The organism is Pseudonocardia acidicola, from assembly GCF_012911935.1.
Taxonomy (GTDB): domain Bacteria; phylum Actinomycetota; class Actinomycetes; order Mycobacteriales; family Pseudonocardiaceae; genus Pseudonocardia; species Pseudonocardia acidicola.
Genome location: NZ_JAAXLA010000017.1, coordinates 1 through 56,080 on the forward strand (window position 1 = coordinate 1; position 56,080 = coordinate 56,080).

The following is a 56,080-nucleotide window of genomic DNA, read 5'->3' on the forward strand; positions in this document are numbered from 1 at the left end:
TCCGCTGCGCCGGCTCGGGCATCCGGATGACATCACCCCGATGGTGCTGCTGTTGGCGTCTCCGCTGTCGTCCTGGACCACCGGTCAGGTGGTCTCGGTCAACGGCGGCTACGCGATGCCGTGAGCGACCGAGCCTGATCGGAGAGAAGGACGATGAGCGACGCTGAGGACACGGCCGGCTCCGGCAGCCTCGGCCGGAGCGTCCGCCGCAAGGAGGACCAGCGGCTGGTCACCGGCCACGGCCGGTACGTCTCGGATCTGCAGTTGCCGCGGATGAAGCACGTGGCGTTCCTGCGCAGCCCGATGGGGCACGCCCGGATCACCGGGGTGGACGTTGCTCAGGCGGAGGCGGCGGGGCACCGGGTGTTCACCGGGGCGGACTTCGCGGACGTGGTGCTGCGGGCGCGCTCGGCGTTGCCGTCGTACGTGGAGACCGACCAGCCGGTGCTGGCGCACGGGAAGGTGCGTTTCGCCGGGGAGCCGGTGGCCGCGGTGATCGCCGCCGACCGGTACCGGGCCGAGGACGCGTGCGAGCTGGTCGAGGTCGACTACGACCCGCTGCCTTCCACCGTGTGCGCCTGGGCCTCGCCCGAGGTGCCGGTGCACGACGCCGCGCCGGACAACGTGTTGCTGGAGCGCACGTTCGATGCCGGGTCGGTGGAGGAGGCGTTCGCCGAGGCGGCCGTGGTGGTCGAGCGCGAGCTGGTCACCAACCGGCACGCCGGGAACCCGATGGAGTGTCGCGCCGGGGTCGCGCTCTGGGACGGCACGGATCGCAAGCTGACGTTCTGGTCCGGCACGCAGGTCCCGCACATCGTCCGCAACATGATCGCCGAGCTGCTGGATCTGCCCGAGGGCAACGTCCGGGTGATCGCCCCCGACGTCGGCGGCGGGTTCGGCGTCAAGGCAGTGCTCTACCCGGAGGACGTGGCGCTCTGCCTGATCGCCCGGGCCATGCCCGGCGTGCCGGTGAAGTGGGTCGAGGACCGGGTGGAGCACCTGGCCGCCGCCACGCACGCCCGCGATCACCGGTATCTGATCAAGGCCGGGTTCGCCTCCGACGGCACCCTGCTCGGGTTGCAGGCCGACGTGTCCTGCAACGTCGGTGCGTACTCGGTGTATCCGTGGACCGCCGGGATCGAGCCGTTGATGGCCGGCGGGCTGCTGTCCGGGCCGTACCGGCTGGACAACTACCGCTGCACGGTGCGCGGCGTCGCGACCAACACCGCGCCGTCCGGCCCGTACCGCGGGGTGGCCCGGCCGGCGAGCGTGTTCGCGATGGAGACCGTGCTCGACGCCGCCGCCCGCGAGCTGGGCATGACCGGGGTGGACATCCGGCGCAAGAACGCGATCCGGCCCGAGGACATCCCGTACAAGATGCCCTCGCGCCTGGTCGACGACTCCGGGCATTACGGCGAGTGCCTGGACAAGGCCCTCGAGGCACTGGGCTACGAGGAGTTCCTGGCCGAGCAGGCGCGCCGCCGGGAGACCGGCGAGGCGCCCATCGGGATCGGGTTCGCGCTCTACAACGAGCTGACCGGGCTGGGCCGGGCCGCGAGCGCGGGGCCGCGGATGCCGTTCCGCACCGGGCACGACGCCTGCACCGTGCGGGTCAACCCGGACGGGCGGGTCACCGTGTTCTCCGGCGTGACCTCCCAGGGCCAGGGCCTGGAGACGACGATGGCCCAGATCGTCGCCGACGGCATCGGCGTGGACTACGACGACGTCGAGGTCCGCATCGGCGACACCGACACCTCGCTGTGGGGGTTCGGGGCGTTCTCCTCCCGGCAGGCCGTGATCGGCGGCGGGGCCGCGCACCGCACCGCGGTCGCGGTCAAGGACAAGGTCCTCGCGCTCGCCGCCGGCCTGCTGGAGGCCGCCGTCGATGATCTGCGCATCGAGAACGGGCAGATCAGCGTGGTCGGCGAGCCGAAGCCGCGGATCTCGGTCGCCGAGGTGGCGCGGGTGGCCTACCTGGAGTCCAACCGGCTGCCCGCCGGCATCGAGCCCGGCCTGGAAGCGACGCAGTTCTACGACCCGATCCGCGGCGCGTTCGCCGCCGGGGCGCAGGCCGCGGCGATCGAGGTCGACCGCACCACCGGTGAGCTGCGGATCCTCAAGTACGTCTGCGTGGAGGACGCCGGCCGGGCGATGCACCCGCAGATCGTCGACGGGCAGATCGCCGGCTCGATCGCCCAGGGCATCGGCGGCGCGATGTACGAGCACCTGGTCTACGACGACGACGGCAACCTCACCACCGGCACCCTGCTGGACTACCTGATGCCCACCACCGCCGAGATCCCCGAGTTGACCATCGGCCACGTCGCGCATCCCGCGGCCAACCCGCTCGGTGTCCGCGGCGTCGGTGAGGGCGGCACCCTCGGCCCCAACGCGGTGCTCGCCGGCGCGCTCGGCGACGCTCTCGGCATCAGCGTCGACACCCTGCCGATCACCCCGGCCTCGGTGTGGAAGGAGCTCCAATGATCGACGTGACCCTGCAGGACCGGGTCGGGGTGATCACCCTGGATCGGCCCGAGAAGCGCAACGCGCTCAACATCGAGCTGTGCCACCGGCTGCGCGAGGCCGTGGGCTCGGCGATCGACGGCGGCGCCCGGGCGCTGGTGATCACCGGGAACGGCACCAGCTTCTGCTCCGGCGCCGACCTCGGCGAGGTCTACACCGCCGACTTCCGCGACGCCCTCTACGCCATGCTGCACGTCGTCACCGATGCGCCCGTCCCGGTGGTGGCGGCGGTGAACGGTCCCGCGATCGGAGCCGGCACCCAGCTCGCGCTGGCCGCCGACCTGCGGGTCGCCGCGCCGACCGCGCTGTTCGGCGTGCCCACCGCCACGATCGGGCTCGCGGTCGACCCGTGGACCATCCGCCGGCTCGCCCTGCTCGCCGGCAACGGCACCGCCCGCGCCGTGCTGCTGGCCTGCGAACAGCTCGACGCGCAGCGGGCGCAGGCCTGCGGGCTCGTCGAGCGGCCCGGCGACGTCGCCGACGCGCTGGCCTGGGCGGCGGAGATGGCCGAGCTCGCGCCGCTGACCGTCGCCTACTCCAAGCGCGTGCTCAACGAGGTGTTCGAGCCGGAGCTCGACGTGAAGGAGCTGGACGCGGCGTTCGAGGGCTGCTGGGCCAGCGACGATTTCGCCGAGGGGCGCCGGGCCCGCACCGAGAAGCGCGCCCCGCGGTTCGAGGGGAGATGACCCGATGAAGTGCGCCCCGTTCGACTACGTCCGCGCGGCCAGTGTGGACGAGGCCGTCACGACGCTGGCCCAGGCCGACGGTGACGGCAAGATCCTCGCCGGCGGGCAGAGCCTGGTGCCGGTGCTCGCGCTGCGGATGGCCCGGCCGTCGGTGCTCGTCGACGTCAACCGCATCCCCGGCCTGGCCGGTGTCACCCCCGACGGGGACACGGTGCGGGTCGGCGCGCTGACCCGGCACAGCGCCCTGGTCCAGCAGACCCACCACCCGCTGCTGGCCGACGCGGCTCGCTGGATCGGTCACACCGCCATCCGGGCCCGAGGCACCGCGGGCGGCAGCATCGCGCACGCCGACCCGTCGGCCGAGCTGCCCGTCGTCGCCGTCGGCACCGGCGCGACCGTCACCGTCGCCGGCCCCGCCGGGACCCGGCAGGTCGCCGCCGAGGACCTGTTCGTCGGCGCGCTGATGACCGACCTGGCCGAGGACGAGATGCTCACCGAGGTCCGGTTCCCGTTGCCCACTCGCTGGGGCTTCGCCGAGTTCGCCCGCCGGCACGGCGACTTCGCGCTGGTCATGGCGGTGGTCGCGGAGATCGGGGGCGGCATCCGGATCGCGCTCGGCGGCATCGGCGCGGTCCCGGTCCGCGCCGAGGCCGGTGAGCGGGTGCTCGCCGACGGCGGATCCCTCCGCGAGGCCGCGGCCGCCGCCGCGGAGCAGCTCACGCCCACAGCCGACCTGCACGGCTCGGCCGACTTCCGGCGGGCCATCGCCGCCGAGATGATCCGGCGCGCGCTGACCCGGGCCGGGCTCTCCTAACCACCCTTCAGGAAGGACCTGGCGATGGACATCACCTTCAGCGTCAACGGCGAACGGGTGCACCTCGACGTCGAACCCCGGCACACCCTGGCCGACGTGCTGCGCGAGGACTGCGGGCTGACCGGCACCCACCTCGGCTGCGAGCACGGGGTCTGCGGCGCCTGCACCGTGCTGGTCGACGGCGAGCCCGCGCGGGCCTGCCTGATGTTCGCGGTGCAGGCCGACGGCGCGACGGTCACGACCGTCGAGGGCCTGGCCGGCGAGGACGGCGAGCTGCACCCGCTGCAGGAGGCGTTCGTCGCCCACCACGGCCTGCAGTGCGGCTTCTGCACCCCCGGCATGCTGATCAGCGCGATGCACCTGCTCGACACCGACCCGGAGCCCAGCCGGGACAAGATCCGCGAGGAGATGTCGGGCAACATCTGCCGCTGCACCGGCTACAGCGGCATCGTCGACGCGATCGAGGCCGCGGCGGGCGCGCTGCGCGGGACCGGCGCCGCGTCCTGACCGGCGCTCGCACCCCTGCGGTGCGGGTGATGGGCCAGGGCCCGGGGCCCCACGTACCTCGACGCAGGGGCGCGGCCGGTCAGGGGTGCGCGGCCCGCGGTGCCGGCTGCCCGGACGGCACGGACTGGCCGCCCATGATCGCGGCGACGGTGATCAACACCCCGGACGCGAAGAGCAGGACGCCGAGGACCCAGGTCAGCGCGACCACGCTGGCGAGCGGGAACGCCAGCACGATGATCCCCGCCAGCAGCGAGAACGCGCCCAGCACGGCGGTCCAGCCCCGGGACGGCACCTTGTGCCCGATGGCCCGGACGATGTCGACGATGCCGCTGATCACCCAGTACAGCCCGATCAGCAGGCCGACGACGACGATGGTCTGGAACGGGTGACGCAGGACGAGGATGCCGGCCAGGATCGCCAGCACGCCCAGCAGCACCACGAGCGTGCGCGCGCCGCCGCTCGCGTCGTCGATGGCGAACGCCGCGACGATCCGGAACACGCCGATCACCAGCAGTTCCAGGCCGATGATGATGGCCAGCACCGCCGCCGTCGGACCGGGCCAGAGCAGCACCAGGAGCCCGGCCACGATGGTCAGCACACCGAGGGCGATCGCCCACCCGCGTGAGCCGCCGACCCGGACGGCGGTGTCCGCGACGCGATCGCTGCGTGCGGAGCCCGTCGGTGAGTTCATCAGGCACCTCCACGGGGGGTGACCGGGTTCCATGCCCGGACCCACCGTCCTCCCGATGCCCGCTTTCGCCCTCACCCGGCGGGGATGAAGCCACGACGGCCTCCTGGCCCGGAACGGGCGTCACCGTCCATACAGGGCGAATCGCTGTGGCCGGAGTGGCCGGCGGTCATCGACCGGTCGCCGGCGGACGTGCGGCATCCCGGGGGTGACAGCCCGGTGCCCGATCGCTAGCCGGTCACCAGCAGCGGCTCGAACTCGCTCGGCAGCTGCGCTTTGACGTGCGAGAACTCCGTCCCAGAGATCGCCTCCCGCACCGTGGCCATCACCGCCCGGGCGTGCTCGCGGGCCACCTCGCGCGGTACCGCCTCGCGCTCGGCGAGCAGCCGCAGGAACTTGTCCAGCGACATCGGCCTCGGCTCCCCGCGGGAATGCTCCTTGCCGCGCCACAGCGGCGGGTGCAACCGGATCGACAGCTCGTGGATGAGGTCGTCGACGTCGCCGCCGGAGATGCGTTCGGCCAGCGTCTCGAGCGCGGCGTCGACGGCCTTGTGGGCGCCCCCGTCGTCGAGGCCGGCGCGCTGGGCCACCCGTCTGAAGAACGCGCCGCCCGGCACGTACTCCACCCAGTCCTGCTGCGCCAGGTCGAACAGCGGCCGGAAGTCCTGGGGCAGCTCGCGGGCCGCCGGGGCCAGTTCGTTGGGGGTCAGCAGCGCGCCCAGACCGTGGAACACGGCGCGGGTGTGGCGCTCGGCCGGGTCCAGATCGGTGCCTTCGCGTTCCCCGACACGCCGGAGGAACTGCTGCACGTCGATCGGGAGGATGGGGCTCTCGGTGATCCACTGTCGCATCTGTGCGGGCAGCAGGACGCGAAGCTCGGCGGCCCGGTCCGGCGCGATCCGTTCCGAGAACGTCTCGAGCGTGGCCCGGACGGCCCGTTCCGTGCCCGCCCGGTCCAACCGGGCCTTCTCCTGCACGATCGTCATGAACTGCTCGTCATCCACGGCTGGTCCTCGTCAATCGTTGTCGAGTGAGAGCTCCCGGTGCGCAGGTTGCCCACATTCGGAGCGCTTACCCCGTGACTCTCGACGGCCGTGTCGGCGACGGCGTCCGGGCCGGGGCGCGGGCGATACGCTGAGCGGTGGGGGCGGCGACGAACGGAGCGTGCGTGACGATGAGCGACGACGGGCTGGGTCGCCTTGCCCGCCCCGCCGCGGCACGCCTGGGCGGTACCCAGCAGCTCAGCGACCGGGTCGCCGCCTACCTGCGCGAAGCGATCATGGTCGGCGAGCTGGAGCCGTCGTCGTTCATCCGGATGGAGCACGTCGCGAGCCGGCTGGGGGTGAGCGCGACCCCGGTGCGCGAGGCGCTGATGATCCTGCACAGCGAGGGTGCCGTGCGCTGGGAGCCGCGGCGCGGTTTCCGGGTCGTCCCGCTGGATCGCCAGGACGTCGACGACCTGTTCGCCGTGCAGGCCTACATCGCCGGGGAGCTCGCGGCGCGCGCCGCGCAGATCCTGCCCGCCGAGGAGACGGCCGGGATCCGCGGTGTGCAGGCCGAGCTGGAGGCCGCCGCGGCGCGGGGCGAGGCCGCCCGCGTCGACGAGCTCAACCACGAGATCCACCGCACGATCAACCGGGCCGCGGGCGCCCACCGGCTGACCTCGATGCTGAACCTGTTCGTGCACTACGTGCCGCGCAACTACTACGGCCAGGTCCCCGGTTGGTCGGACGCGACGACGCACGACCACGAGGCGATCTTCGCCGCGCTCGAGGCCCGGGACCCCGACGCCGCCCGGGCCGCGATGACCGAGCACATCCGGCACATCGGTCGGCTGCTGTCCGAGCACCTGCAGGGCAAGGGTGTCTTCGACCGCGGGCGGGCGGTCGAGCGGGCGGGCTGAGCGCCCGCCCGCCGGGGATCTCCGGGGATCAGTCCAGTCCGCCGCGCTTGACGAGCTGGGCGGCGATGACATTGCGCTGGATCTCGTTGGTGCCCTCTCCGACGATCATCAGCGGGGCGTCGCGGAAGTAGCGCTCGACGTCGAACTCGCACGAGTAGCCGTAGCCGCCGTGGATGCGCACGGCGGTGAGCGCGATCTCCATGCCGACCTCGGAGGCGAACAGCTTGGCCATGCCGGCTTCCATGTCGCAGCGCTCGCCGGAATCGAACTTCTCCGCGGCGTAGAGCACGAGCTGGCGGGCGGCGGTGAGCTTGGTGGCCATGTCGGCGAGGTAGTTGCCGATGGACTGGTGCTGCCAGATGGGCTTGCCGAAGCTCTCCCGCTCCTGGGCGTAGCGCAGGGCGTCCTCGAACGCGGCCCGGCCGACGCCCAGGGCGCGGGAGGCAACCTGGATGCGGCCGGTCTCCAGGCCCTTCATCATCTGCGCGAAGCCGCGCCCCTGCTCGCCGCCCAGGACCGAGGAGACGGGCGTGCGGTAGTCGTCGAAGGTGAGCTCGCAGCTCTCGACGCCCTTGTAGCCGAGCTTGGGCAGGTCCCGGGACACGGTCAGCCCGGGGCCGTGCTCGACGAGCAGGATCGACACGCCCTTGTGCTTGGGCTCGGCCTTCGGGTCGGTCTTGCACAGCAGCGCGATGAGCTGGGAGCGCCGGGAGTTGGTGATCCAGGTCTTGGCCCCGTTCACCACGAACTCGTCCCCGTCGCGGCGTGCGACGGTGGTCATGGCCTGCAGGTCCGAGCCGCCGCCGGGCTCGGTCAGCGCCATCGTCGCGCGGATCGCACCGGTGGCCATCCGCGGGAGGTAGTGCTGCTTCTGCTGCTCGGTGCCGAAGGCGAGCAGCAGCTTGGAGACCACCGTGTGCCCGCCCATCGCGCCGGCCAGGCTCATCCAGCCGCGAGCGAGCTCCTCGGTGACCATCGCGTAGCAGGGCATCGAGACGGGGGCCTCACCGTAGGGCTCGGGGATGGCCAGCCCGAAGATGCCGAGTTCCTTCATCTGCTCGATGAGCTTCTCGGGGTACTCGTTCGCGTGCTCGAGCTCGCGCACCACGGGGCGGACCTCGCGGTCGACGAACTCCCGGACCGTCGCGACGACGGCCCGCTCCTCGGTGCTCAGACTGCTCACGATGGCCCCTTCGCCGGTTGTCGAGCGGGTGGTTCCATAGAATATATGGATCGTCGCGCCCGGGGCGGGCCACGGCGAGCGCCACGCCGGTGTTCGCCGGGCCGTTCATCCGGAGCGGGTGACGGCGAGCCGATGCAGGCGGTGTCACCGTTGACGCGTCCGCCGACGCGGCGGGGGAGCAGATCTCCGAGGAGAAGCCATGACCGCTGAAGCCGCCCCTCAGGACACGTTGAACAGCGTCGCGCAGGGTGACGCGCCCGTGCTCGAGCGCCTCATCTCGATGAACCTCGACTCGCTGAAGGACTCGGGTCTCGATGCGAGGACGTACTTCCTGACCCGGCTGGCTGCGCTCGTCGCCATGGACGCTGCACCGGTGTCGTACCTGATCAACCTCGGGCTCGCCGCCGACGCCGGGGTGACCATCGAGGAGGCGCAGGGGACGCTCGTCGCCATCGCGCCGGTCGTCGGCAGCGCGCGGGTGGCGTCGGCCGCGGGCAAGATCCTGCGGGCGTTCGGCCTGGCGGTGGCAGCCACAGAAGCAGCAGCCGAGGAAGAGGCCTGAGACGGGAGGCGCGATGCCGCACGCCGGCGGCGATGTCGAGCCCGGGCTCGGCCGCCGCGCCCTCGCGCACCTGATCGTGGCGGGGGCGCTCGGGTGCGCCGCCATCGCGGGGTGCGGGACCTCACCGGCGCCCTCGGCGGGGCCGGCGACGATCACCCCGACGGCGGCCGTCCCGGCGCCGGCCACCTCCACGGCATACTCCGCGGCGCTGTGCTCGGCGGCGGCACAGTTCCAGACCGCGGCCAATGCCATCGTGACCCTCGACGCCACCAAGGTGGGGACCGACGGCGTCAAGGCGGCCCTGCAGAACCTGCAGACCGCCGGGCGCAACCTGGTGGCCGCAGCCAAGGACCAGTTCGGTCCGCAGGTCGCCGGCGTCGAGCAATCGCTCGCGTCACTGCAGACAACGATCGCCGGGCTCAGCGATCAGCCCAGCCTGTCGGCCAAGCTCGGCGCACTCATCAGCTCGGTCAGCGATGTCGAGCAGGCCGCCGAGCCGATCGTGGCCAGTGTGCGAACGGGCTGCACCGGGGTGCCGGTGGTCGAGACGCCTCCGGCGTCCTGAGCGTTCGATCCCGACGCTGCCCGGCGGACCCACGTGCTGCGCATGAGCAGTGGACGCCGGGGTACCCGAGCCCGCGGCCGGGGTGCCCGGCGAGAAGTTCTCGAGGCTCGTGGGCCCGCCCGGGCCGCCGAAGGGAGGAACGTCTGATGCTTCCGCGCATCGACCGGCTCGTCACCTCCGGCACGGTCACGATCAACGACGAACCGCAGACCGTCGAGAACAACGTGTGGCTGCTCGGCGACGACACCGACGTCCTGGTCATCGACGCGGGCCACGACGCGGAGGCGATCCGGGAGGCCATCGGCGACCGTCGCCTGTTCGGGATCGCCTGCACGCACGGCCACCGCAACCACGTCGACCAGGCGCCGGCGGTGGCCGATTCCGTGGGCGGCCCGACCTTGCTCAACGCCGCCGACCAGCCGATCTGGGACGAGATCCACCCGAACCACGGACCCGACGGCGAACTGCCCCACGACGAGATCCTGCGGGTGGCCCACGTCGAGGTGCGGGTGCTGCACACGCCGGGGCACTCCCCCGGCTCCGTGTGTCTCTATGTGCCCGCGCTGCGGACCGTGTTCACCGGCGACACCCTGTTCAAGGGCGGCATCGGCCGGACCGACCTGCGGCTGAGCCACTTCCCGACGATCATCAACTCGCTGCGCGAACGCGTCCTGGCGCTGCCCCCGCAGACGCGGGTACTGCCGGGGCACGGTGACGAGACCACGGTCGCCGACGAGATCGACAACGTCGAGCTCTGGGCCGCTCGCGGTTCCTGACGCCGTTCAGGGCGTCGGGAAGGCGAACCCGTAGCCCTGTGCGGTCAGCCAGGGCAGCAGCTGTCCCAACGCCGCGACCGTCTGGTCGCGGGGCCCGCCGCCGTCATGCATCAGGATGATCGAGCCGGGTCGAACGTGCTGCTCGACGCGCGTCACGATCGCCGACATGCCCGGGCGCCGCCAGTCCTGGGGGTCGACCGACCAGCCCAGCGGCTGCAGTCCGTTCCGGGCGGCGGCGGCCTGCAGGGTCGGCGTCCAGTTGCCGCCCGGCGCCCGGAAGTACCGCACCGTGATCCCCGGGAGCCGTTGCCCCACGTCGGTGATCTCGGCGGTCATCCGGCTCACCGGGCGGGTGCCGAGCTGCAGGTCGTGGGTGCGGCTGTGGCTGCAGATCCGCATCCCGGCCGCGGCGACCCGGCGGGCCAGAGCGAGGTTCGCCTGCACCTGCGTGCCGATCATGCAGAACGTCCCCACCGCGTCGTAGCGGGCCAGCAGGGTGAGCACCATCGGGGTAGAGGTGGGATCGGGGCCGTCGTCGAAGGTGAGCGCCACCCGTCGCCCGTCGCCCTGGACGGTGGTCAGGACCGTCGCCTGCACCGCCGACTGCCCGACCGAGGGCTGGGCGGATGCGGCCTCCGCCGGCTCCGGGGCGACGAACCAGGCGATCAGGACCACCGCCGGCCCGGCGATCAGGGCGAGCACGATCCGGTGGCGGCTCTCTGTACCGAGCACGGCATCCTCCGTGACTGTGAGGCACTGAGAGTTCCGGTCCCTGTAGATAGGGCAGCGGGTGACACACCCGTTGACGTGCGGTGACGCGAATGCTACGAAGCGCCGCATCATTCGCTCGGCCCCATGGAGTTCCGATGCGCGACACCGAGACCGTGCAGCAGGCCCCCAGTGACCTCACCGCCCCGCTCGCCGTGCCGGATCACCTCACCGGCTTCGGTAACCACCACGTCACCGAGGCCGTCGCCGGCGCCCTCCCGGTCGGCCGCAACTCCCCGCAGCGCGCCCCGCTCGGCCTCTACGCCGAGCAGATCAGCGGCACCGCCTTCACCCGGCCGCGCGCGGCCAACGCCCGTACCTGGGTCTACCGGATCCGGCCGTCCGCGGCGCACCCGCCGTTCCACCGGATCGACAACGGGCTGCTGCGCACCGCGCCGTTCACCGAGGTCGAGCCGGACCCGAACCGGCTGCGCTGGAACGCGGTGCCGATCCCGGCTGAGCCGACCGACTTCCTCGACGGCCTGTTCACCGTGGCCGGCAACGGCGACGTCATGACCCACGCCGGCATCGGCGTGCACTGGTACCGCGCCAACCGGTCGATGGCCGACCGCTACGTCGTCGACGCCGACGGCGAGCTGCTGATCGTGCCCCAGCAGGGCCGGATCCTGCTGCACACCGAGCTCGGCCGCCTCGCGGTGGCGCCGACCGAGATCGCGGTGGTCCCGCGGGGCATCCGGTTCCGGGTGGAGCTGCTCGACGACGCCGCGCGCGGCTACGTCTGCGAGAACTACGGCGCCCCGTTCACGCTGCCCGAGCGCGGCCCGATCGGCGCCAACGGGCTGGCGAACGAGCGCGACTTCCGCTACCCGGTGGCCGCCTACGAGGACCGCGAGGAGCCGGTGCAGGTCGTGCAGAAGTTCGGCGGCAACCTGTGGGCCGCCGACTACGACCACTCACCGCTCGACGTCGTCGCCTGGCACGGCAGCTACGCCCCCTACGCATACGACCTGACCAGGTTCATGGCCATCGGCACGATCAGCTTCGACCACCCCGACCCGTCGATCTTCACGGTGCTGACGTCACCGACCGACACCCCCGGCCTCGCGAACGCCGATTTCGTGATCTTCCCGCCGCGCTGGCTGGTCGGCGAGGACACGTTCCGCCCGCCGTGGTTCCACCGCAACATCATGAGCGAGTTCATGGGCCTGGTCCACGGCGTCTACGACGCCAAGGCCGAGGGCTTCGTGCCCGGCGGGGCGAGCCTGCACAACACGTTCGCCGCGCACGGCCCCGACGCCGAGACCTACGCGCGGGCGAGCACGGCCGAGCTCGTCCCGCAGAAGGTCGGCGACACGCTCGCGTTCATGTTCGAGAGCCGCTGGACGATCGTGCCCACCGCGGCCGCCCTCGCCGCGCCGCACCGGCAGCACGGTTACGACGCCGTGTGGGCCGGACTGCGCCGGGAGTTCCGGACGCCGTGACCGCCTCCGCTGCGCTACGCCGGCCGGATCGACGCCGCAGCCGGCCGGGCTGCTGGGCGCGGACCCGGCCGATCCGGTCCTGCTGTCCACCAGCCTGGTCTTCGACGCCGGCGACGTCGTCGACACCGCATTGATCTACTACCGCGGCGACCGGTTCCGGTTCACCGTGAGCGTCGATCTGTCCTGAACGCCGGTCGGCCGGCGCGGAATAGGCCGGAGGACGGTGGCCGCCGCCGGCGACCCCGACGATGCTGGACCGGCAGGGGACCTTGCCGAGGGGGGATCACAGGCGATGTTGGAGATCCGCGTGCTGAGCGAGCAGCGGGTCGTCGGCGGGCCGGCTTCGGGGGGACGCCCACCGTCGTCCCGTGCGCTCGCGTTGCTGGCCTACCTCGTCCTGCATGCCGGGGCTCCGCAGGCCAGGTCCCGTCTCGCGGGGCTCTTCTGGCCCGACTCCGGCGAGTCACAGGCACGCACGAACCTGCGACGGGAACTGCACAACCTCCGCTCGCTGCTCGGCGACGACCCCTCGTTGGTGGTCGAGTCGGCGAGCCTGCGCTGGCAGGACACCCCGTCCTGCCGGGTCGATGTCCGCGTCTTCGCCGTCGAGCGGGAGGCGGCGCTGGCGGCGCGGTCGGCGCAGGACCGGGACGGACGCCTCCTGCACGCTGAAGCCGCGATCGCGGAGTACCGCGGCGAGCTCTTGCCGGGGATGCACGACGACTGGGTGCACGACCAGCGCGAGCGGCTGCGCCGGGAGTGCGTGGACCTGTGCGACGTGGCCGTCGGCATCCGGCGCGACCGCGGCCAGCGCATCAGGGCGGCCGAGATCGCCCGGCGGCGGATCCGGCTCGAGCCGCTGGAGGAGGCCGGTTACCGGGCTCTGATGGAGCTGCAGGCTGCGTCCGGGGACCTGGCGGCGGCGATCAGTACCTACCACCGTTGCGCTGCCCTGCTGGAGCAGGAACTCGGCGTCGGTCCGGACCCGGAGACCACCGCGATGGTGGAGCGGTTGCTGGGCCGGCGCGGCGGCTCCGCGCCGGCGCGGGCCGTGGCGGCCGGCGGGTCACGACGGATCGGTGCCGCCGGCGCAGGTCTGATCGGACGGGACCGCGAGGTGGGGTTGCTCCTGCAGCGATGGCACCAGGCCGGCTGCGGGAGCAGCGGGCTCGTCGTGGTGTCGGGGGAGGCCGGCGTGGGGAAGAGCCGGCTGGTCGCGGAGCTGACCGCCGTGGCCGGGGCCGACGGTGCGGTGGTCGCGACGACGCGCTGCTTCGCGCTGTCCGGCCGGCTCGCCCTCGCTCCGATCGCGGAGTGGTTGCGCGGCAGCCGGCTGCAGGAGGCAGTCGCCGCGTTGGAGCCGGTGTGGCGGGTCGAGGTCGAGCGGCTGGTCCCGGATCCGGTCCCGATCCGGCGGGAGACCCCGGCTGTGAGCCGGACCCGTCCGGTGGCCGGCGCCCGGGCGGTGGTCGACGCCTGGCAGCGGCACAGGTTCTTCGAGGGGCTGGCCCGCGCTGTGCTCTCCGCGAACCGGCCCACTCTCCTGGTGCTCGACGACCTGCAGTGGTGCGACCAGGAGACGGTGGCATGGCTGGCCTTCCTGCTGGGCTTCGCCGGGGACGCGCGCCTGCTGGTGGCCGCGACACTGCGCTCCGAGGAGTTGGAGCAGAACCGGGACGTCGCCACCGCGCTGCGGTCGTTGCGATCCGCGGGGCGAATCACCGACCTCCCGCTCGGGCCCCTTGATCCGGCCGGCACCGGGCAGCTTGCGGCGTCGTTGCTGGGCCGTACGGTCGACGCCGCCGAACAGGCCCTCCTGCACGCCACCACCGGGGGCTATCCGCTGTACGTCGTGGAGGCCGCCCGCAGTCTGCCCGACCAGGCCGGCTCCGGGCAGCCGTTGCCGGCTGCGGACCTGCAGGCCGTTCTCCGCCATCGGCTGGAGCAGGCCTCGCCCGCCGCCCAGGAGGTGGCCGGGCTCGCCGCGGCCTTCGGGCGGGACTTCAGTCTCGACCTGCTCAGCGAGGCCGGCGATCTCGAACCGGAGGCCCTGGTCGGGGCGGTGGACGAGCTGTGGCGCCGGCGCATCCTGCGCGAGCAGCGCGGTGGCTACGACTTCTCCCACGACCTGCTTCGCGACGCGGCCTACGCCTCGGTCAGCCCGGCGCGCCGCTGGTTGCTGCACCGACGGCTGGCTCAGGGGCTCGAGCTGCTGCACGCCGGACACCTCGACGACGTGGCCGCGCAGCTCGCCGAGCAGTACGACCGCGGCGGGCGTTCCGATCGTGCACTGCACTATTTCGCGCGGGCCGCCGAGGTGGCCGCCGCGGTGTTCGCGCACGCCGAGGCGGTCCGGCACCACCGTCGCTGCCTGGACCTGGTGAGGCGGTTGCCGGCCGGGCGCGATCGGGACCGGCGCGAGCTGGAGGTGCTGCAGGCCATGTCGGCGCCGCTGAACGCTGCCCGTGGGTACTCCTCGCCCGACCTGCAGGCCACCCTGGAGCGCTCGGTCACGCTCGCTCAGCGGCTGGACCGCCCGCAGGCGTTGCTGCGCAACCTGGTCGGGTTGTTCGCGGTGCGCTTCGTGCAGGGACACGTCGCGCAGTCGCATCAGCTCGCGACCCGCGCGCTCGCGCTCGACGGGGCCGACCCCGCCGCCGCCGGACAGGCGCACTTCGCGTTCGCCGGGTCGGCGACGACCCTCGGCAGGCCGGGGATCGCCGTCGAACACTTCGACCTCGCCATCCAGCTGTCGACGGGCGAGATCTCGCTCGTCGTCGGCAACCGCCCCGAGGTTCACGCGCAGGCGTGGGCCGCGCACGCCCACTGGTTGCTCGGCAACGACGACCAGGCCGCCCTCCGGTGCGCCGATGCCGTCGAGCGCGGCCGGGCGGCGGACCACCCCTACAGCCTCGCCATCAGCCTCGCCTACGCAGCCATCACGCATCAGGTCCGTGGCGACACGGTGGCTCTGCGGGCCGTTGCCGAGGAGCTGCGCAGGCTGTGCCGACGGTACGAGTTCGCCTACTACGGCGAGTGGGCCATGATCATGGAGGGCTGGGCGGCCGGTGGCGAGCGCGGTGTCACCCGCATCGAGGAGGGCATCGGCCGGCTGCGATCGCGGGGGGCGTACGCCCGGATGCCGTACTGGCTGTCCTTGCTCGCGCAGCTGCTGATCGGTTGTGGGCGGCCCGATGCCGCACGCGCCGTACTCGACGCGGCGCGGGCGAGCGCGGAGCAGCGCGGCGACCGCTGGTGGCTCCCGGAGGTGCTGCGGCTGCGGGCCGGCCTGGAGCCGGGTGCGGCGGTGGACATGCTCCGCCGCGCCGCGGACCTCGCGGTCGAGCAGCGCAGCCGGGCCCTGGAAGCACGATGCCGCGCCGACCTGGCCGGCAGCGGCGTTCGCGATGCCGATCCGCCCGGCTCGCGAGGCGAACGCTGAGCGAACGCCCCGTCCCTAGCGTCGTGGCCCGGATGCAGCTCCTCAGTGGAGCCACCGGAAGGAGACGGAGCGCCATGACCGCGACAACCGCGCCGACCACGACCGAGAACCGCTCGACACCCCCCTACGCCGAGCTTGCGGCCGTCCTGCGCGGGCCGATGATCAGCCCCGGGGACCCGGCGTACGACGAGGCCCGCGCCGTCTACAACGCCATGATCGACAGGAGCCCGGCGGCGATCGCCCGATGTGTCGATGCCGCCGATGTCATCGCCTGCGTACGGTTCGCCCGGCAGCACGGGGTCGACCTCGCGGTGCGCGGTGGCGGGCACAACGCCGGCGGCCTGGGTGTCTGGAACGACGCCCTGGTCATCGATCTGTCCCCGATGCGCAGCACCACCGTCGACCCGGCGGCGCGCACCGTACGGGTTGACGGCGGCTGCACGTGGGGCGACGTCGACCACGCGACGGCGGCGTTCGGAATGGCCACCCCGTCCGGCTTCATCAGCTCCACCGGGGTCGGTGGGCTCACCCTCGGCGGCGGCATCGGTTACCTGGCCCGGCGCTTCGGGCTCACCGTGGACAACCTGCTCTCGGCGGATGTGGTGCTGGCCGACGGCACGCTGGTGACCGCCAGCAGCGAGTCGCATCCCGACCTGTTCTGGGCGTTGCGCGGCGGGAACGGGAACTTCGGTGTCGTCACCTCGTTCCGCTTCGCCTGCCATGACATCGGTGAGCACGGCGCCGTCATCGGCGGACCGGTGCTGTACGACCTCGCCGATACCGAGACGGTGATGCGGTGGTACCGCGACCTGCTGCCGTCGCTGCCGGAGGAGCTCAACGGCTGGATCGCGCTGCTCACCATCCCGCCCGCGCCGCCGTTCCCCGAACAGCTGTGGGGCCGCAGGTCCTGCGGCATCGTCTGGTGCTACACCGGTCCCCACGACAAGGCCGCCGAGGTGCTGGCTCCCGTCCGCGAGTTCGGCTCGCCGCTGCTGGACGGGCTGCACGAGGTGCCCTTCACGGTGCTGCAGAGCGCCTTCGACGCGCTCTACCCGCCAGGTCTGCAGTGGTACTGGCGGGCGGACTTCTTCCAGGACATCTCCGACCGGGCGATCGAGGTGCATCGCAAGTACGGCGAGCAGTTGCCGACCGGCCACTCGACGATGCACCTGTACCCCATCGACGGGGCTGCCGCGCGGGTGTCCGATGAGGCAACCCCGTTCGCCTACCGCAACGGCGGCTGGGCCGGAGTGATCGTCGGTGTCGATCCCGACCCGGCGAACGCCGGCCTCATCACCGAGTGGACCAAGCGGTACTGGGAGGAGCTGCATCCCGAGTCGGCCGGCGGCGCCTACGTCAACTTCATGATGGAGGAAGGACCGGACCGCGTCCGCGCCGCGTACCTCGGCAACTACGACCGCCTCGCCCGGGTCAAGGAGCGGTACGACCCGGAGAACCTCTTCCACATCAACCAGAACATCCCGCCGGCCCGGTGATCAGGAGTTGAACGGAACCCGACGGTCACCCCGTAGAACCCGAGCCAACGCCGGGCCGGTTCGGCTCGCCGGCCGAGGCTCTTCCCCGGCTCCGGGAAGAAGTTGTTCGACCGGTGGAACGCCAACGAGCCAGATTTAACGGAGAGCGACGGCAGAACGGCCAAATGCCACCCGGGGGACGAAGCTATAGAAAGGTTTCTATAATTCGTTCTCGTCGGCGACGATTCCCATGGGCGCCGAATGGCGGGAGGACATCGATGAATCGTCACGGCCGGGTGGGCGGGCGGCATGGACGAAAAGGTGCGCGCCGGCGACCGCGCCGGGGGTGTGGCGCGGTCACCGGCCGCGTGTCGGTCAGGCGTTCGCGACGTCGAGGCCCTCGGTGCGGGTCCCGTTCACCGCGCCTGCCACCGGCGCGGATTCGTGCAGCGGGTTGTCGGCGTACGGCGGGGGCGGCGAGTTCCAGTAGGTCTCGTCGAGCCCGCGGATCTCGTCGGCCTCGGTGACGCGCAGGCCGATGGTCTTCTCCAGGCCCAGGATCACCAGCAGCCCGCTGACTCCGGCGACGGCCACGATGACCACGACGCCGATCGCCTGCCAGCCGAGGTTGATCGTCGCGTGCTGCGGTGCGTAGGCGCCCGTCAGGTCGAAGTACCCACCGGTCTTGTCGCCCCACCCGACGATGCCGGCGACCAGCGCCGAGTAGATGCCGCCGCCGAGCGCCAGCGGAACGATCTTCTTGTCGTCGATGCCGAAGCGGACCAGGAGCCGGTAGGTGCCCCAGACCACGAACGACGCGACGAACGAGACGATCAGGATCTGCCACGGCTTGCCGATGTCCAGTGACGCGCCGGCCCCGATGTAGCCCGCTGCCACGCCGATCAGCGCCATGAGCGGGTTCCGCGTGCGGTAGGCGATGATCGCGCCGCCCAGTCCGCCGCCGACGTAGGACATGAAGATGTTGAGTGTGACGATCCCGAATCCGCTCGTGGTCATCGAGATCCCGAGGTAACCCGTACCGGGGACGATGTACCCGCAGCCGAGGAAGGCGAACGGCGCCGCGAACATCAGCACGGTGACTCCGAAAGCGCTCCAGCCCAGGTTCTGCGGGACCGGGCCGGTGGTCGTGGGGTGTGCCGAGAAGGTTCCGAGCCGCGGTCCGGCCCGCCAGGCGAGGATGAGCGCCCACACACCGACCACGATGTAGAGCGAGTAGGTGCCGATGTAGTCGTGCACGCCGCGGTTGGTCAGCGGGCTCGCCGAGCCCCAGGTCAGGTACAGTGCGATCGGCACGACGAGCCCGCCCGCCACGGCCGCGACGATGTACATCGGGACCGCCTTGACGCGCTCGAGGCCCGCCGAGTGCAGCAGTGCTCCGGCCACCGCGCCGTAGGCCATGAAGAAGGCCATGAACACCTGGAACACGTCGGCCTGCGGGGAGACGCTCGGGTCCAGCTGCTGGGAGAAGTGCGTGACGTCGGGGCCGAACAGCCACCAGTCCGAGAGCGCCTGGGTGATCGGATGCGGGACGGCCAGCGCCTGGTAGTACTGGATCTCCCAGATCGCGTAGCCGATGACCGAGAGCGCACCACCGGCGAGCAGCGCGCAGACGAGTTTCTGCAGCCACGTGTCGAGCATGTTCTTGCGCCGTACCAGGCCGGCGTCGATGAGGCCGACCGCCCCGACGACGAATAGCAGGCAGACCGTCGCCACGGCGTAGAAGATGTCCTGCAGATAGGACTCTTCGGACACCTGGTCCTTGAATATGTCCGTAACGGACAAACCTGACGAGATCAGGACTGAATGCACTGGCGTCTTCCTCCGTATGGTGGTTGGTCCGCTCGAGAGCGGAGGAGGTCGTGCACTAGAAAGCATTATGGTCGTGATCTGCGACACGCGCTGTCAAGGCCTGATCGGTACGAAGAAAGAAACGTTTATGTTTCGGGCGCGTGGCCGCTGCGCAATTCATCCGAGTTCGGGACCTTTGCCTTGTTCTCCCCGGCAGGCCACTGCCCGGACCTACCCCCGGGGCGGGAGCTGTTCAGCTTTGCCATCGCCGACGTGGGACGCGGCCGAGCCGTTGATCGACGTCCGCTGCCACCATCTGCGCAGCCGGCATCCCCACCGAGTTGCCCGGCTGGGCGCCCGAGGCGCTGCTTGGTACCGCCGGCCGGGCCGGGCATCCTGGTAACGGACGGGCCCGGGAGAGCAGCGCCCCGGCGATGTCGGTGTACGACGGCTCCGTGACCGCTGCGGATGCCGATCCACTTTCTGTCGAGAAACGCAGGTTCCGGGCGTAGCATCATTGCCGTCGCGAATTCCTCGAGTCGTCGGATCAACTGGGGTGACGCACTGTCATGACACCGGATCTGTCCCTGTCGAACCTGTGGACGATCAGGCACGCCGAAACGGAGTCGAACCGGAAAAACGTGTTCATGGGCGGCCTCGACGTCCCCGCGACGGCGGCCGGGCTGAGGCAGGCCGCCGCGCTCGGCGGGAGCCTGCGGGGGCAGTTCGACCACGTGTTCTCGTCTCCGCTGGCCAGAGCGGCCGCGACGGCTGCGGCGCTGTTCCCCGGTGTACGGATCACCCACGATGATCGTCTGCGGGAGCGTGGCCTGGGAGTTTGGGAGGGTCTACCGAAGGCCGACGTCCGGCGCGAGCAGCCGTGGGCGTTCCCGAACGCGCACCTGGACGTGTGCTACACCCCACCCGGCGGCGAGGAGTTGGACAGTCTGCTCGCCCGGGTCGGGAGTTTCCTCGCCGACATCGCGCCGCTGGCGCGGACCTCGCGGGTGCTCGTGGTCTCGCACAACGGATGGATCCGGACGGCCCAGTACCTGTCCGCCGAAGCGAGTCTGGACGATTTCCACGCCTTTCCGGTTGCGCAGCTGGTGCCGACCCCGATGCGCATTCGGTGAGAGATGCCGAACGGCCGCCGGTCGTTGACCGGCGGCCACCCGGAACCGGGGGTCAGTACATCATCCGCGGATCGTCGTAGTACTTGAATTCGAGCAGATTGTTCGAGGGGTCGGAGAGCACGAAGGTCTCGTGCTCCTCGGCGCGGCCGGCGAAGCGGTGGAAGGGCTCGGCGAAGAACGTCAGTCCGCGGGTGCGGGCCAGGCGCAGCAGCCGCTCCCAGTCCTCACGGTGCCGGAAGGTCACCCCGAAGTGCCGCGGGTAGAGCTCGGGGGCCTCGTCCACCCGGTCGGACAGATGGCACACGACCTGATCGCCGAAGAAGTCCAGCGTGATGCGGTCGTCGTAGCGGCGGGCCAGCTTGCAGCCGAGGCCGGTGACGTAGAACTCCTGCGCCTCGTCGAGGTCTGCAGCGGGGATGGCCATGTGGAACACGTCGTCGGAGGAGCGCATCACATTCCCGTCGGCAGAGTGTCGGACCGCAGCCCGAGCCGCAGCGTCTCCAGTGCGATCACGTCGTCGGCCCGGATGTTGCCCAGGTTCACCGACGGACCGAGCCGGCGGATGAAGTAGGTCTGCAGTTCCTTGTTCGGGGCCTCGAACAGCAGCCGATCGGTCGGCACGCCGGAGTCGAGGATCTCCTCGATGAGGTCGTCGCGGGGCCGGCCGTCGGGGCGGCAGATCCCGCTGCGGCCGCTCTCCCGGGCCTCCGCGGTCACCAGGTGCGCGCCGGCGGCCAGGTCCTCCTGGATGTAGGAGATCCACTGCGCCGAAGCCAGCGCCTCGGACCGGCCGCTGTCCTTGAAGCCGACCTCGCTGATCACGACGAACTCGTCGGCCAGCCGGGCCACCCAGCGTGCCTTCTCGGTGTTGTCCATCGCGACGGTGCCGTTGGAGACCTCGACGTGGGTCGCACCCATCGTCCGACACAGCTCCCGCCACTCCGCGACCATCCCCTCGACCGCGTAGCGCTCGAACAGCGTGCCGCCGAAGTAGAAAGCGATACCGGCCGACCTCAGGATGTCGATCTTTCGCTTGATGTCCTTGGTGATCAGGCCGGTGCCCCAGCCGAACTTCACCAGGTCGACGTGCTCGCCGATGCTGTCCACCGCGTCCTCGAACAGGCCGGTGAACAGGCCGGGGTCGATCATCATCGTCAGGCCCCGTTTCCGGGGCTTGACCTCCCGATGAGGTAGGTCGAGCTGGGTGTGGATCACGTCAAACCTCCCTGTGCCGGCTCGCCGCCCACTGTGCTCGGTGCAGCTGGGCGCGAACCCGTGCGTGTGCTGTCAGGATGCTGTGAACGCCGGCGGGAGCGGCCCTTGCCGGTGAGGATCAGGCTCAGCGGGGTGAGCCGCAGCAGTTCCACCGCCGCCAGCGACGCGATCACGGCCACGACGTACACGGCGAACGTCGACCACGGCGCGGGCAGGTGCGAGGCCACCGAACCCGCGCCGCCGACCGTCAGCGCCCACAGGAAGACGGGGTGGACGAGGAACACGCCGAAGGAGCGGTCGGAGGCGCGTTCCACGAACCGGGAACCGAGGCCGCCGGCCCGCCGGTCGGTCCACGCCGCGCCCAGGGCGTAGAACACCGCGACGACGGCGACGCACCACGGGATCATCACCGGCTGGAAGACGTCGGTGGCGAACACCGCGCCGACCCCGCTCGCGACCGACCACTGGTACCAGCCCTCGGCCGCGGCCCCGGTCACGACGAACGCGACAGCCAGGACGGCCGGGTGGGCGCGGACCCACGCGTCGACCTGCTCGTGGTGCAGCGCGACCACCCCGCCGAGCACCAGGAAGAACTGGTAGCTGCCCACGAAGGATCCGGCGTAGGGCAGCACCGCCGCCACCCACCCGGTGGGCGTCGGGTCGTGCAGCACGATGTCGATCACGACCTGCAGCGCGGCGCTCGCCGCGACGAGCAGTCCGTGCCGGCCACGGGTGGCCGCCAGCAGTCGCTGGAACAGCGGGAACACCAGATAGAACTGCATCGAGACGAGCAGGAAGTACAGGTGGAACCAGGCCGTCCCGGTGAGCAGGTTGCGCACGAGCACCGCCAGGGCCTCGCCGGCCGGCAGCGGCGCGGTGCTCAACGCGATCCCGGTGTACAGCGCCGACCAGACCACGTAGGGCACCCCGACCAGCAGGAAACGGCGCCGCCAGAACGGCGCGACCCGCAGGCCACCGGTGCGGTAGCGGTGCACCAGCACGAACGCGGTGAGGACGAAGAACGCCTCCCGGGTGAAGTGCAGCAGCATCACCGCGGCGCCGCCGGGCACGCTGTCGATCGGGTTGACCGTCGACACCGTGTGCACCGCGATCACGCAGGCGAACGTCAGCACCCGGACCAGGTCGGCCGCGTAGACGTGCCGCGCCCGGGAGGCCCGCCCCGGGCGGGTGGCCGTCTCCTCGCTCATCCGCCCACCATGGCCGACTCCTCGGCGAGCTGCTCACGCAGGGCCCGCCTGCGCACCTTCCCGGTGGGCCCGACGGGGAAACCGCGGACCACCCGGATCTCCGCCGGCCGCTTGAACCGGCTCAGCTGTTCCGCGCACCGTTCGTCCAGCCGGCGGACGAGCTCGGCAGCGTCGGCGTCGTCGAGCCCGGTGCGGACACAGGCGACCGGCACCTGGCCGAGCACCTCGTCCGGGCGGGCCACGACGACCGCCTCGACGACCTCCGGCTCGCGGAGCAGCACCTCCTCCACCTCCCGGGGGTGCACCAGCTCGCCGCCCCGGTTGACCACGTCATCCGCCCGTCCGGCCAGGTAGAGGTACCCGTCGGCGTCACGGTGGCCCAGATCGGCGGTGTCCAGCCAGCCGGCATCGTCGAACGAGTCGGCGGCCGCGCCGCCGGCGTAGCCGCGGATCACACCCGCGCCCCGGATCCGCACCCGGCCGACCACCCCCGGCGCGCACCGGGTCCCGTCGGGCCCCACCACCTCGAGCTCGACGTCCACCGGGAGCCCGGCGGATCCGGGCCGGGGCGGGGCGTCCAGCGGCGTCGCGGTGATCTGGCTCGCCGCCTCGGTCATCCCGTAGCTCTCCACCACCGGCACCCCGGTGCGGGCGGTGACGAGCTCGCGCACCGCGGCCGGCAGCGGCGCCGACGCCGAGCGGATGAACCGCAGCCCGGGTGGCACCACGGGGACGTCCTCGCGGGCGAGGATCGTGAGGATGGCCGGCACGGCGTTGACCCAGGTGATGTCCCGGTCGACGAGCAGCTGCCAGAACCCGGTGCGGTGGAAGCGCCGGTCCAGCACCAGCGTGGCCCCGGCGATCAGCGTGGCCAGCAGGCCGACCACCTGCCCGTTGATGTGGAACAGCGGGAGCGGGTTGTAGCCGCGGTCGCCGGCGCCGAGCCGGTTGTGCCGGGCGACGGCCTGCCCGACGTGCAGCAGCTGGTGCTCGGTGAGCACGACGGTCTTGGGCGCGCCGGTGGAGCCCGACGTCAGCAGCGCGGCCGAACCCTCGGGCCGCCGCGCGTGCGCGGGCGGGGCCGGCTCATCCGCCGGCTCGGCGGGCCGGCCGCTGCCGGGGTCCACCCGCACGCCGGCCCGATCGGCCCGGTCGGTGACGACGAGCGCCGGGCGCAGGGCGCGCCGCGCCCGTTCGACCTCGGCCGGCGGACATGCCGGGTCGATGGGGGCCGAGCAGCGTCCGGCGGCGATCACCGCGAGGTGGACGACGGCGAAGGCCAGCGGGTCGTCGACGTCGACGAGCACCCGGGCACCGGGCGGTGTGCCCGCGGCGTCGAGCGTGCGGGCCCAGGCGTCGGCCGCCGACGCGAGGGCGGCGTAGTCGACGACGCGGTCGCTGCGCGCGTCGGCCACGAACCGGTGGCCCGGTGTGCCGGCGGCGCGGGCGGCCAGCAGATCGCACAAGCGGATGCCCATGGCACCGCAGATTGGCCTATCCAGCTGAGAGAGAGCTGTGTACGGCGGGCCGATGTGATGCGGTTGACCGGGCTGCTGCCCGGACGAGCGGCCGGGGCGCATACTCAGGCCCGTGATGGGGGGGAAGCGCCCGTGGCGGCGCGGCCGTGGCGAGGGGCGCAGGATGCTCATGCCCCGGCTGCTGCTGGTGCTCGTGCTGCTCACGACGACGGTGGCGCTGGCCGTGGGACTGACCGGTGGCGCGGGGACCCAGCCGGTGGCGGCCGCGTCCGGCGGGGTGGCCACGATGGCCGCGGCAGCACCGTCCGACCTGGTCAGCGACGTGCACTCGGCCGTCGTCGGCGGCGTGCAACGCACCTACCTCACGGTCGTCCCGGCGGGCGCCACCGGCCCGCTCCCGCTGCTCGTCGTGCTGCACGGGCGCGGCCAGTCGCGGCAGACCGTCGTCGACCAGACCGGGTTCCTCCGGCTGGCCGAGCAGCGGCAGGCGGCGCTGGTCTACCCCGACGGACTGCAACGGTCGTGGAACGCCGGCCACGGCTGCTGCGGCGCCGCCGGCGCCCGGGGCAACCCCGATGTGGCGTTCGTCTCCACCGTCGTGGCCGCCGTGCTGCACACCCTGCCCGTCGACGTCCACAGGGTCTACGTCGCCGGGTTCAGCAACGGCGGCAAGCTGGCCTACAGCGCGGTGTGCGCGCACCCGGCGCTGTTCGCCGCGGTCGCCACCTACGGCTCGGTCCCGCTGACGCCGTGCCCGGCCGGCGCCCCGCCGGTGCCGGCCTTCCTCGCGGCGGGCGCCCACGACGTCATCCTGCCCTACAACGGGGCACCCCACGGGCATCCGCCGCTACCGCCGGTGCGCACCGCCGTGGCCTGGCTGCGGGCCCAGGACGGGTGCACCGGCGCCGCGCAGGTCAGCACGGTCGGCCCGGCGACGGTTCAGCACTGGACCAGATGCCGCGCCGGCGCCGAGGTGGAGTCGGTGCTGTACCCGGGCCTCGGGCACACCTGGCCCACCAGGCAGCTGGTCGGCCGCCAGGCCTCCGCGGAGGCGCTGATGTGGCCGTTCCTCAGCCGCCACCGGCTGGCGACGGCGAGTGCGACCCCGGCGTTGCCGCCGGCGCCCCACCACCCCGCCGCCCTGTAGATCCGCGCCGGCGCCCCGGCGTCAGGACCGCCCGTCGCGGTGGCCGAGGCTGCGGACCTGGGTGCGCAGGATCTGGCCGAGCTGGTCCTGCCGGCCCTCCATCTGCCCGGGCGTCCCCGCCAGGCCCACCGCGGCGACCACCCGGCCGTCCTCGCGCACCGGGGTCGCGACGGCCCACACCTCGGGGTTCATGTGCCCGCGGGTCGTCGCGACGTCCTCGGAACGGATCGTGTTGAGCTCGGTGAGGAAGCCGTCGACGTACTGCTGGTCGGCCGGGTCGAGCCCGTTGAGGTAGGCGTAGAGCTCGCGCTTGTCGAGGTTGGCGAGCAGCACCCGGCCGGTCGCGGTGCGGATCAGCGGCCGGTGGATGCGGGTCTCGGTGGCGTAGGCGTGGGCGGGGGAGTCGGTCGCGTAGTCGATGTAGATGACATCGCGGCCGACCATGACCCCGAGCAGCACCGTGCACCCGGTCATGTCGAGCAGCGTCTCGAGATCGTCGTGCCGGACCACGCTGACCGGCGGGCGGTCGGCGAGCAGGTTGAGCACGTAGGGCGCCGGCCCGAGGACGAACCGGCGGCCCTGCTCGGTGAGATAGCCGACCGCGGCCAGGCCGTTGACCAGGCCCTGGACGGAGCTGATCGGCGCGCCGACGCGCTGGGCGATCTCGGTGAGGCTCAGCCCGCCGTGTTCGCGGGCCGCGAGCTCGAGGATCTGTGCGATGCGGTCCACCGTGCGGTGGTTGCGGCGCCGGGACCGCGCGGGCGACGGGGCCGGTGCGCCGGCCGTCGGGGCGGGGTTCATGCCAGCTCTCCGTTCCGCCGCGAAAACGTATATACGTAGGGTAGTTCACGATCTTGCACATCTCTCGGCGGTGTCGCCCATCGCTACACAGCGAATCCGCTGGGTTACGTATATACGGAGACTGTGCGGATATTGCGTAATCGTGATCTCGGCCATACAGTCGGGCCCGATCTTCCCGGGGCCGGCTGGTCGGTACCCGGAGCGAGACCGACGGAGGCGATGTGGCCGACTCTGATGCCGATCCGAACCCCGCTCCGGGCCCGCTGGCCGGGCTCCGGATCATCGATCTGACCACCGTGATCATGGGTCCGTACGCCGCGGCCATCCTGGGCGACCTGGGTGCCGACGTGATCAAGGTCGAGGAGCCGGCCGGGGACATGGCCCGCGGCATCGGGCCGCGCCGCCACCCCGGGATGAGCGGCCTGGCGCTCAACCTCAACCGCAACAAGCGCAGCGTCGCGATCGACCTGAAGGCGCCCGAGGGTCGAGAGGTGCTGGCCGACCTGGTCCGCGGCGCCGACGCCGTGCTGACCAACCTGCGGCCGGCCTCCCGCGAGCGCCTCGGGCTGACCTACGAGGCCCTGGCCGCGGTGAACCCCGGGGTCGTGCTGTGCACCGCGCAGGCCTTCCGCACCGGCTCCGACGTGGAGAACCTGGCCGCGTACGACGACATCGTGCAGGCGCGGTCGGGGATGACCTCGCTGTACCAGCGGGCCGGTGGCGAGCAGGGTTACGCGCCGTTCGTGGTGGCCGACAAGGTGTGCGGGCTGACCGTCGTCTACAGCCTGCTGGCCGCGCTGATGCACCGCGAGCGCACCGGCGAGGGCCAGTGGGTGGACGTCCCGATGGTCGACACCATGATCGCCTTCAACCTCGTCGAGCACCTCAACGGGCACACCTTCGAGCCGCCCGAGGGCGGCTTCGGCTGGACCCGGGTGCTCACCGCCAACCGGCGCCCGCAGCGCACCGCTGACGGCTGGGTCTGCCTGCTGCCCTACTCCGACCGCAACTGGCGGGACTTCTTCGACCACATCGGCCGCCCTGAGCTGGGTGCCGACCCGCGGTTCGGCACCGTCGACCGGCGGCACGCGAACATGGCCGCACTGCTCGACGTCGTCGCGGCCGCGGCCGCGGAGCGCACCACCGCGCAATGGCTGGAGTTCTGCGCCCGCGTGAGCATCCCCGCGACTCCCGTGATGGAGCTCGAGGACGTCCCCGACGACCCGTACGTCCGCGAGGGCGGCCTGGTGACCACGGCGATCCACCCGACGGAGGGCCGCTACCGCGCGGTGTCGACCCCGGCCCGCTTCTCCCGCACCCCGGGCCGGCTGCGCCGGCACGCCCCCCGGCTGGGCGCCGACACCCGCGATGTCCTCGCCGAGGCCGGGCACACCGTCGCGCGCATCGACAACCTGCTCGCCGCCGGGGTCGCCTACGCCGCCGGCGAGCCCGCTGCGCTCGAGGCGGCGGGATGAGCGCGCCGGTGCGGCCGGGACCGACCCGGATCCCGCGGAACGCGCCGCGCACGGCCTCGCAGGCCGGCCTGCGCCCGGCCCTGCGCGCGGCGCTGCAGCCCTCCGTGCAGCGCGCCCACGAGCCCGAGGCCGAGGGACTGACGCGCGACCCGGCGGCGCGCACCGAACGGTTGCTGCTGGATGCCTACCTGCGCTCCCGCAGCCGGCTCGCCGGGCGGCCGGTGACCTGCGTCAGCGAGCGGACGATCATCAGTAACCCGGTGGCGGCCCGGCTGTTCCACGGGGTGAGCCAGGCGATGCTCTGGGAGCAGGCCGCCCGGGCCATCGCCAGCGGCCGGGCGGACTCGTGCGAGTTCCCGCTCGCCGACGGTCGCACGGTCGTCGGGGTGTGCCGGCCGATCGACGACCACGGCCGGGTCATCGGCGCCGTCATCGAGGCCGCCGGCTGCGACGAGCCGCCCCGCGGGGCGCCCACCCGGGTCCGGGCCACGGTCGGCGCGGGCGAGTTCGCCGGGCTGGCCGGGCAGGGCGAGCAGTGGCGGGAGATGTGTGCCGAAGCGGTGCACGCCCGCGACAGCGGCCTGCCGATACTGGTCCGCGGTGAGGTCGGCACCGGCAAGCTCAGCCTGCTCACCGCGCTGTTCGGCGCCGAGCGGGTGCGGGTCATGGACGCCGCGCTGGTGCCCGTCGACGGGTTCACCGCGTGGGCCCGCGAGCTGCGCGAGCGGCTCGCGGAGCCGGGCGCGGTCGTCGTGGTGCGCCGTCTGGAGTGCCTCGAGCCACCCGCCGCGCAGACCGTGTGCAGCCTGCTCGACCTGGCCCACCCCGACGTCCGGCCGGCCGGCACGCTGACCCTCGGCGCCGGCGCGGGGGAACCGTTCCGGCCCCTGCTGCGGCGCTTCGCGGTGGCGACCATCGACGTCCCGGCGCTGCGCCGGCGCCTCGACGACCTGCCCCAGCTGCTGGCCGCGCTGAGCCTGCGGGTCGAGGGCCGGCCGCGGCGCTGGATGCCCGAGGCCGTGCAGGCACTGTCCCGGTTGGAGTGGACCGAGAACATCCGCGAACTGGAGAACGTGGTGCGCCGGGTCATCGCCGGCTGCCCGGCCGGCGACATCCGCGCCCGCCACCTGCCCGACGAGGTGCTGACCGACGCCCCGCGCCGCCGGCTCACCCAGCTCGAGCAGCTGGAGTTCACCGAGATGCTGTCCACGCTGCGGCGCACCGGCGGCAACAAGAAGGAGGCCGCACAGATCCTGGAGATCTCCCGGTCGACGCTCTACCGCAAGATGCGCCAGTTCGGGATGGATCTGACTCGCAGCGCGTTCTGAGGGGCCGGAGGCATCTCAGCCGGGCGGCGTGACGGCCGCGCGGAGCCGCTCGAGGAAGGGCAGCTGGCCCTTCACCAGCTTGCTGCGCGCGGCCTCGAGGTCGAACCAGGCGGCCCGGTCGATCTCGGGAAAGCTGCGCAGCGTGCCGGAGCCGCGCGGCCACTCGATCTCGAAGGTGTTGCTCTGGATGTGCTCGGCGTCGAAGTCCCCGTGCACCGCGAACGCGGTGACCTTCTTCCCTCCGGACTGGGTTACCGTGCCGAGGTCGACGTGCGGCCCGGGCGGTGGCGGCGCGCCGAGTTCCTCGGTGAACTCGCGGGCCGCCGCGGCCCGCGGGTCCTCGCCGGCGTCGTGCTCGCCCTTGGGGATCGACCAGGCGTGGTCGTCCTTGCGTGCCCAGAACGGCCCGCCCATGTGCCCGAGCAGCACCTCGAGCCGGCCGGGTCCGGTGAACCGGTAGAGCAGGATCCCCGCGCTGAGTCGCACGTCGTCATCCTGGCCGGTCCGCCGTCCGCCCACGCTCGCGCAGCGTCCTGAGGCGTGCATCGCCGCCTCGCGCGCCGACGCGCCGATTGACAGCAGAGTTCTCTTGCGAAACTCTGCACGTCATGGAGTGGACCGGGCAGCGCTACGCCGACACCCCGACGGTGCAGGCGCAGACCTACGTCGAGGCACCGCCGCAGCGGGTGTGGGAACTGGTCAGCGACATCGAGCTGATGCCGCAGGTCAGCACGGAACTGCAGTCGGTGGAGTGGCTGGACGGGGCGACCGGGCCGGCGGTGGGCCACACCTTCCGCGGCCACAACGCGCACCAGGCCATCGGGGAATGGTCGACGACCTCACACGTGATCGAGTGCGAGGCGCTGCGGGCGTTCGCCTGGGCGGTCGAGGACCCGGCCTGCCCCACCGCGGTCTGGCGGTTCACGCTGCAGCCCGAGGGCCCGGGGACGGTACTGCGGCAATGGATGCAGATGGGGCCGGGCCGGTCGGGGCTGAACCTGGCGATCGACCGGATGCCCGACCGGGAGCAGAAGATCGTCCACGGGCGGCTGTGCGAGATCGAGGCGGGCATCGAGAAGAACCTGGCCGAGATCAAGAGACGGGCCGAGACCGCGTGATGCGCACGGCCACCACGGTCGAGGCCTCGGGCGGCGCGAGCTGGCAGGAGACGCTGGACTTCGTGCTGGAGGCCGAGAAGCTCGGGCTCGACATCTGCTGGGTGGCCGAGGCCTGGGGCTCAGACGCGCCGTCGCCGCTGGGTTACCTGGCGGCCCGCACCGACCGGATGCTGCTCGGCTCCGGAGTCATCCAGCTCGGCACCCGCACCCCGGTCGCGATCGCGATGACGGCGATGACGTTGGCCTACCTGTCCGGCGGCCGCTTCCTGCTGGGTCTGGGCACCTCGGGGCCGCAGGTCATCGAGGGCCTGCACGGCGTCCCGTTCGCCAAGCCGCTGGCCCGGATGCGGGAGACCGTCCAGATCGTCCGCCGGGTCTTCACCGGGGAGAAGGTGACCTACTCCGGCGACCGGTTCCAGATCCCGCTGCCCGGTGGGGAGGGCCGCCCGATGCGGGTCACCGTGCCGGCCGCCGCGGAGATCCCGATCTACCTGGCGACGCTGTCGCCGAAGATGCTGCAGCTGACCGGCGAGGTCGCCGACGGCTGGCTCGGCACGAGCTTCGTCCCCGAGGGCGCGGACGCCTACCTCGGCCATCTCGACACCGGACTGGTCCGCGCCGGCCGCACGCGCGCGGACATCGACATCTGCCAGGGCGCCGAGGTCGCCTTCGCCGACGACCTCGACGACCTCGCCCGGCTGGTGGGCCGGCGCAAGTCCGAGCTCGCCTTCAGCCTGGGCGGGATGGGGTCGGCCGCCACCAACTTCTACAACGACGCCTACAGCCGCCAGGGGTGGGCCGAGGTCGCTGCGCAGGTCCGCGAGCGCTGGCAGGCCGGCGACCGGGACGGGGCCGCGGGCCTCGTCACCGACGAGATGGTGCTGGCCACGACGCTGATCGGCACCGAGGACATGGTCCGCGAACGGCTGCGGGTATGGCGCGCCGCCGGCGTCGACACCGTCCGGCTCTACCCGGCGGGTGAGACACTCGACGACCGGCTGACCACGCTCGGCCGCGCCCTCGACCTGGTCCGCGCGGCGGGCTGAGCGGGTGGCAGCGGACCGCGCGAGGGGCGTCACGCCGCGGCGCCGCCCCGCTGCGGGAAATCCGGGACCTCGTCCAGGCCGGCCGGCCGGTCGCCGACACCGAACCCGGTGTCGTGCCACCAGCGGTGCCAGCATCCGGGGCACTGCACGAACACACGCCGGCCCTCGGCGCCCAGCAGGAACCGCCAGTGCGTCTCGCAGCTGCGGCCCGCGGCGCAGGCCGCGCAGTGGACCTGGTCGTCGCAGCGCGGGCAGGCCACCCAGACGCGGCGGCCGATGTCGGCCTGCGGGTCACGCATCGAGCACGCCCGCCTCGACCAGCATCCGGTAGATCTCCTGCTGTTCGGCGTCGAGCCCGCTGTAGAGCATCCGGCGGGCCTGGGTCTCGGCGGCCAGCGCTGCGCCCGGATCCCAGTCGGGGGTCGCGGCGAGGACCGCGGCCAACCGGGTGTTCTCGTGCGCGGCCATGTCGAACGCGTAGCCGGGGAGGTCGTCGGGGTGTTCGGGGAGCTGGGGGAGCAGTCGGTCCACCCCTCGTGGGTACTACCGGTCGGGCCTGCCCAACCAGACGGTCGTGACCGACCCGATTGTGTAACCGCACACACCCGGCCGGTTCATGGCCCGAGGATCTGCCGCAGGTGCAGGTTGGCGAAGCGGCGGTCCGGGTCGAGCCGGTCGCGCACGGCCACGAAGTCGTCGAAACGCGGGTAGGTCTCGCGCAACCGCGCCGCGTCGAGGGAGTGCAGCTTGCCCCAGTGCGGCCGCCCGCCGACCGACCGCGCGATCTGCTCCACGGCGTCGAAGTAGGCCCGATGGTCGCGGCGCACATGCTGGTGCACCGCGATGTAGGCGCTGTCGCGCTGGTAGGCGGTGGACAGCCAGACGTCGTCGGCGGCGGTCACCCGCACCTCGACCGGGAACGCGATGTGCTCGCCGCTGCGCCGCAGCCAGCCGTCGATCTCGGTGAGCACGTGGCGGGCGGCCTTCCGCGGCACCGCATACTCCATCTCCCGGAACACCACCCGGCGCGGCGAGGCGAACACCCGGTAGGAGCGGTCGACGTACTCCCGCGCCGAGAGCGCCCGCGCGGCGAGGGCGTTGACCCGCGGGATCATCGACGGGCGGGCCGCGCACAGCCGGTTGGTCCACTCGAACACGGTGTTGGACAGGAACTCGTCGTCGATCGCGCGGCGCAACCGGCCCAGCGGGCGGGCAGGCCCGCGGCTGTGGTTGTTGCGCTTGGTGAGTACCCGGCGGGTGTGCGGGAACCAGTAGAACTCGGCGTGGTCGTTGGCCGCGGCGAGCTCGTCGAAGCCGTCGAGGACGTCACCGAGCAGGCCCGGGGCCTCCGTGGCGTGCAGCAGGAACGCGGGGACGCACTGCAGCGTCACCGTCGCGATGACACCGAGCGCGCCCAGGCCGATCCGGGCCGCGGCGAACACGTCCGGGTTCTGCTCGGCGGAGCAGTCGAGCAGCGTGCCGTCGGCGAGAACCAGCCGCAGGCCGCGGACCTGGGTGGCGAGGCCGCCGAAGCGCGCCCCGGTGCCGTGGGTGCCGGTGGAGATCGCACCGGCGACGGTCTGCCCGTCGATGTCGCCGAGGTTCTCCATCGCCAGCCCGAGCGCCCACAGCCGCTCACCGAGCTCGTGCAACGTGGTGCCGGCGAGCACGGTGACCAGGCCCGCTTCGATGTCCGCACGCAGGATCCCGGTGAGTCGGCCGAGCCGCACCGCGACGCCGTCGGTCACCGCGATCGGGGTGAACGAGTGTCCGGAGCCCAGCGCCTTGACCCGGAGCCCACGCGCGGCGGCCTCCCGGACGACGGTCTGCAGTTGCGCGACGGAAGCCGGAGAAGCGAACAGTTGTGGCCGCGCGTCGGCGGTGCCGGCCCAGTTGGACCAGAACGGCCCGTCGCCCCATGCCACGACTCGAAGGGTCCCATCCGGCGGGACCCGTGACATCCTCCGTGCCAGGCCCACGAGGCTCGCCCAGGTGTCTGATGTGACCTGGAGCACCTAAGCTCGCAGTCCCAGGTGTGACGGCGAGGAGGCCGCGATGAACCGACGGGACATCGAGTTCGACGCCGAGGGTGTTCTCCTGCGGGGCTGGTTCTACCCCGCCGAGGGGGCCTCCGGGCGGGCGCCGACCATCGTGATGGCGCACGGGTTCTCTGCGGTCAAGGAGATGTACCTGGACTCCTTCGCCGAGGTGTTCGCCGACGCCGGCCTGAACGCGCTGGTGTTCGACAACCGCAACTTCGGAGCCAGCGACGGCGTGCCGCGCCAGGAGATCGACCCGTGGGCGCAGGTGCGCGACTACCGGCACGCGATCACCTGTGCGTGCACGCTCGACGAGGTCGACCCGGTCCGGATCGGGATCTGGGGCACCAGTTACTCGGGCGGGCACGTGCTCGTCGTCGGCGCCATCGACCGGCGCGTGCGGGCTGTCGTCGCGCAGGTCCCGCTCGTCAGCGGCTCGGCCAACGTCGGCGAGCTCGTCCGCTCCGACTTCCGGGCCGGGTTCCGGGAGATGTTCGACGCCGACCGTGCCGCCCGGTTCGCCGGCGACCCGCCCGCGATGGTGCCGGTGGTCGATGCCGATCCGCTGGCCCCCTCGGCGCTGCCGACGCCGGACTCGTACACGTGGTTCACCGAGACCGGCAAGACGCGGGCGCCGTCCTGGCGCAACGAGGTCACGCTGCGCACCGTGGAGATGCTGGGGGAGTACGAGCCGGCCGGCTACATCGGCCGGATCAGTCCGACGCCGCTGCTGCTCGTCGTCGCCCGGGAGGACGTCCTCACCCCCACCCATCTCGCCATCGACGCCTACGAGCGGGCCCGGGAGCCGAAGAAGCTCGTGATCCTGCCGGGCGGGCATTTCGATGCCTACGTGAAGGGGTTCGAGGGCGCGAGCGCGGCGGCCCGGGACTGGTTCGTCGAGCACCTGCTGGTCTGACCGCGGTTCAGCTGAACCGCCCGGTGTGGCCCTTGACACACTTGTCGCCGGCTGTTGGACTGCTGGCATGCTAGCGGGCCAGATCGGGGGGTAGTCACGATGGAGATCAGGTTTGCCAAGGGCGTCACCTCCCGGCAGGGGCGGACCGGCTGGCCGGAGGGGACCGTCGAGGACGAGCACGGCCGCGGCGGGTTCTTCGGTGAGGTCTCGATGCTCTACCGGTCGCACCCGCCGACGCGCTGGACCCGCATCGAGGGCGACCTCAAACCGCGGGCCATGAACTCCCTGCGGGTGCAGCCGACCGACCAGATCGACCCGGCCGGCATCCCGGAACGGATCCTGCACAACCCCGACGTGCACCTCTACGTCTCCCGGCGCCGCGAGCCCATGTCGTACTACATGCGCAACGCCGACGGCGACGAGATCCACTTCGTGCACGAGGGCCGGGGCACCGTGGAGACCGACTACGGCCCGCTGCCCTACGAGACCGGGGACTACGTCGTCATCCCCAAGGGCACCAACTACCGCGTCGTCCCGGACGTGCCGGACAACTTCTTCCTGATCATCGAGTCGCGCACGGGCCCGGTCGGCTTCCCGGACCGCGGCATGTTCGGCCAGCACGTGCCGTTCGACTTCGCGCTGCTGCACGCCCCGGACCCGCAACCCGCGCCGCCGGAGACCGAGCCCCGCGAGTACGAGATCCGGATCAAGCGCGCCGACCGGTGGACGCGCGTCTACCACGACTTCTGCCCGCTCGACGTCGTCGGCTGGACCGGCAACCTGTGCGTCTACAAGCTCAACGTGCGCGACCTGCGCGGGCCGTCGTCGGACCGCACCCACCTGCCGCCGGTCAGCTACGCGACGTTCCAGTGCCCCGGGTTCTGGGTGGTCACGTTCCAGCCCAAACCGTTCGAGACCGCGCCGGACGCCGTGCGGGTGCCCAGCTACCACCGCAACGTCGACTACGACGAGGTCATCTTCACCCACTCCGGCCGGCTGATGTCGCGCTCGGAGGAGTTGGGCACGGGAACGGTCACGCTGCACCCGGCCGGTATCCACCACGGCCCGAACCCGAAGGCGTTCGAGGCTGCGGAGAAGCTGGACCGGATGGAGGCCTATCTCGTCAACGTCGACTCGGAGAAGCCGCTGGCGTGGACCCAGGCGTTCATCGACGCCGAGGACCCGGACTACTGGGCGACGTTCTCCGACCAGGCGGTCCGGGTCGACGGCGGCCGCGCATGACCGTGGGCGGCGCCCGTCCGGAGGACAACCAGACCGACACCTACCTCAAGCGCACCCGGTACACCACGTTCTCGTCGCTGCCGGCGGGTTGCGCGGCCGAGATGATCAGTCTGTTCGCCACCGACGGCGCCGAGACCCGCGGCATGCTCTACGCCCCGGCGGGCGCGTCGCGGACCGTCGTGTGCTTCTCCCACCCGCGCGTCGACGTGCAGCGCCACTTCCAGATCCGGCACTTCCTCGACGCCGGGTACGCGGTGTTCGCGCACAACAGCCGCTGGCTGGGCAACGACGTCGCGACCACGCACGAGCACCTGCTGCTCGACATCGCCGGCGCGCTGCGACACCTGCGCGGCGAACGGGGTTTCGGATCCGTCGTGCTGCTGGGCACCAGTGGTGGCGGCTCGCTCTACGGCTTCTACCAGGCCCAGGCCGCGACCCCGCCGCAGCAGCGGCTGCGCGACCTGCCCTCGGGCGAGCCGATCGACCTGCCCGGCGAGGACATGCCGGTCGCCGACGGGATCATCCTGTCCGCGGCGCACACCGGCCAGGGTGCGCTGCTGGGCCGGATCATCGACCCGTCGGTCGTCGACGAGGCCGACCCGATCGCCGTCGATCCCGCACGGGACATGTTCGACCCGGCCAACGGGTTCCGGGAGCGCCCGGCACAGAGCCGCTACAGCGCGGAGTTCCTCACCGCCTACCGAGCGGCCCAGCACGAGCGGGTGCGCCGACTCGACGCGATGGCCCGGGCCGCCGTCGCCGAGCAGCGCCGCTACCGGGACATGCTGGCCGAGCCCGGCGCCGAGCAGCTCTCCACCAGGGCGAAGGCGGAGATCCGCCGCCGCGCGGTGGCCGCGAAGTACATGGTCGTGTACCGGACCACGGCCAACCCGGCCTACCTGGACCTGCGGATCGAGCCCAGCGACCGGGTGCAGGGCGGCATCTGGTCGGCTCAGCCCGAGATGGACAACTTCGGCGAGTGGGGGCTGGCCCGGCTCGTCACTCCACGGGCCTGGCTGAGCACCTGGTCGGCGATCTCGTCGCGGGCCCGCCTGGTCGACAACGCGGCGGCACTCGACATCCCGTGCCTGGTCACCACCGGCACCGCCGACCGCGACATCTACCCGTCCGACAGCCGGGCGATCCACGACGCCGTCCCGCACGCGGACAAGTCGCTCGTGATGATCGAGGGCGCGGACCACTACCTGTTGCCGTCGGGGGAGCGGGGCGCCGGCCGGGACACCCGCGCCGAGGCGGCCGACCACGTCCAGAAGTGGATGCGGGAGCGCTTCGAGGCCTGATCACCGCGCACGCGGAGACGAAGGAGTCACCCATGCGGTTCGGGATGCTCAGCATCTGCGACAACGACCCCGCCCAGCGGTCCAACCAGCAGTTCTACGCCGAACTGCTGGACCAGATCGTGCTCGCCGAGGAACTCGGCTACGAGGACTTCTGGATCGCCGAACACCACTACAGCAACTACGGCGTCGTGCCCTCACCGGCCGTGCTGCTGTCCGCCGCGGCCGCCCGCACCAGCCGGATCGGGCTGGGCTGCGGGGTCAGCATCCTGCCCTTCCACGACCCCGTGCAGGTGGCCGAGGACTACGCGATGGTCGACCTGATCAGCAACGGCCGGCTGGTCTTCGGAGCCGGCCGCGGCTTCCTCATCCACGAGTACGAGGGCTTCCGCATCCGTGACCAGGACGAGAGCCGCGAGCGCTTCGACGAGTCGCTCGACATCATCCGGAAGGCTTGGACGGGGGAGCGGTTCAGCTATCACGGCACGTACTACCGGGTCGACGACGTGCGGATCAACGTGCTGCCCGTGAAGCCACCGCCGATGTACATGGCGGCGCTGAGCCCGTCGAGCTTCGAGCGGGCTGCGGCGCTCGGCATCCCGGTGGCCGGGGTCAGCGCGACGCTGCGCACGATGGACCGGATCGAAGAACGCATCGGCACGTTCAAGCGGTTGTGGGCCGAAGCCGGCCGCGACGCGTCGACGGTCGACGTTCCGATGACCTGGTACACGTTCGTCGTGCCGTCCAAGGACCGGGCGTACTCCGACGGCGGCCGGCAGCTCATCGACTACTACCGCAGCATCGGCAGCGTGTTCGATCCCCGGCGCATCAACGACCCGGAGGGCCGCAAGGTCTACGAGGAGCTCTACGCGTGGAACAACACGGTCACCTGGGAGCACATCGAGAACAACACCGACGTCGCGATGATCGGTGACCCGGAGACGGTGATCGCCAAGCTGGAGAAGGCGCGCGCGGCAGGCGTGGAGAAGGTGCACTGCTTCATGAACTTCGGCAACCGCCCGCACGCCCAGGTGGCCGCGTCCATGGAACTGTTCGCGAAGGAGGTCATGCCGGCGCTGCGGTGAGGGCGGTCACGAGCGGGGGATCGGCGCGTTCCACCGCCGCCACAGCGCGAGGATGCGCAGGGCGGCGACGAGCGCGGCGCCGACCAGGGTGACCGGGACCGGTGGCAGCCCGAGCCGGTTCCCGGCGACCACCACGCCGGCCCCGGCCGCCGCGGCCAGCGCGTAGATCTCGCGGCGCAGCACCAGCGGGATCTCGTTGAGCAGCACGTCGCGCAGCACGCCGCCGCCGATCCCGGTGATCACGCCGATCAGCCCGGCGGTGACGACCGGAGCGGCGGCGTCCAGCGCGACGGCGGTGCCGGTGGTGGCGAACAGCGCGAGCCCGAGCGCGTCGGCGAGTTGCACACCGCGGCGCAACCGGGCGACGGTCGGATGGAACCGGAACACGATCAGCGCGACGACCAGCGGTGTGAGCAGGTAGGGCCACTGCCGCAGGGTGGTCGGCGGGGTGATGCCGAGCAGCACGTCACGGGTCACCCCGCCGCCGAGCGCGGTCACGGCGGCCAGCACGACGACGCCGAACACGTCCAGTCGGGAGTGCACCGCGGCGAGCGCCCCCGAAGCGGCGAACACTGCGACCCCGAGCAGGTCGAGCAGCACGATCACACGGGGAGGGTAGCCCGGTGCTCGGAGGGGCAGACCTGGTTGCGCGCACCTGCGCCGGACTGTCGGAGGCGTCCGACATCATCGAACGTATGTTCGATGACATGATGACGGCCGAGGTGGAGTCCGAGCTGGTCGGCATGGCGGGCCACCTGGCCGCGGGAACCTGCCGGCTCCTGCAGCTGATGGCCGAGTTCGATCGCCGTGACGGGTGGGCCGGCCACGGCGTGCGGTCGTGCGCACACTGGCTGAACTGGCGGGTCGGCATGAGCCTGCGCACGGCGCGCGACCATCTGCGTGTTGCGCACGCCCTCCGGGACCTCCCGGCGACGACGGCGGCGTTCGCCGCGGGCCGGGTCTCCTACTCCAAGGTCCGTGCACTGACGCGGGTCGCGACGGCGGACAGCGAGGAGTCGCTGCTCGCGATCGCGCTGAACGGAACGACCTCACAGCTCGAGACGCTGGTGCGGGCCGCACGGGCGGGTGCCGACGCGCGGCCGGTCGCGGCCCGTCGCTACCTGCGGTGGACGTGGGCGAGCGACGGGTCGCTGGTGCTGCGCGCCCGGATCCCACCCGAGCAGGGCGCCGTCGTCATCGCGGAGATCGAGGCGGCGACGGCGGGCGGCGGCGGTTCAGCTGAACCGCCCGATGCTCCGCAGCCGGCACCCGAACCGTCGGCCGAGCACCATCACGCCTGGCAGGAGGCGCAGCAGGAGCAGGCGGCCCGCGGGGCCGAACACGCTCCGGGACCGGCGCTGGATCCGGTGTCGGCCCGCCGCGTCGACGCCCTGCTCGCGCTGGTCGCCGGATCGGCCACCCCGAAGGCCGAACGCCTGGTCGTGCACCTGCGGGTGGATGACGACGCCACCTCCGCGGCCGGGCGCCCGCTCGCCGAGATCGATGCCGGGTCGATCGGCGGCGTCCCGATACCGGTGTCCACCGCCGCCCGCATCACCTGCACGGCCGACGTCCAGGCGTTGCTGGTGGACCGCCGCGGCAACCCGCTCTACCTGGGCCGGAGCCGCCGGCTGGTGTCGCGGGCCCAGCTGCGCGCGCTGCGTGCCCGGGACCGCTATCGGTGTGCCTTCCCGGGCTGCACCCACCGCCGCCACCTCGAGGCGCATCACGTCCGTCCCTGGCTGCGGGGCGGGCCGACCGACATCGACAACCTGCTGCTGCTCTGCGGGTTCCACCACATGCTGGTGCACGACCACGGTTACCGCATCACGGCCGCCGAGGGTGGGTTCCGCTTCGCCCGGCCCGACGGCGTGCCGGTGCCCGACGCCGGCGCACCGCCGCACGGCGCCGTCGCGGACCTGGTCGCCCGGCACGCCCGCCGCGGCATCGACGCCCGCACGATCACCCCGGACTGGGGTGGCGAGCGCCTGGATCCCAACCCGATCCTGGCCTGGCTGATACCCGAGTTGCGGGAGCGCGCGGCCGCGGCCTGAGGCGTCACGCCGCGGTGGGGACCAGCCCGAGCGGGGGGTCCTCCGGGCGGACGCCGGCCCGGAACCGCGCGACGACCTCGTCGGTCACCTCCGCAGCGGTGGCCGGGTTCCACCGCGGTGTGCCGTCCCGGTCGATCAGCATGGCGCGCACCCCCTCGGTGAAGTCCGGCCAGCGCACGCAGCAGCGGGTCAGCTCGTACTCGGTCTCGAGCGCGTGCTCCAGGCTCGGGACGGTGCGCGCCGCGCGGATCGCGCGCAGCGCCATGGTCCCTGCGAGCGGGGCGCCGCGGCCGATGGCCTCGGCGGCCTTGCGGGCCTCGGGACGCCCGGTCCGGTGCAGCGCGTCGAGGATCGCCGGGACGTCCTCGGCGGCATAGCACGCGTCGATCCACTCGCGGTCGATGGCGAGCGCGGGAACGCCCGGGTCGACGGCGAACTCCCCGGCGATCTCGGCGGCGTCGAGGCCCGGCGCCGGCTCGGCCAGCGCGGCGACGAACTCACCGAGCCGTTCGGGTGCGACCGCGACGTCGGCCAGCCCGCAGTAGACGGCCTCGGCGGCCGACAGCCGGGCCCCGCAGAGCGCGGCGTGCAGGCCGATCTCGCCCGGCGCGTGCGCGAGCAGCCAGCTGCCGCCGACGTCGGGGACGTAGCCGATGGTCACCTCGGGCATGGCGATCACGGTCCGCCGGGTCACCACCCGGACGCTGCCGTGCGCCGACACCCCGACGCCGCCACCCATCACCACGCCGTCCATCAGCGCGATGTACGGCTTGGGGTAGCGCGCGATCCGGGCGTTGAGTCGGTACTCCTCGGACAGCAACACAGGAGCCCCGTGCCCGCCGGTGGCCGCGTCGTCGGACAGGAAGCGCACGTCGCCGCCGGCGCACAGCCCGCGATCACCCGCACCGTCGATCAGCACCGCCTGCACCGCGTCGTCGTGTTCCCACGCGTCGAGGGCCGCGGAGATGGTGCGGATCATCGGCAGGCTCAGCGCGTTGAGCACCTGTGGACGGTTGAGCGTGAGCCGGCCGAGCACGCCCTCGCGCCGGACGATGACCTCGTGGTGGGCGCTCATCGGGCCGCCGCCAGCACTCCGGGCAGCTCGTGGGCGGCCTCGGCCAGACTCGGCCCGTACCAGGTCAGCAGCCGGCCGCTGACCAGTGCGGGCGGCACCCCGGGGAACGCCTCGGGGCCGTCGTCGGCGGTGAACAGGTAGGGCTCGTCGGGCAGCACGACGAGGTCGTGGTCGGGTAGCGCGTCCGGGTTGAAGCGCGGGTAGCGCTCCGGGTCGTCGGCCAGCACGTTGTCCACCCCGAGCCGGGCCAGCACCGCGCCGGCGAACGTGTCCCGGCCCAGCGCCATCCACGGCTTGCGCCAGATCGGGGTCACCGCGCGGCGGCGTTGCGCGGGCTCGGGCAGCGCGGCCCAGGCGTCGCGGGCCTTCCGCAACCAGTCGGGTTCGTCGAGCCCACAGGCCGCGAGCATCCGGGCGAGCGAGTCGAACGCGCCGTGCTCGCCGTCGAGGGTGCGCACGTCGGTGACGTAGACCGGGGCCCCGGCGGCGCGCAGCGCGTCGAGGTCGGGCAGCCGGTTCTCCTCCTGGTTGGCCAGCACCAGGTCGGGCGTCAGGGCGATGATCGCGTCGACGTCGGGGTTCTTGGTGCCCTTGATCCGTGGCACGTCGAGGTCGGCAGGGTGGGTGCACCAGTCGGTGGCGCCGACGAGCAGTCCGGGCGCGGACGCCGCGACGGCCTCGGTGAGGGACGGGACGATCGACACCACCCGGCGTACCTCGGCCGGCACGGTGACCTCGCGCCCCTCGTCGTCGACCACCGTACGCACGCTTCGCTCGCTCACGGCCTCAGACCGTAGCCGCCGAACCGCGGCGGTGCGCGGTGTCTGGAGCGTTCTCGGACGGCCCGGGCTCAGCCGACGAGCGCCAGGCTGATCAACGGGACGAACGTGATCAGCAGCAGCGTCCCGAGCAGCACCGCGGCGCTGGGCAGGGCCGCCTTCGCCACCCGCAGCACGCTCATCCGCGAGATCCCGCTGGCCACGAACAGGTTGACCCCCAGCTCCATGCCGATCGGGACCAGGATCGGCGATCGGCCGCCGGATTTCTGCTCGACCAGTTCCTCGAACCGGATGGTGAAGCTGCCGCTGCCGCCGGCCTGCCCGGCGCCGCGCACGGCGCACCCGGACAGGGTCGCCGCGAGAGCGAGCGACAGTGCGAGCACGGCGCTCAGCAGCGTGCGGCGCCCCGTGGCGGTGCGATTCCGCTGCTCCGTCTGGTTTGACCACCCTATGGAAGATCGACTGATGGTGTCAGCGGTGTGACCCTGCGTCACCTGCGTGAAGGTCGAGCAGTCGGGGACCGGAGCGCAGCACGAACTCGCGCAGCGCTCGCACGGGCGGCGGGGCGGCGCGGTCGCGCACCCAGGCCAGCCCGATGGTCCGGGTTGTGCGCGGCGTGGTGACCGGCAGTTCGACGACGCCCGTGACCGGTGACCGGGTGGACGGCGGGAGCAGGGCGACGCCGAGCCCGGCGCCGACCAGCCCGCGCAACGTCTCGACGTCCTCGCCCTCGAAGGCGAACCGGGGCTCGAACCCGGCCTCGCGGCACCACGCCTCGACGATGCTGCGCAGTCCGAAGCCGGGCAGGAAGCCGACGAACTGGGCGCCGGCCGCGTCGGCCAGCCGCAGCCCGGATCGTCGCTCGGCCAGCGGGTGCTCGGCGGGCACGGCCAGGCGCAGTTCCTGCTCGTGCATGGTCGCGACGGCGAGCCCGGGTTCGTCCGGCAGCGGCGAGGTCAGGCAGAGGTCGACCTCGCCGCCCCGCAGCCGGTCCAGCAGCACGGCGTGCCCTCCCTGGGCGAGGTCGATCCGGATGCCGGGGTGCTCGGCGCGGAACTCCCGGAGCAGTCGCGGCACCGCCTCGCTGCCCAGTGTGTGCAGGAACCCCAGTGCCACCCGGCCGTGCTCGGCGTCGATGTCGCCGACCAGTTCCCGGGCGCCCGCCTCGAGCTCGGCGAGCGCCCGTTCGGCGTGCCGCAGGAACGCCCGTCCGGCCGGGGTCAGGTGCAGGGTGCGCCCGCTGCGGACGAACAGCGCGATGCCCAGCTCGGCCTCCAGCCGGGCGATGCCGCGGCTCAGCGTCGGCTGCGGGACCCCGATGTCGTCGGCCGCCCGGGTGACGTGTTCGGTGCGCGCGACGGCGACGAACTGGCGCAGCCGCGGTGCCGTCCCGGCCAGTACGTGGGCGACAGCGCTTTCCGCTTCATGCACATCTGCATTATGGCAGACGGAAAGATGCATTGGACGCATGAATGTCCGGGTCGTAGCTTCGATAGCTATGACAACGACCGCCTCCATCCCGACCGGTACGGGCGGGCACGAGCGCGGCTCGGCCGGCTATCGCCGCCTCGGCGCGGCCCTGTGGTGCGCCGGGCTGGCCACGTTCGTGCTGGTCTACTGCGTGCAGGGACTGCTGCCCACGCTCGCTGCCGAGTTCGGGGTCTCCTCGTCGACCTCGAGCCTGGTGCTCTCGGCGACCACCGGGACGCTGGCGCTGGCGGTCGTCCCGCTGTCCGCGGTCGCGGAGTCGTGGGGCCGGGCGCGGGTGATGACCATCGCACTGGCCGCGTCCGCGCTGCTCGGCGTGCTGGCCCCGTTGGCCCCGTCGTTCGGCGCGCTCGTCGGGATCCGGGCGCTGCAGGGGATCGCGCTGGCCGCGCTGCCCGCGCTGGCGATGGCCCACCTGACCAGCGAGGTCGCGCCACGCGCGCTGGGCGGGGCGGTCGGCCTGCTCATCGCGGGCAACACCCTGGGCGGGCTGTCCGGGCGGCTGGTGGCCGGGTTCGTCGCCGAGTTCGCCGGCTGGCGCGCCGCGCTCGCCGTGATCGGCGGCCTGTCGCTGGCCTGCACCGTCGCATTCCGGCTGCTGCTGCCCCCGGCGACGGCGCCGGCACCGCCGCGGGTGCGGCTGCGTGAGCTGTGGTCCCCGGTGCGCGGTCACCTCGTCGATCCCGGGCTGCGCTGCCTGTTCGGGATCGGATTCCTGCTCATGGCCGCGTTCGTAACGGTCTACAACTACCTGGGCTTCCGGTTGCTGGCCTCCCCGTTCGGGCTCCCCTCCGGGCTGGTCGGGCTGATCTTCCTGGGATATCTGGCCGGGACCTGGGGCTCGACGACGGCCGGACGGCTCGGCGACCGGTACGGCCGGCGCCGGGTGCTGTGGGCGGCCGTGCTGCTCGCGCTGGCCGCGGCGCTGCTGACGCTGCCCACGTGGCTGCCGCTGGTGCTGGCCGGGCTGGTGCTGTTCACGGTGGGCTTCTTCGCCGCGCACTCGGTGGCCAGCAGCTGGGTCGGCCGCCGCGCCGCGACCGCGCCCGGGCAGGCCTCGGCGTTGTACCTGCTGGCCTACTACGCGGGCAGCAGCATCGGCGGATCGCTCGGCGGTGTCGCCTACGACCACGCGGGCTGGGGCGGTGTCGTCGGGTACGAGGTCGCGCTGCTCGCCCTCGCGGTGGGGCTCGCGCTGGTGCTGCGCCGCGTCCCGCCGCCGGTCCCCGACTGAGCAGCGTCCCCGACACGTCGTCGATCCGGTCCGGCCCGGGTCAGGCCGCGCGGCGCTCCATCGCGACGTCCTCGGCCGGGACGTCGCCGATGCCGTCGTCGGTCAGGGCATCCGCCGCGGTGGGAGCGGCATCGGTGGTGCGGCGCCCGGTGAGCAGACGGCCTGCCGCGGATCCGAGCGTGCCGAGGACCGCGAGCGCGGCGCCGGCCAGGGCCACGGCACCCGGTCCGGCATCGGGGAAGGCGGCGAGCAGCAGGAACGAGATCAGCGGCCACCACAGCAGAGCACGTGCCGGACCGCGCAACGACCATTCGTGGTGATCGGGCGCCATGATGGGCACATACCCCGTTCGGGGCGGCACCATGCACGGCGTGCTCCACGGGCCCAGCCCGAGGCGATAGCGTCTGCGACCATGACCGATCCCGGCCCCGACATCCACCGCACGGCACTCGTCGAGCAGGTCGGCCAGCTCGCCGAGCTCGCCCGGACCGCCGATCCGCAGGCCCCGGTGCCGACATGTCCGGAGTGGACGATGCGCCAGCTGATCGCGCACGTGGGTCGCGGTGATCGGTGGGCGGCGACGATCGTGCGTACCCGCTCGGACGAGGTCATCGATCCGCGCACGGTCGACGACGGGAAGCCGCCCGCCGAGCCGGACGCCGCCGCCGACTGGCTGCGCGGCGGGGCGCAGGCGCTGCTGGACGCCGTCGACGAGACCGGGGCCGACACCCCCGTCTGGACCTTCACCGGGCCGAAGCCGGCCGGCTGGTGGATCCGCCGTCGGGCGCACGAGGCCGCCGCGCACCGTGCCGACGCCGCGATCGCGCTGGGCGCGCCGTTCGACCTCGACCCGGCGCTCGCCGCGGACGGGGTGTCGGAGTGGCTCGGCCTGCTCACGGCACTGCGCCGGCGGCAGGCCGACGGCCCGCTGCTGCCCGACGGCGCCACCCTGCACCTGCACGCCACCGACGAGGGCCTCGGCTCCGCGGGGGAGTGGATGATCCGCCCGGACGGCGAGGGCATCGCCTGGGAGCACGGGCACGGGAAGGGCACCGTCGCCGTGCGCGGCGCGGCGGTGGACCTGTTCCTCGCGCTGCTGCGGCGGTTGCCCGCCGACGACACGCGGCTGCAGGTGCTCGGTGAGCCCGCGGTGTTCGCCACCTGGCTGGCTCGCACCCCGTTCTGAGCGGGCGGCGGGTCAGCCGCGGAACTCGTCGCGCAGCAGGTCCATCAGCAGGCCGTCGTGCCAGGTGCCGTCACTGCCGCGTTCGTACTGGCGCATCACGCCGACGGGCCGGAACCCGACGCGCTCGTAGCTGCGGATCGCGCGGGCGTTGCTCGCCGCCGGGTCGATGACGATCCGGTGGTGGCCGCGGCGACCGAACAGATAGCGGACCAGCGTGCGCATCGCGTCGGCGCCGAGGCCCTGGCCGTGCGCATCGGGGTGCAGGGCGATGTCGATGCCGGCGTGCCGGTAGTCCGGGTCGTTCTCCTCGTGGAAGATGATCAGTCCGATGACCTCGCCGGCCAGCTCGATCGCGTAGCTGTTCGGGCCGAGCAGCTCGCGGCGGACGCGCTCCAGGTCGTAGCCGCCCCACCACTTCGCGACCTCGGGATGCTGCAGGATCGCCATGAAGGCGTCGACGTGCTGCGCGCCGGTCGGGCGCAGCACGACGGTCTGCCCGGCCAGGGCGTCGGTGCCGGTGGTGTCCGGGGCGGCGGTGCTGCGCAGCGTCGCGGCGTTGCCGCTGTGGGTGTGGCCGCTGCTCGGGGTCGTCGGCGTCATGACTGCGGGGCCAGTTCGTAGCGGGCGAGCTCACGCAGCGAGGAAGCGCTGCGCGGCTGCTCGAAGAGCACCTCGGCGCGCCGGTCGTCCACGAGCAGGGTGGCGATGAGGTTGCCGAACAGCGGGCCCCCCAGCTTGTCCCAGCGCACGCCCGGTTCTGGTGCGCCGGCCCGGCGGGCCCAGCGGCGGGCGAAGTGGGCGCTGGCTCGCGCCCAGCCCAGCCGGAAGCCGAGCTTGACGAACCACTCGACGTGGTTGTGCACGGGCGAGCAGGTGAGCTGGTGGATGCGGGCCGACGGGTTGCTCTCGAGGCGGGCGCGGGCGGCGTAACTGTGGTGCACGTCACCGGACAGTACGCTGATCGTCGCGGGTGGCCGCGACCCCTCCGGTCCCGCGGCCGCGCGCCCGATGAGTCGGGTGAGCCGGTCGAACGATGCGCGGAACGCCGGCCAGTGCTCCAGGTCGACGGCCTGGCGGAGCTGCTCGGCGAGCCGGCCGCGCCACCCGGGCCGGGCGGCCGCCGCCTCGTTGACGGTCTCCAGGTCGCCGACCGCGTGCGGCAGCAGCCAGGGCACCGAGGTGCCGAGCAACAGGTGGTCGACCTCGCCGGGCGCGGTGGCCTGTTCCTCGACCCAACGGAACTCGCTCTCGCCCAGCATGAGGTGCCGGCCGTTCTCCAGGATCCGGCCGTTCCGTGAGTCGATCATGACGAGCCGGCTGCGGCCGAGATCCCAGCGGAAGCTGAACCGGACCCCCTTCGCGGCGTCGACCTCGGCGTCGGCGCGGTCGGCGAGCTCGACGAGCAGCGGCCAGGTGTCGCCCCCGCTCTCGGAGACCTTGCGGTAGTCGGGGTCGGCGGCGAGCTCGTCGGGGGAGAGGTTGCCCAGGTGCTGGTAGACCCAGTACGAGGCGAGCGCCGAGCGCAGCCGCGCCCGCCACCACGGCGTCTGCGCCATCTGGGCACGCCAGGCCGCCGAGGTGTTCCAGTCGTCGCGCACGTCGTGGTCATCGAAGATCATCGCTGTCGGGATCGTCGACATGACCCAGCGGATCTCCGGGTCGGCCCACGAGTCGCGGTAGAGCCCGACGTACTCGTCGTAGTCGACGATCTCGTCGTCGGGCCACTCGGGGTGCTGGTCGCGGCGCCCGGCGATCCGCCGCCGGGTCCCCGGGGTGAGCTCGTCGGCGTAGACCTGGTCGCCGAGCAGCAGCAGCGCGTCCGGCCACTGCGCCACCGGCCGGTGCACCATGCGGGCGGCGTAGGCGTCGAGTGCGTCGATGCCGTACTTCGCGGCCTGCTTGCGGTTGGACAGCTTCACGTACCGGCAGGAGCCGAACAGGATCCGGTGTTGTCCGGCCGTCTCGGGGCCGCGGGTCGGGATCACGCTGTCCGGGAACGGGGAGACCGCGGGCGGCCAGACCTGCTCGCCGTCGACGTGCACCTGGTACGGGGTGCGGTTGTCCGGCGCCAGCCCGGTGACCGTGACGAGTGCGTAGTGGTGCCCGGCGACCTCGAACGTGTCGGCCGCGCACCCGAGTACCTCGACCCGGGCCGCCCGTTCGGTCTGTACCCAGATCACCGCCGTCGTCTCACCGACGTGGCGTAGTACGGGACCGAGGACGAGGGGCGGCACGGGCGACACCCTATGGGGTGACGACGGCGGGTTCACGCCCAACCGGGCACATGTCCGGTTCGCCGGTTTCCGGCGTGGGTCAGGCGTGGTCCAGGCCCAGCAGGGCGGCCCCGATGATCCCGCCGTCGCTGCCGAAGGTGCTGGGCAGCACGGGCGGGATGCCACGGGCCTCGCGGGCGTAGGCGTACTGCTCGGCGGCGGCTCGCGCCGGGTTCAACAGCAGGTCACCGGTCTCCACCAGGCCGCCGCCGATCCGGACGGCCTCCAGTTCGAAGATGTTGCCCAGCGAGGCGATACCCACGCCCAGCCAGCGGCCCAGCTCCGCGAACAGCGCCTGCGCAGTCGGGTCGCCCAGCTTGGCGGCGTGGGTCACGGCCTCCCCGGTGACGGGGTCGCCGTTCTCCCGGGCCAGCCGGGCGATGAGCCCGTCGGGGTCCTCGGTGGCGGCCTCCCGGGCCATCCGGGTGAGTGCGGTGCCCGACGCGTAGGCCTCCAGGCAGCCGTGGTTGCCGCACCCGCACAGCGGCCCGTCCGGGTTGACGATCATGTGGCCCAGCTCGGCGCCGAGTCCGGTGGGCCCGCGGTAGATGCTCCCGCCGAGGACCAGGCCGCCGCCGATCCCGGTGCCCACGGTGATCAACACCATGTCGTGGTAGCGCTGTTCACCGAGGCGCGCCTCGGCGAGCGCGGCGACGTTGGCGTCGTTGTCCACGGTCGTCGGCAGCCCGGTGGCGTCCTCGAGCTCGGCGCGCACCGGCCAGTCGCGGTAGGCGTTGTTCGGCGCCCAGCGGATCAGCCCGGTCGGCCACTCGACGATGCCCGCCGCGCCGACGCCGATCGCGACGACCTCCGGGTGCTGCTGGCGTAGCCGGTCGGTGATCCCGCGCAGGATCTTGCTGATGGTTGCGGCATCGGACTGCTGGGGGGTGGGCTCTACCAGTTCGGTCAGCACCGCACCGTCGTCCTGCACCACCGCGCCGGCGATCTTGGTCCCGCCGATGTCGAGGCCGATGCCGCGGCGTCCGCTCGTCTGGTGCTGTCCACTGGTCACCCTGCCATGATCCGCCCGTCCGTGAAGCGTTCCACCAAGGGGTGAGGCAATTCGGGTTTGCCGTGCTCGGATCGTGGGAAGGTGGCCTCATGCCGCTCCTGCGTCGCGTTGCCCGTCCGATGCTCGCCGCCATCTTCATCTCGGGTGGCATCAACGCCCTGCGGTCGCCCGAGGGCCATGCCCAGGCCGCCAAACCGGTCCTCGACGCCGCGTCGCCCGTGATCGACAAGGTCGTCGACGCCGCACCGATCGACCGCCGGCCGGACCCCGAGACCCTGGTGAAGGTCGACGCCGCGGTGAAGATCGCCGCCGGGTCCCTGCTCGCGCTGGGCAAGGCACCCCGGCTCGCGTCGACCGCGCTGGCCGCCAGCCTGATCCCGACCACGCTGGCCGGGCACCGCTTCTGGGAGATCGACGACCCGGCCGAGCGCCAGGCCCAGCAGATCCACTTCTTCAAGAACGTCAGCCTGCTCGGCGGGCTGCTCATCGCCGCCGCCGACACCCACGGCAAGCCCTCGGTGGCCTGGCGCGGCAAGCGCGCGGCCCGGCTCGCCGCGGCCGCCGCGCAGCGGGAGGCGGATGTCATCAGCGGGACGGTCCACGAGTTGACCGGCCGGGTCTCCGGGGCAGCCCACGAGGCGTCCGGTGCGGTGTCGGGTATCGCGGCCGGGCTGGTCGGGCTCGCGCCCGGCGCGGCCGCCGGGCACTCGGCCTCCGAGGCGGGCTCGGAGCTGACCTCGAAGGCGTCCGAAGCGGGGGCGCAGCTGGCCGAGCGGGCGTCCCGGGCCGGCGCCGTGATCGCGCACCGGGCACCGGAGCTGCGCGCCGCTGTGGCTGCCCGCGCCTCGTCGCTCGGGGCCGAGGTGTCCGAGCTGGGCGAACAGCTGTCCAGGCGGGCCGCCAAGGCCGCGAGGAAGGCCGAGAAGCGGGCCGCCGAGTGGGAGAAGATCGCCGAGAAGCGGGGCGCCGAGCTGGCCAAGGTCGCCGAGAAGCGCGGCGCGCAATGGCAGAAGGTCGCCGAGAAGCAGGCGGCGCAGTGGCAGAAGGAAGCCGACAAGCGCCGCGCCGCCTGGGAGAAGCAGGCTCGCAAGACCGCCAAGAAGGTGCGCCGGGAGGCGCCCGGATACGCCGACCAGCTCACCACCCAGGTCTCGAAACTGGGTGGCGACGTCGCGTCGCGGGCGCAGGAGCTGGGGGCCGCCGGGGCGAAGGCGGCCGAGGGCCTGGCGAAGGACGCGCGCAAGCGGGCGCACGCCGCCGCGCGCTGAGAGCGGTCCGCTCCTCGTTTGTGAGGTCTGGGCGGTTCAGGCGGGGCGGGGGCCCCAGTGCGGGAGGAGGGGAGGAAGACCCTCGACGCCCGGGTCCGGCGGGAGTGGCCCGTCGCCGGGATCGTCGTCCCAGCGGCGGCCGTACTGGTCGGGCACGTCGCCCCAGCCGTCGAAGGCGAGTGGCTGGCGGGGCTGGATGCCCAGCACGTCGAAGGGGTCGACCCCCTGCTCGGCGACGGTGCACAGGTGGTTCCAGTCGTCACCCAGGTCGAAGGTGTAGGCGAACCGCTCACCACCGGTGAGTCGGCTCAGCTTGGAGCGGTCGCTGCGGAACACGCCGTCGAGCGGTTGGTCCCCATCACTGCCGAGCAGGGTGCCGTCGGCGAGGGTGAACAGGTGCAGGTGGGAGGGGTCCCAGCGAGCGAAGGCGGCGTCGATGGCGCCGGCGAGGTCGGCGAAGCTGTGGCGGCGGGCCGCCGCGAAGACGCGTCCGGGCCGGGGCCAGAAGCAGATCCCGCGCCCCTCGACGAGGTCGACACGGATGGACAGCCAGGTGCGGGCCATGCCCTAGAATCCGCCTCCCGCTCGATCGGAGCGGGAGCGGGTCACGGGCCGGTCACCTCCGCTAGCCTGCCGTGGCAAGCCGGGGCGGTAGCTCAGTTGGTCAGAGCAGCGGACTCATAATCCGTCAGGTCGTGGGTTCGAGCCCCACCCGCCCCACTCTCTGACCAGTACAAACGTCAAAGAGAATGATCTTCAATGCCTCGCGTGGGATCAAACGTGGTGCGAACGGCCCTAAGATGATCCCATGGCAGGGGCCGGAGCCCGGCGGCGCAGGCGATCGCGAGGCAGCATCGAGGAGCTGCCGAGCGGCTCGTTGCGCGTGTCGGTATATGCCGGCATCGATCCGGTGACGAAGCGCCGGCACTATCTCCGGGAGATCGTGCCGGCGGGCCCGAAGGTCGCAGCCGAGGCCGAGAAGGTGATGCGCCGGCTCGCCAGCCAGGTGGACGAGCGTCGTCATCCGCGGACCAATGCGACGGTCGACCAGTTGCTCGACAAGCATTTCGACCTCATGACGGTGGAGCGCAGCACGCTCGCGACGTACCAGGGCTACGCGGACAAGCACGTCCGGCCGCTGATCGGCACGGTCCAGGTGGGAGCGCTCGACGCCGATGTGTTCGATTCGTTCTACGCGGAGCTACGCCGCTGCCGGGAGCACTGCGACCGGCGGAAGTACATCAAGCACCGCACGGCGGCCGAGCACGTCTGCGACGACCGATGCATGCCACATGTGTGCATGCCACTCGGGACGTCGACGATCCGGCAGATCCACTTCATCCTCAGTGGGGCGCTGAAGCGCGCCGTGCGGTCGCGATGGCTGTCGGCGAACCCGATCACGCAGGCCGAACCGCCCGCGGCACCGAAGCCGAACCCACAGCCGCCGACGGCGCAGGAGGCGGCGCGGATTCTGGCCGACGCGTGGTCCGACCCGGACTGGGGCACGCTGGTCTGGCTCGCCATGGTGACCGGGGTTCGGCGGGGTGAGCTGTGCGGCATCCGGTGGCGCAACGTCGACCTGGACGCGGGTGTGTTGACGCTGGACCGCAGCATCGGTCAGCGCGGCAGCCGAATGTGGGAGAAGGACACCAAGACCCACCAGCACCGCCGCATCGCGCTCGACCCGGAGACCGTCGAGGTCCTCGTCGAGCACCGCCGCCGGTGCGGTGCACGAGCGGCAGCGCTCGGTCTCGAGCTCGCCGACGACGCGTTCGTCTTCTCGCTCGCCCCGGACGGTTCCATGCACCTGCAGCCGAACTCGGTCAGCCAGCGCTACGCGAAGCTCGTGCATCGGCTCGGTATCCGGACCTCGATCCACAAGCTGCGCCACTACTCGGCCACCGAGCTGATCGCCGCAGGCGTCGACGTGCGCACGGTCGCGGGACGGCTAGGGCATGGCGGTGGCGGCACGACCACGCTGCGCACCTACGCCGCGTGGGTGTCGGAGTCCGACCAGCGCGCGGCGACGAGCCTGTTCGCCCGGATGCCCGCCCGACCGGCCGCGGTCGTGCTCCCCAGGCTCGACGGGGACGGTACGGGGCCGCCGTACCAGCGCATCGCCGCTGCGCTGCGGTCGGCGATCGAGGCCGGCGTCATCCAGGCGGGCAGCTTCCTGCCGGGCGTGAAGGCGATCGCCGGGGAGTACGCCGTGTCGGTAGGGACGGCCCACCGAGCAGTCTCCAAGCTCACGGCGTCGGGTCACGTCGTGGTCGTGCCCGGTCGGGGCGTCCGCGTCACTGCGCTGGACATGCCCGAGCCGAGCTCGGCGCCGCCTCCACCTCCGCAGATCGTCGCGCCGGTTCGGCAGATGCTCGATCTGGAGATCCGCCACCGGGGTGGGACCGTTTCGAGGCTTACGGCCGAGGTCCACCCTGGCGACCCTGACGAGCTGCGGCAGGTGCTCGTCGATGCGATACGTCGCAGAGGAGGCGACGAGTCGCAGATCGCCGAGTACGAGATGGATCTGCGCCGCAGCGGCGACCAGTCACTCCTGACTACGTTCGCTGCGATCCATCGCCCCGACAGCCGGTCGTGACTTGAGCAGTTCCGCTGCTATTACGTCTCCGATGCGCGTGGTCGGCGGCCAGTCGCCTCCAGCTTGCGCCTCGGCCCGGTCGAGCCACTCGCCGGGGCCACCGTTCAAGCTCTGGGCCGTCGCTTGCCGAGAACGCGGGCATGGCGAGGACGTCGGCGCGGGCGGCGGGCAAGGTCCTCGGTGAGGCAGGGGCTGACATCGCGAGGGTCGCTGCGGAACTCTCGCATTTCCCCGAGTTGCAGGTGCGGTGTCGCGTACGACTGTCGACCCCTGTTCAGGCGGACCCAGGGTGCCTCTACCTGCACCTACGCTGCGTAAGCAGCCGCACCAGGAGCGCCAAACATCACCGTTCTTCAGCGTTCCGCACCACGAGTGGCACCATGGTCATCCGCTTGATGACCGGCTAGGACCTCCGGCCCGCCCGCCCCATGCCGTCGCTGCGCTACTGCCGCTGCCACTGCCCGCGTGTTCAGACTTTCCATACCCCTGATCAAGGGCGCCTGCGGCGCCGGCCTGTGCGGGGCTGCGGCCTCCGGCCGGTCCCCGCACAGGCAATGCGCCGGTCAGGCGGCCAACTCAGTGCTGTCATGTATGGATGCGCCGAAATTCTCTTTTGCCTGCTCGCGAACGTCGACGGAGAAGTCAGCGTAGTCGTTGCTGACCAGAACCTTATCCTGTGCTCCGATAGCCGCGCCGAGCACTGCGCGGTCGCGGGTATTGTTGGGCACTAGGCGGCGAATGACTTTCGCGTCGGCTTGGGAGGGTCGCGGGCTGAATGATACTCGATTGCTGAGTAGGAAGGATGTCAACAGTGCTAAGCCTATGGATTGAGGTGGGAGTGAGGAGTTGTACTCGGAGGCAAGAACGCTAGTCGAGAGGTCTGGTGCGCGTTTCCCTTGATCGTCAAGAACCCACAGTACTTCGGTGGTCTCACTAAGCCATGCCAAGATCGCTAGGGAAGAGTCCTTCTCTTCAGCGGCTCCGCCCCCACCCGCAGCATGAACGAGAACGTTCGTGTCAATCACAATGTCCCGCCTGCATTTATCCTTCAGGCTATGCATCTGCGGCGCCTCGGGACTGTGCGAGCGCGAGGGCCATCGAGTCTCGAAGTTGTTCCTCAAAGAAGCCAGCAGGCCATGATTCGCGTTCGATTCCGCCATCGTCTGATATTGGAATCCGCTCGCTGACCGTTGCACCGTCTCGATTATCGAAAAAGTAGAGCGCGACATCATTGCTATCGAGCTCAGACATCTCGGCCATTCTCCTTCGTAATCTCAACAGAACGTGTTCGCTGTGGGTCTCAACTACAACCCGGCCGCCCCTCTGTGCAACCTCAATGAGGAAGTCCGTGATGATAAGCTGCTGAGCGGGGTTCAGGTGGATTTCGGGTTGTTGGGCAATGAAGGTGTCGCCGTTTCCTAGGGCGACCCCCTGGACGAGAAGTGGGAGGAGCTGTGACAGGCCGATCCCGCTGTGCGCAAAGTTGACAAGAAGCCCGGACCTGGTTCTGAGATTCAGGCGAAAGAATTCGTCCCCCACGTCATCGAATTCGATAGTCCCGTATCCAAGTTTCTCCAGCCAGTAGCTTACGCGCTGTTTTTCTGCGCTTTCGCCTAGTCGGAAGAGGATCTCCGGCGCATGCTCTCCTTCCCGTCCAACATCCGTGGGTAGCTCTGCTGCTCGCCGGTAGGTTCGCAACGGGAGGGAGCGTAGTGGCCCGAGATAGGAAATCCCCTCAAGTAGCTCAACGAGCCGGTGGTTGAAGAAGCTGTAAGTGTCGTACATATCGCTTGCTGCGCTGAACCACGGCCGAGCTTTCTCCCATCGATCTTCATTCTGGCGCCATGAGCGGGGAAGTAGTAGTCCGCCGAAGCCGTTGAAAAGGAATCCTTTTGGTCGTTCTTCCCGCATTCCTTTGCGAAGCTGCGTGATCTCACGAGGCGGGCGACCAACTGATTGAGTGCTCGGGAGGAGCTGCGAGGTAACAGCGAAGCGCTTGCCGTCCTGCTCGCGCGTTCGCGTTATTAATGGTCGTCCGCGATCATCGAGTAGTCGGTGGCGTCTAAGGCGTGGCGTATCCCCATCAAGCGAATCGAACTGTACTTCCAGCGTCGTTGCTGTAAATTCTTGACTCTCAAGTCTGGGAATCTCGGGGACGGTGATGGTCAGCGTCACGTTTCTGCGTTCGTCGTGCTGCGTGACGTAGTCCCGAAAAGGGCCAATATCTACTGCATCTCCACGGCTTAGCAGGGCCGTCTGTGGGTCGCGAGCGCTGAGCGTTTGACGCATCGCCAATAGTGGTGTGTATGCGGACGTTTTTCCTACATTATTCCGTCCAATGAGAACAGTAATGCGCGGGAAGTGAAATGTCGTAGGCTTCGCGAAACCGCGAAAGTTCTCCCAGGTCGCAACGATCGGCTGCACAGCGCCCCCTAAGATCAACCGTTCCTTTGACAGTAGTGATCGATCGGTGCTCTGGGGGCATGTCTTCGCCAGACGGGCAGATCTCCAGGATGGGCGGCCGTGCCATCCCGACGACCTCCCCGAGGGCTACCACACGGACGCCCGTGGGCGGAGCTGGCGTAGTTCGGCCGGCGGTGGGGTCGAGGGCCGCCTACGGGCGTCCGCGCGGTCGGTCTGCGACAGGTCGACGGGATGGCACTTGGAACGCAGCCGGCGCGCGCGAGGCGGGGGAGCTGGGCCGTCCGGGCCGTCTCTGGGCCGTGGAAAGCCACCCAACAACGAAAAACGAGGCTGCCCACGAGGAGTGATCCCCGCTGGTCAGTGCCGCTCTCAGTGCCCGGATCAGGCAGCCTGCTTGGTCTCCCAGAACATCTTGTCGCTCTGCTGGCCTCCGATGGCCGCTTTGGTCTTCGGTCAGGCCGTCGGGGGCTCGGGCAGGGCGGATGAGTAGGTGCCGGGGCGGTGGTAGCCGCCTTCGTCCTGGCGCAGCCCGTTGATGATGCCGCCGCTCTTCCGTCCTGACTTGGTGTAGATGTGTCGGGCAGCGACGCCGCACGCCTCGGCGTACTCGTAGACGTCGAAGTTGGGGTCCTGGTGCGCAAGCACCTGCGCCGTGTTCCACACGATGTTCAGCTTGAGAATGTCGGTCTCGCTCTCGCTCAGCTGCGGGATGGTCGAGTTGTTCCCGTCCATCCAGCGCTGGTGCCCGGCACGGTCGGCTCGGTACGGAGCATCCGACCAGTCCTGCTGCTTGATCTCGGCGGCGAACTCGGCCGCCAGTCGGCATAGGGCCATGATGATGAAGCCTCCCGTTGGTGAGGTTGGCGCGACCGCTGTGGCTCCCCGATGGAGCGGGCCGCGCGGGCTTGACGGTAGCAGTCTTGGGATGAGCGCCGAGATCGTCACCTGCGAAGAAGGCTGGGGCACATCTGGGGCACACCAGGGCCGCAACAGCCCACCCGCTGACACGACGTGACAGC

General features: G+C 71.8%; 53 protein-coding genes, 1 tRNA gene and 2 pseudogenes. 29 read left to right on the top strand and 27 right to left on the bottom strand.

Features of this window, described 5'->3' with window-relative positions; all coding sequences use genetic code 11:
- Positions 1–4: 4 nt before the first annotated feature.
- The 5 genes from HF526_RS11405 to HF526_RS11425 are packed head-to-tail and all read left to right on the top strand — an operon-like array spanning position 5 to position 4,530.
- Positions 5–124, top strand: a complete 120-nt coding sequence (locus HF526_RS11405) for an SDR family oxidoreductase (RefSeq protein ID WP_275403969.1) — start codon at positions 5–7, stop codon at positions 122–124.
- 29 nt (positions 125–153) lie between these two features.
- Complete coding sequence (locus tag HF526_RS11410) at positions 154–2,484, top strand: xanthine dehydrogenase family protein molybdopterin-binding subunit (protein ID WP_169381363.1); 2,331 nt, start codon at positions 154–156, stop codon at positions 2,482–2,484.
- Entirely contained in the window at positions 2,481–3,209 is a 729-nt protein-coding gene (locus HF526_RS11415) for an enoyl-CoA hydratase (RefSeq protein ID WP_169381364.1), read from the top strand. The genes HF526_RS11410 and HF526_RS11415 overlap by 4 nt, the downstream gene beginning before the upstream one ends.
- Positions 3,210–3,213: 4 nt before the next feature.
- Positions 3,214–4,023 carry an FAD binding domain-containing protein gene (locus HF526_RS11420; protein ID WP_169381365.1) on the top strand — a complete coding sequence of 270 codons (810 nt, stop codon included), beginning with the start codon at positions 3,214–3,216 and terminating at the stop codon, positions 4,021–4,023.
- A gap of 24 nt (positions 4,024–4,047) precedes the next feature.
- Positions 4,048–4,530 carry a (2Fe-2S)-binding protein gene (locus HF526_RS11425; RefSeq protein ID WP_169381366.1) on the top strand — a complete coding sequence of 161 codons (483 nt, stop codon included), beginning with the start codon at positions 4,048–4,050 and terminating at the stop codon, positions 4,528–4,530.
- 79 nt (positions 4,531–4,609) lie between these two features.
- On the opposite strand, the gene HF526_RS11430 is transcribed toward HF526_RS11425, so the two are convergent.
- Together HF526_RS11430 and HF526_RS11435 are read right to left on the bottom strand one after the other, a co-directional pair.
- Positions 4,610–5,221 carry an HdeD family acid-resistance protein gene (locus HF526_RS11430; protein WP_169381367.1) on the bottom strand — a complete coding sequence of 204 codons (612 nt, stop codon included), beginning with the start codon at positions 5,219–5,221 and terminating at the stop codon, positions 4,610–4,612.
- Between the two features lie 227 nt (positions 5,222–5,448).
- On the bottom strand, positions 5,449–6,222 hold the full coding sequence (locus HF526_RS11435; protein WP_169381368.1) for a DUF2267 domain-containing protein: 774 nt from the start codon (positions 6,220–6,222) through the stop codon (positions 5,449–5,451).
- 170 nt (positions 6,223–6,392) lie between these two features.
- Between HF526_RS11435 and HF526_RS11440 the strand changes: the two genes are divergently transcribed.
- Positions 6,393–7,121, top strand: coding sequence for a GntR family transcriptional regulator (locus tag HF526_RS11440; RefSeq protein ID WP_169381439.1), 729 nt, complete (start codon positions 6,393–6,395; stop codon positions 7,119–7,121).
- Positions 7,122–7,149: 28 nt separating this feature from the next.
- Here HF526_RS11440 and HF526_RS11445 read toward each other — a convergent pair whose 3' ends face one another.
- Positions 7,150–8,304, bottom strand: a complete 1,155-nt coding sequence (locus HF526_RS11445; RefSeq protein WP_169381369.1) for an acyl-CoA dehydrogenase family protein — start codon at positions 8,302–8,304, stop codon at positions 7,150–7,152.
- A 199-nt stretch (positions 8,305–8,503) separates the two neighbouring features.
- Here HF526_RS11445 and HF526_RS11450 point away from each other — a divergent pair, with 199 nt between their 5' ends.
- The 3 genes from HF526_RS11450 (at position 8,504) to HF526_RS11460 (ending at position 10,207) form a co-directional block, all read left to right on the top strand.
- A complete protein-coding gene (locus tag HF526_RS11450; protein WP_169381370.1) occupies positions 8,504–8,866 on the top strand; it encodes a carboxymuconolactone decarboxylase family protein in 363 nt (120 codons plus the stop codon).
- A 13-nt stretch (positions 8,867–8,879) separates the two neighbouring features.
- Positions 8,880–9,431, top strand: coding sequence for a hypothetical protein (locus tag HF526_RS11455; protein ID WP_169381371.1), 552 nt, complete (start codon positions 8,880–8,882; stop codon positions 9,429–9,431).
- A 146-nt stretch (positions 9,432–9,577) separates the two neighbouring features.
- Positions 9,578–10,207, top strand: a complete 630-nt coding sequence (locus HF526_RS11460) for an MBL fold metallo-hydrolase (RefSeq protein WP_169381372.1) — start codon at positions 9,578–9,580, stop codon at positions 10,205–10,207.
- Positions 10,208–10,213: 6 nt separating this feature from the next.
- Here HF526_RS11460 and HF526_RS36315 read toward each other — a convergent pair whose 3' ends face one another.
- Complete coding sequence (locus HF526_RS36315) at positions 10,214–10,939, bottom strand: polysaccharide deacetylase family protein (RefSeq protein WP_211177069.1); 726 nt, start codon at positions 10,937–10,939, stop codon at positions 10,214–10,216.
- Positions 10,940–11,073: 134 nt separating this feature from the next.
- Between HF526_RS36315 and hmgA the strand changes: the two genes are divergently transcribed.
- From hmgA to HF526_RS11485, 4 genes and pseudogenes are all read left to right on the top strand, one after another.
- Positions 11,074–12,417, top strand: coding sequence for a homogentisate 1,2-dioxygenase (gene hmgA / locus HF526_RS11470; RefSeq protein ID WP_169381373.1), 1,344 nt, complete (start codon positions 11,074–11,076; stop codon positions 12,415–12,417).
- 40 nt (positions 12,418–12,457) lie between these two features.
- Positions 12,458–12,604: pseudogene (locus HF526_RS37365) on the top strand (UTRA domain-containing protein); the annotation flags it as partial.
- Between the two features lie 105 nt (positions 12,605–12,709).
- The gene (locus tag HF526_RS11480) at positions 12,710–15,859 is read left to right on the top strand and encodes an ATP-binding protein (RefSeq protein ID WP_169381374.1); all 3,150 of its coding nucleotides are present in this window, start codon (positions 12,710–12,712) and stop codon (positions 15,857–15,859) included.
- A 74-nt stretch (positions 15,860–15,933) separates the two neighbouring features.
- Positions 15,934–17,355: an FAD-binding oxidoreductase gene (locus tag HF526_RS11485; RefSeq protein WP_169381375.1), complete on the top strand. Its 1,422-nt coding sequence runs from the start codon at positions 15,934–15,936 to the stop codon at positions 17,353–17,355.
- A 354-nt stretch (positions 17,356–17,709) separates the two neighbouring features.
- Here HF526_RS11485 and HF526_RS11490 read toward each other — a convergent pair whose 3' ends face one another.
- Complete coding sequence (locus HF526_RS11490) at positions 17,710–19,107, bottom strand: ammonium transporter family protein (protein ID WP_169381376.1); 1,398 nt, start codon at positions 19,105–19,107, stop codon at positions 17,710–17,712.
- Positions 19,108–19,712: 605 nt separating this feature from the next.
- Between HF526_RS11490 and HF526_RS11495 the strand changes: the two genes are divergently transcribed.
- On the top strand, positions 19,713–20,276 hold the full coding sequence (locus HF526_RS11495) for a histidine phosphatase family protein (RefSeq protein WP_169381377.1): 564 nt from the start codon (positions 19,713–19,715) through the stop codon (positions 20,274–20,276).
- A gap of 52 nt (positions 20,277–20,328) precedes the next feature.
- Here HF526_RS11495 and HF526_RS11500 read toward each other — a convergent pair whose 3' ends face one another.
- From HF526_RS11500 to HF526_RS11515, 4 genes are read right to left on the bottom strand one after another with little or no spacing between them, the layout of a single operon-like run.
- Positions 20,329–20,727, bottom strand: coding sequence for a VOC family protein (locus HF526_RS11500; RefSeq protein ID WP_169381378.1), 399 nt, complete (start codon positions 20,725–20,727; stop codon positions 20,329–20,331).
- Positions 20,727–21,491: a phosphosulfolactate synthase gene (locus HF526_RS11505; protein ID WP_169381379.1), complete on the bottom strand. Its 765-nt coding sequence runs from the start codon at positions 21,489–21,491 to the stop codon at positions 20,727–20,729. The genes HF526_RS11500 and HF526_RS11505 overlap by 1 nt, the downstream gene beginning before the upstream one ends.
- Positions 21,488–22,699, bottom strand: a complete 1,212-nt coding sequence (locus HF526_RS11510) for an acyltransferase (RefSeq protein ID WP_169381380.1) — start codon at positions 22,697–22,699, stop codon at positions 21,488–21,490. The genes HF526_RS11505 and HF526_RS11510 overlap by 4 nt, the downstream gene beginning before the upstream one ends.
- Positions 22,696–24,177: an AMP-binding protein gene (locus HF526_RS11515; RefSeq protein ID WP_169381381.1), complete on the bottom strand. Its 1,482-nt coding sequence runs from the start codon at positions 24,175–24,177 to the stop codon at positions 22,696–22,698. Before HF526_RS11515 ends, HF526_RS11510 begins: the two co-directional genes overlap by 4 nt.
- Positions 24,178–24,340: 163 nt before the next feature.
- Here HF526_RS11515 and HF526_RS11520 point away from each other — a divergent pair, with 163 nt between their 5' ends.
- A complete protein-coding gene (locus HF526_RS11520; protein WP_169381382.1) occupies positions 24,341–25,324 on the top strand; it encodes a CE1 family esterase in 984 nt (327 codons plus the stop codon).
- A gap of 21 nt (positions 25,325–25,345) precedes the next feature.
- Here HF526_RS11520 and HF526_RS11525 read toward each other — a convergent pair whose 3' ends face one another.
- The gene (locus tag HF526_RS11525) at positions 25,346–26,125 is read right to left on the bottom strand and encodes an IclR family transcriptional regulator (RefSeq protein ID WP_169381383.1); all 780 of its coding nucleotides are present in this window, start codon (positions 26,123–26,125) and stop codon (positions 25,346–25,348) included.
- A 221-nt stretch (positions 26,126–26,346) separates the two neighbouring features.
- On the opposite strand from HF526_RS11525, the gene HF526_RS11530 reads away from it, so the two are divergent.
- Both HF526_RS11530 and HF526_RS11535 read left to right on the top strand, forming a co-directional pair.
- Positions 26,347–27,600, top strand: coding sequence for a CaiB/BaiF CoA transferase family protein (locus HF526_RS11530; RefSeq protein ID WP_338051411.1), 1,254 nt, complete (start codon positions 26,347–26,349; stop codon positions 27,598–27,600).
- Complete coding sequence (locus HF526_RS11535) at positions 27,597–28,928, top strand: helix-turn-helix domain-containing protein (RefSeq protein WP_169381384.1); 1,332 nt, start codon at positions 27,597–27,599, stop codon at positions 28,926–28,928. The genes HF526_RS11530 and HF526_RS11535 overlap by 4 nt, the downstream gene beginning before the upstream one ends.
- A 15-nt stretch (positions 28,929–28,943) precedes the next feature.
- On the opposite strand, the gene HF526_RS11540 is transcribed toward HF526_RS11535, so the two are convergent.
- Entirely contained in the window at positions 28,944–29,414 is a 471-nt protein-coding gene (locus tag HF526_RS11540) for an NUDIX hydrolase (RefSeq protein ID WP_338051412.1), read from the bottom strand.
- A 122-nt stretch (positions 29,415–29,536) separates the two neighbouring features.
- Here HF526_RS11540 and HF526_RS11545 point away from each other — a divergent pair, with 122 nt between their 5' ends.
- Both HF526_RS11545 and HF526_RS11550 read left to right on the top strand, forming a co-directional pair.
- Positions 29,537–30,046 carry an SRPBCC family protein gene (locus tag HF526_RS11545; RefSeq protein ID WP_169381386.1) on the top strand — a complete coding sequence of 170 codons (510 nt, stop codon included), beginning with the start codon at positions 29,537–29,539 and terminating at the stop codon, positions 30,044–30,046.
- Positions 30,046–31,092, top strand: a complete 1,047-nt coding sequence (locus HF526_RS11550) for an LLM class F420-dependent oxidoreductase (protein ID WP_169381443.1) — start codon at positions 30,046–30,048, stop codon at positions 31,090–31,092. The genes HF526_RS11545 and HF526_RS11550 overlap by 1 nt, the downstream gene beginning before the upstream one ends.
- Positions 31,093–31,121: 29 nt before the next feature.
- On the opposite strand, the gene HF526_RS11555 is transcribed toward HF526_RS11550, so the two are convergent.
- From HF526_RS11555 to HF526_RS11565, 3 genes are all read right to left on the bottom strand, one after another.
- Positions 31,122–31,391: a hypothetical protein gene (locus HF526_RS11555; RefSeq protein WP_169381387.1), complete on the bottom strand. Its 270-nt coding sequence runs from the start codon at positions 31,389–31,391 to the stop codon at positions 31,122–31,124.
- A complete protein-coding gene (locus tag HF526_RS11560; protein ID WP_169381388.1) occupies positions 31,384–31,623 on the bottom strand; it encodes a DUF6400 family protein in 240 nt (79 codons plus the stop codon). Before HF526_RS11560 ends, HF526_RS11555 begins: the two co-directional genes overlap by 8 nt.
- An 83-nt stretch (positions 31,624–31,706) precedes the next feature.
- Entirely contained in the window at positions 31,707–33,017 is a 1,311-nt protein-coding gene (locus HF526_RS11565; RefSeq protein WP_338051413.1) for a D-arabinono-1,4-lactone oxidase, read from the bottom strand.
- Between the two features lie 130 nt (positions 33,018–33,147).
- Here HF526_RS11565 and HF526_RS11570 point away from each other — a divergent pair, with 130 nt between their 5' ends.
- The 4 genes from HF526_RS11570 (at position 33,148) to HF526_RS11585 (ending at position 37,672) form a co-directional block, all read left to right on the top strand.
- Positions 33,148–34,047 (top strand): alpha/beta hydrolase, encoded by a 900-nt coding sequence (locus HF526_RS11570; RefSeq protein WP_169381390.1) that lies wholly within the window; start codon positions 33,148–33,150, stop codon positions 34,045–34,047.
- Between the two features lie 99 nt (positions 34,048–34,146).
- Positions 34,147–35,289, top strand: coding sequence for a homogentisate 1,2-dioxygenase (locus HF526_RS11575; RefSeq protein WP_169381391.1), 1,143 nt, complete (start codon positions 34,147–34,149; stop codon positions 35,287–35,289).
- Positions 35,286–36,590, top strand: coding sequence for a serine aminopeptidase domain-containing protein (locus tag HF526_RS11580; RefSeq protein ID WP_169381392.1), 1,305 nt, complete (start codon positions 35,286–35,288; stop codon positions 36,588–36,590). Before HF526_RS11575 ends, HF526_RS11580 begins: the two co-directional genes overlap by 4 nt.
- Positions 36,591–36,622: 32 nt before the next feature.
- Complete coding sequence (locus HF526_RS11585) at positions 36,623–37,672, top strand: LLM class flavin-dependent oxidoreductase (protein WP_169381393.1); 1,050 nt, start codon at positions 36,623–36,625, stop codon at positions 37,670–37,672.
- Between the two features lie 6 nt (positions 37,673–37,678).
- Here HF526_RS11585 and HF526_RS11590 read toward each other — a convergent pair whose 3' ends face one another.
- On the bottom strand, positions 37,679–38,278 hold the full coding sequence (locus tag HF526_RS11590) for a TRIC cation channel family protein (RefSeq protein WP_169381394.1): 600 nt from the start codon (positions 38,276–38,278) through the stop codon (positions 37,679–37,681).
- Positions 38,279–38,367: 89 nt separating this feature from the next.
- Between HF526_RS11590 and HF526_RS11595 the strand changes: the two genes are divergently transcribed.
- Positions 38,368–39,726 carry an HNH endonuclease signature motif containing protein gene (locus tag HF526_RS11595; protein WP_169381395.1) on the top strand — a complete coding sequence of 453 codons (1,359 nt, stop codon included), beginning with the start codon at positions 38,368–38,370 and terminating at the stop codon, positions 39,724–39,726.
- A gap of 4 nt (positions 39,727–39,730) precedes the next feature.
- Here HF526_RS11595 and HF526_RS11600 read toward each other — a convergent pair whose 3' ends face one another.
- From HF526_RS11600 to HF526_RS11615, 4 genes are all read right to left on the bottom strand, one after another.
- Entirely contained in the window at positions 39,731–40,801 is a 1,071-nt protein-coding gene (locus tag HF526_RS11600; protein ID WP_169381396.1) for an enoyl-CoA hydratase/isomerase family protein, read from the bottom strand.
- Entirely contained in the window at positions 40,798–41,583 is a 786-nt protein-coding gene (locus HF526_RS11605) for a helical backbone metal receptor (RefSeq protein WP_420821608.1), read from the bottom strand. Before HF526_RS11605 ends, HF526_RS11600 begins: the two co-directional genes overlap by 4 nt.
- Before the next feature lie 68 nt (positions 41,584–41,651).
- On the bottom strand, positions 41,652–41,963 hold the full coding sequence (locus HF526_RS11610; RefSeq protein WP_169381397.1) for a hypothetical protein: 312 nt from the start codon (positions 41,961–41,963) through the stop codon (positions 41,652–41,654).
- Between the two features lie 88 nt (positions 41,964–42,051).
- Positions 42,052–43,011, bottom strand: coding sequence for a LysR family transcriptional regulator (locus HF526_RS11615; protein ID WP_211177070.1), 960 nt, complete (start codon positions 43,009–43,011; stop codon positions 42,052–42,054).
- Between the two features lie 67 nt (positions 43,012–43,078).
- On the opposite strand from HF526_RS11615, the gene HF526_RS11620 reads away from it, so the two are divergent.
- Positions 43,079–44,302 (top strand): MFS transporter, encoded by a 1,224-nt coding sequence (locus HF526_RS11620; protein ID WP_169381399.1) that lies wholly within the window; start codon positions 43,079–43,081, stop codon positions 44,300–44,302.
- Positions 44,303–44,342: 40 nt separating this feature from the next.
- Here the strand turns inward: HF526_RS11620 and HF526_RS11625 are convergent, their stop codons facing one another.
- Positions 44,343–44,633: a hypothetical protein gene (locus HF526_RS11625; protein ID WP_169381400.1), complete on the bottom strand. Its 291-nt coding sequence runs from the start codon at positions 44,631–44,633 to the stop codon at positions 44,343–44,345.
- A gap of 81 nt (positions 44,634–44,714) precedes the next feature.
- Between HF526_RS11625 and HF526_RS11630 the strand changes: the two genes are divergently transcribed.
- Positions 44,715–45,488: a maleylpyruvate isomerase family mycothiol-dependent enzyme gene (locus tag HF526_RS11630; RefSeq protein WP_169381401.1), complete on the top strand. Its 774-nt coding sequence runs from the start codon at positions 44,715–44,717 to the stop codon at positions 45,486–45,488.
- Positions 45,489–45,500: 12 nt separating this feature from the next.
- Here the strand turns inward: HF526_RS11630 and HF526_RS11635 are convergent, their stop codons facing one another.
- The 3 genes from HF526_RS11635 to HF526_RS11645 all read right to left on the bottom strand — a co-directional run bounded on the left by HF526_RS11635 (position 45,501) and on the right by HF526_RS11645 (position 48,773).
- Positions 45,501–46,088 carry a GNAT family N-acetyltransferase gene (locus tag HF526_RS11635; protein ID WP_169381402.1) on the bottom strand — a complete coding sequence of 196 codons (588 nt, stop codon included), beginning with the start codon at positions 46,086–46,088 and terminating at the stop codon, positions 45,501–45,503.
- Positions 46,085–47,722 (bottom strand): DUF7800 domain-containing protein, encoded by a 1,638-nt coding sequence (locus tag HF526_RS11640; RefSeq protein WP_169381403.1) that lies wholly within the window; start codon positions 47,720–47,722, stop codon positions 46,085–46,087. The genes HF526_RS11635 and HF526_RS11640 overlap by 4 nt, the downstream gene beginning before the upstream one ends.
- 79 nt (positions 47,723–47,801) lie before the next feature.
- Entirely contained in the window at positions 47,802–48,773 is a 972-nt protein-coding gene (locus tag HF526_RS11645) for an ROK family protein (protein WP_169381404.1), read from the bottom strand.
- 119 nt (positions 48,774–48,892) lie between these two features.
- Here HF526_RS11645 and HF526_RS37630 point away from each other — a divergent pair.
- Positions 48,893–49,351, top strand: a pseudogene (locus HF526_RS37630) (DoxX family protein); the annotation flags it as partial.
- Positions 49,352–50,077: 726 nt separating this feature from the next.
- On the opposite strand, the gene HF526_RS11655 reads toward HF526_RS37630, so the two are convergent.
- Positions 50,078–50,605: an IS1096 element passenger TnpR family protein gene (locus HF526_RS11655; RefSeq protein ID WP_169381406.1), complete on the bottom strand. Its 528-nt coding sequence runs from the start codon at positions 50,603–50,605 to the stop codon at positions 50,078–50,080.
- 81 nt (positions 50,606–50,686) lie between these two features.
- Between HF526_RS11655 and HF526_RS11660 the strand changes: the two genes are divergently transcribed.
- Positions 50,687–50,761 (top strand) — tRNA-Ile (locus HF526_RS11660).
- 88 nt (positions 50,762–50,849) lie between these two features.
- Positions 50,850–52,637 (top strand): site-specific integrase, encoded by a 1,788-nt coding sequence (locus HF526_RS11665; RefSeq protein WP_169381407.1) that lies wholly within the window; start codon positions 50,850–50,852, stop codon positions 52,635–52,637.
- Between the two features lie 563 nt (positions 52,638–53,200).
- Here HF526_RS11665 and HF526_RS11670 read toward each other — a convergent pair.
- The 3 genes from HF526_RS11670 to HF526_RS11680 all read right to left on the bottom strand — a co-directional run bounded on the left by HF526_RS11670 (position 53,201) and on the right by HF526_RS11680 (position 55,895).
- Positions 53,201–53,698: a hypothetical protein gene (locus HF526_RS11670; protein WP_169381408.1), complete on the bottom strand. Its 498-nt coding sequence runs from the start codon at positions 53,696–53,698 to the stop codon at positions 53,201–53,203.
- Positions 53,691–55,061 carry a DUF3696 domain-containing protein gene (locus tag HF526_RS36890; protein WP_169381409.1) on the bottom strand — a complete coding sequence of 457 codons (1,371 nt, stop codon included), beginning with the start codon at positions 55,059–55,061 and terminating at the stop codon, positions 53,691–53,693. The genes HF526_RS11670 and HF526_RS36890 overlap by 8 nt, the downstream gene beginning before the upstream one ends.
- Positions 55,062–55,514: 453 nt before the next feature.
- Positions 55,515–55,895, bottom strand: a complete 381-nt coding sequence (locus HF526_RS11680; RefSeq protein ID WP_169381410.1) for a hypothetical protein — start codon at positions 55,893–55,895, stop codon at positions 55,515–55,517.
- Between the last annotated feature and the right edge of the window lie 185 nt (positions 55,896–56,080).

Coding starts and splice junctions, on each gene's coding strand:
- HF526_RS11440 (WP_169381439.1), top strand. CDS start 6,393: ATGAGCGACGACGGGCTGGGTCGCCTTGCCCGCCCCGCCGCGGCACGC.
- HF526_RS11670 (WP_169381408.1), bottom strand. CDS start 53,698: ATGCATAGCCTGAAGGATAAATGCAGGCGGGACATTGTGATTGACACG.
- HF526_RS11495 (WP_169381377.1), top strand. CDS start 19,713: ATGACACCGGATCTGTCCCTGTCGAACCTGTGGACGATCAGGCACGCC.
- HF526_RS11430 (WP_169381367.1), bottom strand. CDS start 5,221: ATGAACTCACCGACGGGCTCCGCACGCAGCGATCGCGTCGCGGACACC.
- HF526_RS11450 (WP_169381370.1), top strand. CDS start 8,504: ATGACCGCTGAAGCCGCCCCTCAGGACACGTTGAACAGCGTCGCGCAG.
- HF526_RS11420 (WP_169381365.1), top strand. CDS start 3,214: ATGAAGTGCGCCCCGTTCGACTACGTCCGCGCGGCCAGTGTGGACGAG.
- HF526_RS11600 (WP_169381396.1), bottom strand. CDS start 40,801: ATGAGCGCCCACCACGAGGTCATCGTCCGGCGCGAGGGCGTGCTCGGC.
- HF526_RS11570 (WP_169381390.1), top strand. CDS start 33,148: ATGAACCGACGGGACATCGAGTTCGACGCCGAGGGTGTTCTCCTGCGG.
- HF526_RS11510 (WP_169381380.1), bottom strand. CDS start 22,699: ATGAGCGAGGAGACGGCCACCCGCCCGGGGCGGGCCTCCCGGGCGCGG.
- HF526_RS11550 (WP_169381443.1), top strand. CDS start 30,046: ATGCGCACGGCCACCACGGTCGAGGCCTCGGGCGGCGCGAGCTGGCAG.
- HF526_RS11515 (WP_169381381.1), bottom strand. CDS start 24,177: ATGGGCATCCGCTTGTGCGATCTGCTGGCCGCCCGCGCCGCCGGCACA.
- HF526_RS11545 (WP_169381386.1), top strand. CDS start 29,537: ATGGAGTGGACCGGGCAGCGCTACGCCGACACCCCGACGGTGCAGGCG.
- HF526_RS11680 (WP_169381410.1), bottom strand. CDS start 55,895: ATGGCCCTATGCCGACTGGCGGCCGAGTTCGCCGCCGAGATCAAGCAG.
- HF526_RS11595 (WP_169381395.1), top strand. CDS start 38,368: ATGTTCGATGACATGATGACGGCCGAGGTGGAGTCCGAGCTGGTCGGC.
- HF526_RS11625 (WP_169381400.1), bottom strand. CDS start 44,633: ATGGCGCCCGATCACCACGAATGGTCGTTGCGCGGTCCGGCACGTGCT.
- hmgA (WP_169381373.1), top strand. CDS start 11,074: ATGCGCGACACCGAGACCGTGCAGCAGGCCCCCAGTGACCTCACCGCC.
- HF526_RS11415 (WP_169381364.1), top strand. CDS start 2,481: ATGATCGACGTGACCCTGCAGGACCGGGTCGGGGTGATCACCCTGGAT.
- HF526_RS11520 (WP_169381382.1), top strand. CDS start 24,341: ATGCTCATGCCCCGGCTGCTGCTGGTGCTCGTGCTGCTCACGACGACG.
- HF526_RS11525 (WP_169381383.1), bottom strand. CDS start 26,125: ATGAACCCCGCCCCGACGGCCGGCGCACCGGCCCCGTCGCCCGCGCGG.
- HF526_RS11635 (WP_169381402.1), bottom strand. CDS start 46,088: ATGACGCCGACGACCCCGAGCAGCGGCCACACCCACAGCGGCAACGCC.
- HF526_RS11555 (WP_169381387.1), bottom strand. CDS start 31,391: ATGCGTGACCCGCAGGCCGACATCGGCCGCCGCGTCTGGGTGGCCTGC.
- HF526_RS11460 (WP_169381372.1), top strand. CDS start 9,578: ATGCTTCCGCGCATCGACCGGCTCGTCACCTCCGGCACGGTCACGATC.
- HF526_RS11630 (WP_169381401.1), top strand. CDS start 44,715: ATGACCGATCCCGGCCCCGACATCCACCGCACGGCACTCGTCGAGCAG.
- HF526_RS11480 (WP_169381374.1), top strand. CDS start 12,710: ATGTTGGAGATCCGCGTGCTGAGCGAGCAGCGGGTCGTCGGCGGGCCG.
- HF526_RS11575 (WP_169381391.1), top strand. CDS start 34,147: ATGGAGATCAGGTTTGCCAAGGGCGTCACCTCCCGGCAGGGGCGGACC.
- HF526_RS11485 (WP_169381375.1), top strand. CDS start 15,934: ATGACCGCGACAACCGCGCCGACCACGACCGAGAACCGCTCGACACCC.
- HF526_RS11500 (WP_169381378.1), bottom strand. CDS start 20,727: ATGCGCTCCTCCGACGACGTGTTCCACATGGCCATCCCCGCTGCAGAC.
- HF526_RS11665 (WP_169381407.1), top strand. CDS start 50,850: ATGGCAGGGGCCGGAGCCCGGCGGCGCAGGCGATCGCGAGGCAGCATC.
- HF526_RS11620 (WP_169381399.1), top strand. CDS start 43,079: ATGACAACGACCGCCTCCATCCCGACCGGTACGGGCGGGCACGAGCGC.
- HF526_RS11455 (WP_169381371.1), top strand. CDS start 8,880: ATGCCGCACGCCGGCGGCGATGTCGAGCCCGGGCTCGGCCGCCGCGCC.
- HF526_RS11585 (WP_169381393.1), top strand. CDS start 36,623: ATGCGGTTCGGGATGCTCAGCATCTGCGACAACGACCCCGCCCAGCGG.
- HF526_RS11425 (WP_169381366.1), top strand. CDS start 4,048: ATGGACATCACCTTCAGCGTCAACGGCGAACGGGTGCACCTCGACGTC.
- HF526_RS11655 (WP_169381406.1), bottom strand. CDS start 50,605: ATGGCCCGCACCTGGCTGTCCATCCGTGTCGACCTCGTCGAGGGGCGC.
- HF526_RS11580 (WP_169381392.1), top strand. CDS start 35,286: ATGACCGTGGGCGGCGCCCGTCCGGAGGACAACCAGACCGACACCTAC.
- HF526_RS11410 (WP_169381363.1), top strand. CDS start 154: ATGAGCGACGCTGAGGACACGGCCGGCTCCGGCAGCCTCGGCCGGAGC.
- HF526_RS11535 (WP_169381384.1), top strand. CDS start 27,597: ATGAGCGCGCCGGTGCGGCCGGGACCGACCCGGATCCCGCGGAACGCG.